Annotated in this window: 53 protein-coding genes (2 of these 53 only partly in view); 18 read left to right on the forward strand and 35 right to left on the reverse strand. The window is 72.1% G+C overall.

From position 1 onward, the window contains the following. The 7 genes from C4U44_RS18990 to C4U44_RS19020 all read right to left on the reverse strand — a co-directional run. Positions 1-771 carry the beginning of an NADH-quinone oxidoreductase subunit G gene (locus C4U44_RS18990; protein WP_407642867.1) on the reverse strand. Its footprint begins 1749 nt before the window's first position, so the window shows 771 of its 2520 coding nt (coding positions 1-771); its start codon is at positions 769-771; the stop codon falls past the left edge of the window. A gap of 2 nt (positions 772-773) precedes the next feature. Next, positions 774-2108, reverse strand: coding sequence for an NADH-quinone oxidoreductase subunit NuoF (nuoF, locus tag C4U44_RS18995; protein ID WP_103887020.1), 1335 nt, complete (start codon positions 2106-2108; stop codon positions 774-776). Beyond that, complete coding sequence (gene nuoE, locus C4U44_RS19000) at positions 2108-3019, reverse strand: NADH-quinone oxidoreductase subunit NuoE (RefSeq protein WP_103887021.1); 912 nt, start codon at positions 3017-3019, stop codon at positions 2108-2110. The genes nuoF and nuoE overlap by 1 nt, the downstream gene beginning before the upstream one ends. Continuing rightward, a complete protein-coding gene (locus C4U44_RS19005) occupies positions 3016-4353 on the reverse strand; it encodes an NADH-quinone oxidoreductase subunit D (protein WP_103887022.1) in 1338 nt (445 codons plus the stop codon). The genes nuoE and C4U44_RS19005 overlap by 4 nt, the downstream gene beginning before the upstream one ends. A 79-nt stretch (positions 4354-4432) precedes the next feature. Further along, positions 4433-5170, reverse strand: coding sequence for an NADH-quinone oxidoreductase subunit C (locus C4U44_RS19010; protein ID WP_103887023.1), 738 nt, complete (start codon positions 5168-5170; stop codon positions 4433-4435). Further along, a complete protein-coding gene (locus C4U44_RS19015) occupies positions 5167-5721 on the reverse strand; it encodes a NuoB/complex I 20 kDa subunit family protein (protein ID WP_093785987.1) in 555 nt (184 codons plus the stop codon). Before C4U44_RS19015 ends, C4U44_RS19010 begins: the two co-directional genes overlap by 4 nt. Before the next feature lie 46 nt (positions 5722-5767). Beyond that, the gene (locus tag C4U44_RS19020; protein ID WP_103887024.1) at positions 5768-6127 is read right to left on the reverse strand and encodes an NADH-quinone oxidoreductase subunit A; all 360 of its coding nucleotides are present in this window, start codon (positions 6125-6127) and stop codon (positions 5768-5770) included. Between the two features lie 593 nt (positions 6128-6720). On the opposite strand from C4U44_RS19020, the gene C4U44_RS19025 reads away from it, so the two are divergent. Next, positions 6721-7590 carry a C40 family peptidase gene (locus tag C4U44_RS19025; protein ID WP_235032178.1) on the forward strand — a complete coding sequence of 290 codons (870 nt, stop codon included), beginning with the start codon at positions 6721-6723 and terminating at the stop codon, positions 7588-7590. 235 nt (positions 7591-7825) lie between these two features. Further along, positions 7826-9742 (forward strand): serine/threonine-protein kinase, encoded by a 1917-nt coding sequence (locus C4U44_RS19030; RefSeq protein WP_103887026.1) that lies wholly within the window; start codon positions 7826-7828, stop codon positions 9740-9742. Between the two features lie 51 nt (positions 9743-9793). Here C4U44_RS19030 and C4U44_RS19035 read toward each other — a convergent pair whose 3' ends face one another. The 5 genes from C4U44_RS19035 to C4U44_RS19060 form a co-directional block, all read right to left on the reverse strand. Further along, a complete protein-coding gene (locus C4U44_RS19035; protein WP_235032179.1) occupies positions 9794-11080 on the reverse strand; it encodes a geranylgeranyl reductase family protein in 1287 nt (428 codons plus the stop codon). 110 nt (positions 11081-11190) lie between these two features. Beyond that, entirely contained in the window at positions 11191-13350 is a 2160-nt protein-coding gene (locus tag C4U44_RS19040; protein WP_146088291.1) for a zinc ribbon domain-containing protein, read from the reverse strand. A gap of 139 nt (positions 13351-13489) precedes the next feature. Beyond that, on the reverse strand, positions 13490-14182 hold the full coding sequence (locus C4U44_RS19045; RefSeq protein WP_103887029.1) for a demethylmenaquinone methyltransferase: 693 nt from the start codon (positions 14180-14182) through the stop codon (positions 13490-13492). A 49-nt stretch (positions 14183-14231) separates the two neighbouring features. Continuing rightward, positions 14232-15431 carry a cyclic dehypoxanthinyl futalosine synthase gene (mqnC, locus tag C4U44_RS19050; RefSeq protein ID WP_103887030.1) on the reverse strand — a complete coding sequence of 400 codons (1200 nt, stop codon included), beginning with the start codon at positions 15429-15431 and terminating at the stop codon, positions 14232-14234. 387 nt (positions 15432-15818) lie between these two features. After that, the gene (locus C4U44_RS19060) at positions 15819-16679 is read right to left on the reverse strand and encodes a menaquinone biosynthetic enzyme MqnA/MqnD family protein (protein ID WP_103887032.1); all 861 of its coding nucleotides are present in this window, start codon (positions 16677-16679) and stop codon (positions 15819-15821) included. 243 nt (positions 16680-16922) lie between these two features. On the opposite strand from C4U44_RS19060, the gene C4U44_RS19065 reads away from it, so the two are divergent. After that, positions 16923-17126, forward strand: a complete 204-nt coding sequence (locus tag C4U44_RS19065; RefSeq protein ID WP_103887033.1) for a cold-shock protein — start codon at positions 16923-16925, stop codon at positions 17124-17126. A 262-nt stretch (positions 17127-17388) separates the two neighbouring features. Here the strand turns inward: C4U44_RS19065 and C4U44_RS19070 are convergent, their stop codons facing one another. Beyond that, positions 17389-19278, reverse strand: a complete 1890-nt coding sequence (locus tag C4U44_RS19070) for an AMP-dependent synthetase/ligase (protein ID WP_103887034.1) — start codon at positions 19276-19278, stop codon at positions 17389-17391. Positions 19279-19426: 148 nt separating this feature from the next. Next, positions 19427-20716 carry an acetyl-CoA C-acetyltransferase gene (locus C4U44_RS19075; protein ID WP_103887035.1) on the reverse strand — a complete coding sequence of 430 codons (1290 nt, stop codon included), beginning with the start codon at positions 20714-20716 and terminating at the stop codon, positions 19427-19429. Between the two features lie 88 nt (positions 20717-20804). Between C4U44_RS19075 and C4U44_RS19080 the strand changes: the two genes are divergently transcribed. Together C4U44_RS19080 and C4U44_RS19085 are read left to right on the forward strand one after the other, a co-directional pair. Beyond that, on the forward strand, positions 20805-22100 hold the full coding sequence (locus C4U44_RS19080) for a 3-oxoacyl-ACP reductase (protein WP_103887036.1): 1296 nt from the start codon (positions 20805-20807) through the stop codon (positions 22098-22100). Position 22101: 1 nt separating this feature from the next. After that, positions 22102-22932 (forward strand): MaoC family dehydratase, encoded by an 831-nt coding sequence (locus tag C4U44_RS19085; RefSeq protein ID WP_103887037.1) that lies wholly within the window; start codon positions 22102-22104, stop codon positions 22930-22932. A gap of 158 nt (positions 22933-23090) precedes the next feature. Here C4U44_RS19085 and C4U44_RS19090 read toward each other — a convergent pair whose 3' ends face one another. From C4U44_RS19090 to C4U44_RS19115, 6 genes are all read right to left on the reverse strand, one after another. Continuing rightward, entirely contained in the window at positions 23091-23660 is a 570-nt protein-coding gene (locus tag C4U44_RS19090) for a TetR/AcrR family transcriptional regulator (RefSeq protein ID WP_103887116.1), read from the reverse strand. A gap of 111 nt (positions 23661-23771) precedes the next feature. Continuing rightward, positions 23772-24086 carry a DUF4229 domain-containing protein gene (locus C4U44_RS19095; RefSeq protein ID WP_103887038.1) on the reverse strand — a complete coding sequence of 105 codons (315 nt, stop codon included), beginning with the start codon at positions 24084-24086 and terminating at the stop codon, positions 23772-23774. A gap of 120 nt (positions 24087-24206) precedes the next feature. After that, on the reverse strand, positions 24207-24728 hold the full coding sequence (locus C4U44_RS19100) for a GNAT family N-acetyltransferase (protein ID WP_103887039.1): 522 nt from the start codon (positions 24726-24728) through the stop codon (positions 24207-24209). 56 nt (positions 24729-24784) lie between these two features. Beyond that, the gene (gene mqnE, locus C4U44_RS19105) at positions 24785-25948 is read right to left on the reverse strand and encodes an aminofutalosine synthase MqnE (protein ID WP_103887040.1); all 1164 of its coding nucleotides are present in this window, start codon (positions 25946-25948) and stop codon (positions 24785-24787) included. A 99-nt stretch (positions 25949-26047) separates the two neighbouring features. Further along, on the reverse strand, positions 26048-26503 hold the full coding sequence (locus C4U44_RS19110) for an Lrp/AsnC family transcriptional regulator (protein ID WP_103887041.1): 456 nt from the start codon (positions 26501-26503) through the stop codon (positions 26048-26050). A 164-nt stretch (positions 26504-26667) separates the two neighbouring features. Then, positions 26668-27399, reverse strand: coding sequence for a UbiX family flavin prenyltransferase (locus tag C4U44_RS19115; RefSeq protein WP_235032180.1), 732 nt, complete (start codon positions 27397-27399; stop codon positions 26668-26670). 316 nt (positions 27400-27715) lie between these two features. On the opposite strand from C4U44_RS19115, the gene C4U44_RS19120 reads away from it, so the two are divergent. Continuing rightward, positions 27716-28273, forward strand: a complete 558-nt coding sequence (locus C4U44_RS19120) for a rhomboid family intramembrane serine protease (protein ID WP_103887118.1) — start codon at positions 27716-27718, stop codon at positions 28271-28273. A gap of 143 nt (positions 28274-28416) precedes the next feature. Then, on the forward strand, positions 28417-29529 hold the full coding sequence (locus tag C4U44_RS19125; protein ID WP_103887042.1) for a hypothetical protein: 1113 nt from the start codon (positions 28417-28419) through the stop codon (positions 29527-29529). Positions 29530-29658: 129 nt separating this feature from the next. On the opposite strand, the gene mqnP is transcribed toward C4U44_RS19125, so the two are convergent. Together mqnP and C4U44_RS19135 are read right to left on the reverse strand one after the other, a co-directional pair. After that, the gene (gene mqnP / locus C4U44_RS19130) at positions 29659-30576 is read right to left on the reverse strand and encodes a menaquinone biosynthesis prenyltransferase MqnP (protein ID WP_103887043.1); all 918 of its coding nucleotides are present in this window, start codon (positions 30574-30576) and stop codon (positions 29659-29661) included. A gap of 115 nt (positions 30577-30691) precedes the next feature. Continuing rightward, positions 30692-32143, reverse strand: a complete 1452-nt coding sequence (locus C4U44_RS19135) for a menaquinone biosynthesis decarboxylase (RefSeq protein WP_103887044.1) — start codon at positions 32141-32143, stop codon at positions 30692-30694. Between the two features lie 115 nt (positions 32144-32258). Here C4U44_RS19135 and C4U44_RS19140 point away from each other — a divergent pair, with 115 nt between their 5' ends. Continuing rightward, a complete protein-coding gene (locus C4U44_RS19140) occupies positions 32259-32669 on the forward strand; it encodes a PLD nuclease N-terminal domain-containing protein (protein ID WP_103887045.1) in 411 nt (136 codons plus the stop codon). 43 nt (positions 32670-32712) lie between these two features. Here C4U44_RS19140 and ccsB read toward each other — a convergent pair whose 3' ends face one another. From ccsB to hemL, 7 genes are all read right to left on the reverse strand, one after another. Beyond that, positions 32713-33801 (reverse strand): c-type cytochrome biogenesis protein CcsB, encoded by a 1089-nt coding sequence (gene ccsB / locus C4U44_RS19145; RefSeq protein WP_200823311.1) that lies wholly within the window; start codon positions 33799-33801, stop codon positions 32713-32715. After that, the gene (gene resB / locus C4U44_RS19150) at positions 33798-35603 is read right to left on the reverse strand and encodes a cytochrome c biogenesis protein ResB (protein WP_103887120.1); all 1806 of its coding nucleotides are present in this window, start codon (positions 35601-35603) and stop codon (positions 33798-33800) included. Before resB ends, ccsB begins: the two co-directional genes overlap by 4 nt. 35 nt (positions 35604-35638) lie before the next feature. Beyond that, entirely contained in the window at positions 35639-36388 is a 750-nt protein-coding gene (locus C4U44_RS19155; RefSeq protein ID WP_103887119.1) for a cytochrome c biogenesis CcdA family protein, read from the reverse strand. Between the two features lie 22 nt (positions 36389-36410). Further along, complete coding sequence (locus tag C4U44_RS19160; RefSeq protein ID WP_103887047.1) at positions 36411-37019, reverse strand: TlpA family protein disulfide reductase; 609 nt, start codon at positions 37017-37019, stop codon at positions 36411-36413. A 93-nt stretch (positions 37020-37112) separates the two neighbouring features. After that, complete coding sequence (locus tag C4U44_RS19165) at positions 37113-38435, reverse strand: polysaccharide deacetylase family protein (protein WP_235032181.1); 1323 nt, start codon at positions 38433-38435, stop codon at positions 37113-37115. A gap of 464 nt (positions 38436-38899) precedes the next feature. Further along, on the reverse strand, positions 38900-39577 hold the full coding sequence (locus tag C4U44_RS19170) for a histidine phosphatase family protein (protein ID WP_103887048.1): 678 nt from the start codon (positions 39575-39577) through the stop codon (positions 38900-38902). Next, entirely contained in the window at positions 39574-40881 is a 1308-nt protein-coding gene (gene hemL / locus C4U44_RS19175; RefSeq protein WP_103887049.1) for a glutamate-1-semialdehyde 2,1-aminomutase, read from the reverse strand. Before hemL ends, C4U44_RS19170 begins: the two co-directional genes overlap by 4 nt. Before the next feature lie 106 nt (positions 40882-40987). On the opposite strand from hemL, the gene C4U44_RS19180 reads away from it, so the two are divergent. Beyond that, complete coding sequence (locus tag C4U44_RS19180; protein WP_235032182.1) at positions 40988-41599, forward strand: hypothetical protein; 612 nt, start codon at positions 40988-40990, stop codon at positions 41597-41599. 105 nt (positions 41600-41704) lie between these two features. Here the strand turns inward: C4U44_RS19180 and C4U44_RS19185 are convergent, their stop codons facing one another. Further along, positions 41705-42253, reverse strand: a complete 549-nt coding sequence (locus tag C4U44_RS19185) for a TetR family transcriptional regulator (RefSeq protein ID WP_103887050.1) — start codon at positions 42251-42253, stop codon at positions 41705-41707. Between the two features lie 91 nt (positions 42254-42344). On the opposite strand from C4U44_RS19185, the gene C4U44_RS19190 reads away from it, so the two are divergent. Further along, entirely contained in the window at positions 42345-42773 is a 429-nt protein-coding gene (locus tag C4U44_RS19190; RefSeq protein ID WP_103887051.1) for an SRPBCC family protein, read from the forward strand. A 26-nt stretch (positions 42774-42799) separates the two neighbouring features. On the opposite strand, the gene C4U44_RS19195 is transcribed toward C4U44_RS19190, so the two are convergent. After that, positions 42800-43699, reverse strand: coding sequence for an aldo/keto reductase (locus C4U44_RS19195; RefSeq protein WP_103887052.1), 900 nt, complete (start codon positions 43697-43699; stop codon positions 42800-42802). A 103-nt stretch (positions 43700-43802) separates the two neighbouring features. Next, positions 43803-45899: a right-handed parallel beta-helix repeat-containing protein gene (locus C4U44_RS19200; protein WP_103887053.1), complete on the reverse strand. Its 2097-nt coding sequence runs from the start codon at positions 45897-45899 to the stop codon at positions 43803-43805. 314 nt (positions 45900-46213) lie between these two features. Here C4U44_RS19200 and C4U44_RS19205 point away from each other — a divergent pair, with 314 nt between their 5' ends. Then, complete coding sequence (locus C4U44_RS19205; RefSeq protein ID WP_103887054.1) at positions 46214-47173, forward strand: SDR family oxidoreductase; 960 nt, start codon at positions 46214-46216, stop codon at positions 47171-47173. On the opposite strand, the gene C4U44_RS19210 is transcribed toward C4U44_RS19205, so the two are convergent. Beyond that, complete coding sequence (locus tag C4U44_RS19210) at positions 47164-48216, reverse strand: helix-turn-helix transcriptional regulator (protein WP_103887055.1); 1053 nt, start codon at positions 48214-48216, stop codon at positions 47164-47166. The genes C4U44_RS19205 and C4U44_RS19210 overlap by 10 nt on opposite strands. A gap of 221 nt (positions 48217-48437) precedes the next feature. Between C4U44_RS19210 and C4U44_RS19215 the strand changes: the two genes are divergently transcribed. From C4U44_RS19215 to C4U44_RS19235, 5 genes are all read left to right on the forward strand, one after another. Further along, a complete protein-coding gene (locus C4U44_RS19215) occupies positions 48438-48755 on the forward strand; it encodes a DUF1330 domain-containing protein (protein ID WP_103887056.1) in 318 nt (105 codons plus the stop codon). 116 nt (positions 48756-48871) lie between these two features. After that, a complete protein-coding gene (locus C4U44_RS19220; RefSeq protein WP_103887057.1) occupies positions 48872-49492 on the forward strand; it encodes a cyclodeaminase/cyclohydrolase family protein in 621 nt (206 codons plus the stop codon). Beyond that, entirely contained in the window at positions 49489-50373 is an 885-nt protein-coding gene (locus C4U44_RS19225; RefSeq protein WP_103887058.1) for a bifunctional 5,10-methylenetetrahydrofolate dehydrogenase/5,10-methenyltetrahydrofolate cyclohydrolase, read from the forward strand. Before C4U44_RS19220 ends, C4U44_RS19225 begins: the two co-directional genes overlap by 4 nt. 91 nt (positions 50374-50464) lie before the next feature. Next, positions 50465-51019 (forward strand): hypothetical protein, encoded by a 555-nt coding sequence (locus C4U44_RS19230; protein ID WP_235032183.1) that lies wholly within the window; start codon positions 50465-50467, stop codon positions 51017-51019. Positions 51020-51142: 123 nt separating this feature from the next. Further along, complete coding sequence (locus tag C4U44_RS19235) at positions 51143-51907, forward strand: SDR family NAD(P)-dependent oxidoreductase (protein WP_103887059.1); 765 nt, start codon at positions 51143-51145, stop codon at positions 51905-51907. A 48-nt stretch (positions 51908-51955) separates the two neighbouring features. Here the strand turns inward: C4U44_RS19235 and C4U44_RS43625 are convergent, their stop codons facing one another. Together C4U44_RS43625 and C4U44_RS19245 are read right to left on the reverse strand one after the other, a co-directional pair. Beyond that, the gene (locus C4U44_RS43625; protein WP_407642864.1) at positions 51956-53218 is read right to left on the reverse strand and encodes a polysaccharide lyase family 7 protein; all 1263 of its coding nucleotides are present in this window, start codon (positions 53216-53218) and stop codon (positions 51956-51958) included. Positions 53219-53274: 56 nt separating this feature from the next. Continuing rightward, the gene (locus C4U44_RS19245) at positions 53275-54468 is read right to left on the reverse strand and encodes an RtcB family protein (protein ID WP_103887061.1); all 1194 of its coding nucleotides are present in this window, start codon (positions 54466-54468) and stop codon (positions 53275-53277) included. A 236-nt stretch (positions 54469-54704) separates the two neighbouring features. Between C4U44_RS19245 and C4U44_RS19250 the strand changes: the two genes are divergently transcribed. Both C4U44_RS19250 and C4U44_RS19255 read left to right on the forward strand, forming a co-directional pair. Further along, positions 54705-55622 carry a hypothetical protein gene (locus C4U44_RS19250; protein ID WP_146088292.1) on the forward strand — a complete coding sequence of 306 codons (918 nt, stop codon included), beginning with the start codon at positions 54705-54707 and terminating at the stop codon, positions 55620-55622. A 90-nt stretch (positions 55623-55712) separates the two neighbouring features. Next, on the forward strand, positions 55713-56085 hold the 5' portion of the coding sequence (locus C4U44_RS19255) for a DUF3558 domain-containing protein (RefSeq protein ID WP_146088293.1). 350 nt of this gene lie beyond the right edge of the window; 373 of the gene's 723 nt are visible here — the first part of the coding sequence; its start codon is at positions 55713-55715; its stop codon lies off the right edge, out of view.

A 56085-nucleotide genomic window follows, 5' to 3' on the forward strand; every position in this document is an offset into this window, starting at 1 on the left:
GCCCGCGCAGTGCTCGCACACCGACGGCGAGGAGACCAGGTCGAAGGGGCGGGAGCGGAACCGGTAGGCGGCGGAGGTGAGCGCGCCGACCGGGCAGATCTGGATGGTGTTGCCGGAGAAGTACGACTCGAACGGGTCGCCCTCGCCGATTCCGACCTGCTGCAGCGCGCCCCGCTCCAGCAGCTCGATCATCGGGTCGCCGGCGATCTGCTGGCTGAACCGGGTGCAGCGCGCGCACAGCACGCACCGCTCGCGGTCCAGCAGCACCTGCGGCGAGATCGGCACCGGCTTCTCGTAGGTGCGCTTGCGGCCCTCGAAGCGGGTGTCGGGGTCACCGGTGGACATCGCCTGGTTCTGCAGCGGGCACTCGCCGCCCTTGTCGCAGACCGGGCAGTCCAGCGGGTGGTTGATCAGCAGCAGCTCCATCACGCCGCGCTGCGCCTTCTCGGCGACCGGCGAGGTGAGCTGGGTGGTGACCACCATGCCGTCGGTGCAGGTGATGGTGCAGGAGGCGACCGGCTTGCGCTGCCCCTCGATCTCCACGATGCACTGGCGGCAGGCGCCGACCGGGTCGAGCAGCGGGTGGTCGCAGAACCGGGGGATCTCGATGCCGAGTTGCTCGGCGGCACGGATGACCAATGTGCCCTTGGAGACGGAGATCGGGATGCCGTCGATGGTGACCGAGACGAGGTCTTCGGGGGGCGGTGCGGGCTGCCCGTTGTCATGAGGCGCGCGTTTCCCCGCGGCGGAGCCGCTGATGGACGACGAGATGGTCACGCGTGGGCCTCCGTACGGGACTTGTCGGCCCAGGCGGTGGAGCGGGCCGGGTCGAAGGGGCAGCCGTTGCCCTCGATGTGCTCCTCGTACTCCGCGCGGAAGTACTTCAGCGAGGAGAAGATCGGGGCGGCGGCGCCGTCGCCGAGGGCGCAGAACGACTTGCCGTTGATGTTGTCGGCGATGTCCTGGAGCTTGTCGAGGTCCTCGGTCCGGCCCTTGCCGGCCTCGATGTCCCGCAGCAACTGGACCAGCCAGTACGTGCCTTCCCGGCACGGGGTGCACTTGCCGCACGACTCGTGGGCGTAGAACTCGGTCCAGCGGGTGACGGCCCGCACCACGCAGGTCGTCTCGTCGAAGCACTGCAGCGCCTTGGTGCCGAGCATGGAGCCGGCCGCGCCGACCCCCTCGTAGTCCAGCGGTACGTCGAGGTGCTCGTCGGTGAACATCGGGGTGGAGGAGCCGCCGGGGGTCCAGAACTTCAGCCGGTGGCCGGGCCGCATCCCGCCGCCCATGTCGAGGAGCTGGCGCAGCGTGATGCCGAGCGGCCCTTCGTACTGGCCGGGGCGGGCGACGTGGCCGGAGAGCGAGTAGAGCGTGAAGCCCGGGGACTTCTCGCTGCCCATCGAGCGGAACCACTCCTTGCCGCGCTGGATGATCGCGGGAACCGAGGCGATCGACTCCACGTTGTTCACCACGGTGGGGCAGGCGTACAGGCCCTCGACGGCCGGGAAGGGCGGCCGGAGCCTGGGCTGGCCGCGGCGGCCCTCCAGGGAGTCCAGCAGCGCGGTCTCCTCGCCGCAGATGTACGCGCCGGCGCCGGCGTGCACCGTGATGTCGAGGTCGAAGCCGGAGCCCTTGATGTTCGTGCCGAGGTAGCCGGCCTCGTACGCCTCGCGCACCGCCTCGTGCAGCCGGCGCAGCACCGGGACCACCTCGCCGCGCAGGTAGATGAAGGCGTGGTTCGAGCGGATCGCGTAGCAGGCGATCACCATGCCCTCGATGAGCGCGTGCGGGTTGGCGAAGAGCAGCGGGATGTCCTTGCAGGTCCCGGGCTCGGACTCGTCGGCGTTGACCACCAGGTAGTGGGGCTTGCCGTCGCCCTGCGGGATGAACTGCCACTTCATGCCGGTGGGGAAGCCCGCGCCGCCGCGGCCGCGCAGGCCGGAGTCCTTGACGTAGGCGATCAGGTCGTCCGGCGCCATCGCGAGCGCCTTGCCCAGCGCTTCGTACCCCTCGTGCCTGCGGTAGGTCTCCAGCGTCCACGACCGGGGGTCGTCCCAGAACGCCGACAGTACGGGCGCGAGCAGCTTCTCGGCCGGTTCCACGGTCATCACTCGCCCTCCTCCTCGGTGGCGTGGTCGCCGGTGCGGTCCGCGACCGGGTCCGCGGGGTTGTCAGGGTCGGACTCGGCGGTCCGGCCGGGCGCGTCGTGCGAGCTGGGGTGCTGGGCGGGCGACGGCGAGGTGGGGGTGTCGTACGCCCCGGCGTCCTCGGTCGCCGACTCGCCGCGCTGGCCGACCACCTTGGGGGCGGGGACCTCGCCGCGGTGCAGCCGCAGCCCGGCCAGGGAGGCGGGTCCGGCGCCGCCGGTCGCCTCGACCGCTCCCGCGCGCTGGTCGGGGAAGCCGGCCAGGATGCGCGCGGTCTCCTTGTACGTGCACAGGGGCGCGCCGCGGGTCGGGCGGACCTCACGGCCGGCGATGAGGTCGTCGACGAGTTGGCGGGCCGACTCGGGCGTCTGGTCGTCGAAGAACTCCCAGTTGACCATCACCACGGGCGCGAAGTCGCAGGCCGCGTTGCACTCGATGTGCTCGAGGGTGACCTTGCCGTCCTCGGTGGTCTCGTCGTTGCCGATCCCGAGGTGCTGCTTCAGCTCGTCGAAGATGGCGTCGCCGCCCATCACCGCGCACAGCGTGTTGGTGCAGACCCCGACCTGGTAGTCGCCGGACGCCTTGCGCCGGTACATGGTGTAGAAGGTGGCGACCGCGGTGACCTCGGCGGTGGTGAGCTCCAGTTGCTCGGCGCAGAACCGGATGCCGGTGCGGGTGACGTACCCCTCCTCGGACTGCACCAGGTGCAGCAGCGGCAGCAGCGCGCTGCGCGAGCCGGGGTAGCGGGCGATCACCTCCTTGGCGTCGGTCTCCAACCGGGCCCGGACGTCGGCCGGGTAGTCGGGGGCGGGCAGTTCGGGGATGCCCAGGGACACACCGCGGGAGGCACCTCCCTGCGAGACCTCGGTCATCGGTCGACACCTCCCATCACGGGGTCGATGGACGCCACCGCGACGATGACGTCGGCGATCTGGCCGCCCTCGCACATCGCGGCCATGGTCTGAAGGTTGGTGAAGGAGGGGTCGCGGAAGTGCACCCGGTACGGGCGGGTGCCGCCGTCGCTGACGACGTGCACGCCCAGCTCGCCCTTGGCCGACTCGACGGCGGCGTACGCCTGCCCGGGCGGTACCCGGAAGCCCTCGGTGACCAGCTTGAAGTGGTGGATCAGGGCCTCCATGGAGGTGCCCATGATCTTCTTGATGTGGTCCAGGGAGTTGCCCATGCCGTCCGGGCCGAGCGCGAGTTGCGCGGGCCAGGCGATCTTCTTGTCCTCGATCATCACCGGCCCGGGGGCGAGCCGGTCCAGGCACTGCTCGACGATCCGCAGGCTCTGGTGCATCTCCTCCAGGCGGACCCGGAAGCGGCCGTAGGAGTCGCAGGTGTCGGTGGTCGGCACCTCGAAGTCGTAGTTCTCGTAGCCGCAGTACGGGTCGGACTTGCGCAGGTCGTGCGGCAGGCCGGCGGCGCGCAGGATCGGACCGGTGGCGCCGAGCGCCATGCAGCCGGTCAGGTCCAGGTAACCGACGTCCTGCATCCGGCCCTTGAAGATCGGGTTGCCGGTGGCGAGCTTGTCGTACTCCGGCAGGTTCTTCCGGAACTTCTTCACGAACTCACGGATCTGGTCGACCGCGCCCGGCGGCAGGTCCTGGGCCAGGCCGCCCGGCCGGACGTACGCGTGGTTCATCCGCAGGCCGGTGACCAGCTCGAAGATGTCGAGGATGTACTCGCGGTCGCGGAAGCCGTAGATCATGATGGTGGTGGCGCCCAGCTCCATGCCGCCGGTGGCGATGCACACCAGGTGGGAGGAGATCCGGTTCAGCTCCATCAGCAGCACCCGGATGACGCTGGCCCGGTCCGGGATCCGGTCGGTGATGCCGAGCAGCCTCTCCACCGCGAGGCAGTAGGCGGTCTCGTTGAACAGCGGCGTGAGGTAGTCCATGCGCGTCACGAAGGTGGACCCCTGGGTCCACGTCCGGAACTCCATGTTCTTCTCGATGCCGGTGTGCAGGTAGCCGATGCCGGAGCGGGCCTCGGTGACCGTCTCGCCGTCGATCTCCAGGATCAGCCGGAGCACGCCGTGGGTGGACGGGTGCTGCGGGCCCATGTTGACGATGATCCGCTCGTCGTCGGCCTTGCCCACGGTCTCGGCGAGTTCGTCCCAGTCGCCGCCGGTGACGGTGAAGACCCGGCCCTCGGTGGTCTCCCGCTCCTCCGCTTGCTGCGGAGCGGTGTATCCATAGCTCATGAACAGCCTCCCGCAGGGAGTCGTTGAGGGGTGGCGGTCGATGGGGTCGCCCGTGGCGAAGCCCAGGGGAGGTGTGGGGTCATGAGTACGACCTCCGCTGGTCGGGAGCCGGGATCTGGGCACCCTTGTACTCGACGGGGATGCCGCCGAGCGGGTAGTCCTTGCGCTGCGGGTGGCCGGGCCAGTCGTCCGGCATCATGATCCGGGTGAGCGCGGGGTGGCCGTCGAAGACGATGCCGAAGAAGTCGTACGTCTCGCGCTCGTGCCAGTCGTTGGTCGGGTAGACCGGGACCAGCGAGGGGACGTGCGGGTCAGCGTCGGGGGCGCTGGTCTCGATCCGGATCAGCCGGCCGTGGGTGAGCGAGCGCAGGTGGTACACGGCGTGCAGCTCGCGGCCCTCGTCACCCGGGTAGTGCACGCCGCTGACGCCGGTGCACAGTTCGAACCGGAGCGCGGGGTCGTCGCGCAGGGTGCGGGCGACCCGGACCAGGTGCTCGCGGGCGATGTGGAAGGTGAGTTCGCCGCGGTCGACGACGGTCTTCTCGATCGCCTCGCCCGGCGGCAGGCCCTGCTCCTCCAGCGCGCCCTCCAGCTCGTCGGCGATCTCGTCGAACGGGTCGCCGTAGGGGCGGTTGGCGGCACCGGGCAGCCGGACCGTGCGGACCAGGCCGCCGTACCCGGAGGTGTCGCCGCCGTTCTGGGCGCCGAACATCCCGGTCCGGACGCCGATCACCTCGCCGGCGTCGTGGCGCTGCGCGGGCACCGCGCCCTCGGCGGGCTCCTCAGGCAGCTCGGGCGGGTTCGGGGTGGCGGTCATCGCAGGAGCCCCTTCATCTCGATCGTCGGGAGCGCCTTGCGCGCCGCTTCCTCCGCCTCGCGGGCGGCGGCCTCGCGGTTCACGCCGAGCTTGCCGTGCTGGATCTTCTCGTGCAGCTTGAGGATCGCGTCGAGCAGCATCTCGGGGCGGGGCGGGCAGCCGGGCAGGTAGATGTCGACCGGTACGACGTGGTCGACGCCCTGCACGATGGCGTAGTTGTTGAACATGCCGCCGCTGGAGGCGCACACGCCCATCGAGATGACCCACTTGGGGTTCGGCATCTGGTCGTAGACCTGGCGCAGCACCGGGGCCATCTTCTGGCTGACCCGGCCGGCCACGATCATCAGGTCGGCCTGGCGCGGCGATCCGCGGAAGACCTCCATGCCGAACCGGGCCATGTCGTACCGCCCGGCGCCGGTGGTCATCATCTCGATGGCGCAGCAGGCCAGGCCGAAGGTGGCCGGGAAGACCGACGCCTTACGCACCCAGCCCGCCGCGGTCTCCACCGTCGTCAGCAGGAATCCGCTCGGCAGTTTCTCTTCGATACCCATGGGTTGGCTCCTGGTCTCCTCGGTCCCCTGGTCCTCTGACGTCCCGCTAGTCCCACTCCAGGCCGCCGCGCCGCCACACGTAGGCGTAGGCGACGAAGACGGTGAGCACGAAGAGGAGCATCTCGACGAGTCCGAACATCCCCAGCCGGTCGAAGGTGACCGCCCAGGGATAGAGGAAGACGATCTCGATGTCGAAGACGATGAAGAGCATCGCCGTCAGGTAGTACTTGATCGGGAAGCGGCCGCCACCGGCCGGCTGCGGAGTCGGCTCGATGCCGCACTCGTACGCTTCCAACTTGGCCCGGTTGTACCGTTTCGGCCCGATGATCGAGGCCATGAAAACGGAGAAGATCGCGAAGCCGGCCGCGAGGCCGCCCAGCACGAGGATGGGCGCGTAGGCGTTCACCGTCCCCCGCTCCTTCCAGTCGACTGTGACTGATGTACGGACCGTGACCGGGGCGGTGCGCCGCGCCACAGAATCGCGAAGATCGCGCCTATGTGAGGCAGTTCACAAGCCCAAGCCGCCTGCATCCTATGCCTCCCGGTCTGTGATCTGCGACACGGGGGTGCGCACGAGCTTTGTGATCTCCACCACCTGACCAACGATCATGAAGTCGGATGAGCGGTGATGTTGCGGCGGATGGCACCCAAACGATCACTTCACGTCATAATCGCGGGCGTTCTCGCTGGTCAGAGCGACGTACGCACTATCAGAACGAGCCGCCCACAGGCAAATTGGCGATGGACGAATCGCCGTGATAGCGCCGCGGAATCCGCCCGGGTGAGCCCCGGAACCCGGGAATGACGCGCGTGAAACCGTGCACGAGCGCATACGGCACCGGAGCCATGAAAACGGACCAAAGCACCTGTCAAGCAAGATCGTGAATCGGGCAATTGGGCCGTGAGCACGTCAACTGTGGCGCATCCCACCTTTATTGAACGGAACCATTCGTTCCTGATAGCCAGAGACCCATGTCCCCGAACACATCCCGGACACAGGTGTCCGACACGCATACCCATAGCCGCCGCCGACGGCACGCGGCGCCCCGCCACCCGAACTGGGTGCGCCGGGCCGGACTCGTCGGCGGTGTCGTCAGCGCGTTCGCCCTGTGCGGCGCGGCCGCTCCGGCCATAGCCGAGACCACGCACCCCACCACGACCGGCGGCACGCCGTCCGCCGCCGGTTCCTCGCAGGCACGGTCGGCCGGCGCTCGCACGGCGACCCTGTCCACGGCGGCCTCCGCTCAGCAGGCCGTCGTCGCGGTGCAGCGCGAGGCGCTGGCCGCCGCGCTCTCCGCCGACCAGGAGCAGGCCGCCAAGGACGCGGCCAGGACGGCCGCCAAGGCGCACAAGGCAGCACGCCACAAGGCCGAGGCCGCCGCGAAGGCGGCGAAGGCGCGCGCCGCGCAGGCCGCCGCGCCGTCCGCCGGCAGCAGCACGTCCGGCTCGTCCGGGCAGAGTTCGTCCTCGACCGCGACGGCCACGCCCGCGGCCGAGGTCACCGCCGCCTCCTCCAGCAAGGTCGACCAGCTCATCGCCTTCCTGAAGTCGCAGCTCGGCAAGCCCTACGTGTACGGCGCCACCGGCCCCGACTCGTACGACTGCTCCGGCCTGACGCAGGCGGCGTTCGCCTCCATCGGCGTCAGCATCCCGCGGACCTCGCAGGAGCAGTCCACCGCCGGCACGCCCGTGTCCGTCTCCGCCCTCCAGCCCGGCGACCTCATCTTCTGGGGCGGCGAGGGCAGCGCCTACCACGTGGGCGTCTTCATCGGCGACGGCCAGTACCTGGACGCGGCCAACCCGTCCACCCCGGTGGCCATTCACCAGCTCGCCGACTACATGCCCGACTGGGCGGTCAACGTCCTCTGAGCCGCGCCCCCGTGGGGGTTCGCTCCACCGGTTACCCCTCTTCTCCGTCCTGAGCGGCGGGAGGCGGCCCCGCCATGCCCTCCGACGGGCCCGGCCCGACCGCCTCCCGCCGCTCCTCGGCGTACCGGCGCACGCGTTCCGGACCGATCCGGCGCCGGCACCGATCACGGCGGTCCAGCGCACCCGCGCACGGTAACCTCCCGCGAGGACAACGTCATCGGGGGAAGGGGTCGTCGTGCGCGCGGGAGACACGGGAGACAACGGAGCCAACGGAGCCAACAACGTCTTCGAGCCTTTGGAGGAGGGCGCTCCTCGGGCCCTCGGGGATTACCGGCTGGCCGCCCGGCTCGGCGCGGGCGGCATGGGCAAGGTCTACCTGTCGTACACGCCCGCCGGCCGCCCGGTCGCGGTGAAGGTGATCCGCCCGGAACTGGCCGAGGACCCGGAGTTCCGGCAGCGCTTCCGGCAGGAGGTCGCCGCGGCGGGCCGGGTGCAGGGCCTTTACACCGCACCCGTGCTGGACAGCGACACCGAGGGGCCGGTGCCCTGGCTGGCGACGGCGTTCGTGCAGGGCCCGAGTCTCGCGGCGGCCGTCGCGAGCCACGGCGTGCTGCCGGTGCCGACCGTCCTGCTGCTGACCGCCGGCGCCGCCGAGGCGCTCCAAGCCGTCCACGCGGCCGGGTTGGTGCACCGCGACCTCAAACCGTCCAACGTGCTGCTGGCCGCGGACGGCCCCCGGGTGATCGACTTCGGCATCGCCCGCGCGGCCGACGCCACCGCGCTGACCGGCAGCGGGGTCACCGTCGGCACACCGGCGTTCATGTCGCCCGAGCAGGCTGCCGGGCGGAAGATCACCCCGGCCACCGACATCTTCGCGCTCGGCGCCGTGGCCGCCTACGCGGCCGCGGGCGCACCGGCGTTCGGCGAGGGTTCCAGCCACGCCGTGCTCTACCGGATCGTGCACGAGGAGCCGGACCTCACCGGCGTGCCGGACGTGCTGCGCCCCCTCGTGGTCCGCTGCCTGGCCAAGGACCCCGCCGAACGCCCCGGACTCGACGAGGTGGTGGCGATGTGCCGGGCCGCGGCCGAAGGCGGTGAACTGGTCAGGACCGAGCAGTGGCTGCCCGCCGCGGTGGCCGCCGACATCACCGCGCACCACGTGCCCGCGCGATCCACGACCCGCCCCGACGTGGTCACCCCGATACCGACGGCTCCCGCAACACCCGCCTCACCCGCCACAGCCGCCGCGCCCCCGGCGCCCGCCGGCCCGCCGGTGCCCACCGCGCCGCCCACTCCGGCCGGGCCGCCGCAGGACGTCGCGGGCGCCCCGACGCACGCCGCCGGTCCGCAGTACGGCGGCGCTCCGACGTACACCACCCCCGCGTACCCCGCTTCGACCGCCGGCTACGGCTATCCCGCCGCCGCGCAGGGACGGCAGAATCCGCACGGTCCGCAGACGCCGTACCCCGGCGCGGTGCCCGCACCCGGCGGATACGGCTCGGGCCCTTACGGCAGCGGCACCCACCCCGTCGGGCCCGGGACCGGCGCCGGCGGCCCCGGGCGGAAGAAGCGGTGGCTCGTGCCGGCCGGTGTGCTCGGCGCGGTCCTGCTCCTCGGCATCGCGCTCGTCGCAGTGCACGCCCTGAACAGCCACAAGAAGACCGGCGACGACGCAAGTGGCGCCCAGCACGGCACCGCCAAGGCCACGGGCGGCGGCACCGCCACGAGCCGCGCGCCGAGCGGGACCGCCCAGCCGGTCGGCCCCGAGCCGGAGACGCACAAGGGTGTCAACCTGCCCGACAGCTACCACCTGGAGTTCGCCGACAACCCGTTGACACCGAAGTACAACAACCTCGACGACTTCTACTACGGCTGCGACGACAAGTGCGTCTACGGGTCGTACAACACCAAACTCGTGCTGCTCGACACCGGCGAGAAGGGCTCCCTGGAGGCCTGCCGCGCCGACACCCGCTACACCACGCAGATCTCCGAAGCCAGGCTGGCGGCCGGCTCCCAGATCTGCGCGACCACCCAGGACGGCATCGTCGCGCTGCTCACCTACCGCGGCCACTCCCCCAGTTCCTCACCGAGCGAGTACTCGACGTTCGACGTCACGGTGTGGCGCAACGCGGTGAAGAGCGACAACGACTGACGGCCGGGTCGGGGCGCCCCGGGACGGTCGGGGCGCCCAGGCAGGGACGGCTCAGGCGCGGGGGGTGATCTTGGTGAGGCCGTTGATGATGCGGTCCATCGCGTCGCCGCCGGTGGGATCGGTGAGGTTCGCGAGCAGCTTGAGGCAGAAGCGCATCAGCATCGGGTGCGTCAGGCCGCGCTGGGTGCACATCTGGAGGACCTTCGGGTTGCCGATCAGCTTCACGAAGGCGCGGCCCAGGTTGTAGTAGCCGCCGTAGGTGTCCTTCAGGATGCGCGGGTAGGCGGCGAGCGCGAGTTCACGCTGCCCGATGGTGGCGCGCGCGTGCGCCTGGGTGATCACGTCCGCGGCGAGCTGGCCGGACTCCATCGCATAGGCGATGCCCTCGCCGTTGAACGGGTTGACCAGCCCGCCCGCGTCGCCGACCAGCAGCAGGCCGCGGGTGTAGTGCGGCTGGCGGTTGAAGGCCATCGGCAGTGCGGCGCCGCGGATCGGCCCGGTCATGTTCTCCGGGGTGAAGCCCCAGTCCTCCGGCATCGAGCCGACCCACGCCTTCAGCACCTCGCGCCAGTCCAGCTCGCGGAAGGCCGCGGACGAGTCGAGGATGCCCAGGCCCACGTTGGAGGTGCCGTCGCCGAGGCCGAAGATCCAGCCGTAGCCCGGCAGCTGGCGCGCCGAGGGCCCGCGCCGGTCCCACAGCTCCAGCCAGGACTCCAGGTAGTCGTCCTCGTGCCGCGGCGAGGTGAAGTAGGTACGCACCGCGACACCCATCGGGCGGTCGTCGCGGCGGTGCAGCCCCATCGCCAGCGACAGCCGGGTGGAGTTGCCGTCGGCGGCGACCACCAGCGGCGCGTGGAAGGCGGCCGGCACCTTGTCCTCGCCGAGCTTGGTGGTGACCCCGGTGATCCGCCCGGTGCGCTCGTCGATGATCGGCGCGCCGACGTTGCACCGCTCGTACAGCCGCGCGCCGGCCTTCACCGCCTGCTGGGCGAGGAGCTCGTCGAAGTCCTCGCGCCTGCGCACCAGTCCGTAGTCCGGGTAGGCGGCGAGCTCGGGCCAGTCCATCTCCAGTCGCATGCCGCCGCTGATGATGCGCAGGCCCTTGTTGCGCAGCCAGCCCGCTTCCTCGGAGACGTCGATGCCCATCGACACGAGCTGCTTGGTCGCGCGCGGGGTCAGCCCGTCGCCGCAGACCTTCTCGCGCGGGAACGCGGTCTTCTCCAGAAGGAGGACGTCCAGACCGGACTTGGCCAGGTAGTACGCGGTCGTGGAACCGGCGGGCCCGGCACCTACGACGATCACGTCGGCGCTGCGCTCGGACAGGGCAGTGTCGGTCACGTGGGCTCTCCCGGTTCGGCGAACGGCTCTTGCAGCGTGCAGAGGTGTCATGCCGAGTGTATGAGGCCGCCGCTCCGAGTGGAGCGGCGGCTCTCGGGAGGGCGACCGGCTCAGCGGTGCTCGGGCGGCTGCTTGCGCAGCCGGTCCGGCTCCACGACGCCCAGGTCGTGCACGGTCGGCTCGGCCGGCGCCGGCGGCCCGGGCGGCTGCGCCGGCCCGTACGCCCCCGCGGGCGGGCCGGGTTGGGGCGGCACGGCGGCGCCGTACGTACCGCCGTAGGTCGCACCGCCGCGGGTCCCCGTGCCGTACGGCGACGGGGCGCCGGGGCCGGTGGCGTACGGTGCGACGCCGGCCGGGGGCGGCACCTGGCCGCCGAACAACCGCCACACGTACGGGGCGACCAGCACCCCGCCGAAGGTCCACAGCAGACTCAGGCCCAGCAGTTCGGGCACCTCCGTGCCGACCGAGAGGTGGGACAGCACCCCGGGCAGCCGCTCGTCGCCGCCGGTGTGCCCGCCGCTGACCGCGGCCAGGATCACCAGCAGCACCGTGAACAGGCCGGCCACCGCGAACTGCTCCGGCCTGGTGCGGCAGCGCCGGACCGCGAGCACCCCGATCAGCAGCGCGCAGCAGAGCGCGCCCGCGACCACCCCGGTCACCGACCAGCCGCCCCAGACGTGGTTGAGGTCGCCCAGGCCGAACGACACGTGGTGGGAGCTGTCCTCGCTGCCGCTGGCGCTGACGCCGACCCGGAACGGTGCCCCCCAGCCGAGACCCAGCCCGGACACGCCGAGATTGAGCAGCAGCAGACCGGCCGCGGCCACGCCCCAGCCGGTGAGGTCGTCGTAGTGGGCGAGGGCGATGACGAAGACGGTGGCCCCGGCGATGAGGAGGGTGGCCAGCAAGGCTGTCGCGGTGGTGGCGAGCACCCGGTAGGCGGCCGCGGCGCCCGGCCTTGCGGCCAGCCACTCCAGCAACGACGGGCGGCACAGCACCAGCAGGGCCGTCACCAGGCTGAGCACGAAGGTCCACAGCGCGGCCAGGAAGGGCGCGGTGGTGAAGTGCGCGGGGCCGATCTTCGGCTCGGCGGCGAAACCGAGCGCGAGGGCCGCGGCGGCGGCGAGCAGCGCGACCCGGACGGCCGCGGCAGCGCTCTCGGCCTTCGCCCCGGCGCCGAGCGCGCCCGCGCCGAACGCGGTGCCGTCGTCGGTGGCGCCCGCGGCGGCTGCCGCGGCCACCGCGGACTGCTGCCGCCTGCGCATCACACGCAGGCCGAGCACCAGTGCCAGCACCCACACCAGCGTGACCGTCCACGGCAGGACGGACAGCGTCCAGTGGTAGGTGAGCGAGTGGGCGCCGCTGCCGCTGGCGGTGTACCCGATGTCGCTGCCGCCGTCGGAGAAGTCGATCCCGTCGGAGCCGTCGGTGCCGCCGTCGGAGAGGTCCCCGCCGTCCGAGCCGTCGCTGCCCCCGTCGGAGAAGTCCCCGCCGTCCGAGCCGTCACTGCCGCCGTCGGAGAAGTCCCCGCCGTCGCTGCCGTCGCTCCCGCCGTCGGAGAAGTCGAACCCGCCGTCGCTGCCGTCGCTCCCGCCGTCGGAGAAGTCGAACCCGCCGTCGCTGCCGTCACTGCCGCCGTCGGGGAACTCGTCCCCGCCGTCCGAGCCGTCACTGCCGCCGTCGGAGAACTCGTCCCCGTTGTCGCCGTCGTCGCTCGGGTCGGTGAAGTCCTCGTCGGTGGTGACGGTCGTGGTCTGCTTGAGGTTGCCGCCGAGTCCCTGGACGAGCACCGCGAGGGCCGCCCGGGTCCGCGTGGCCATCCCGATCGTGCCGCCGGGCAGTGCGGCGCCCGCGGCACCCGCGATCGCGAGGCCCGCCACGAGTATGGTCAGTGCCGGTCCGAGCGCGACCAGCAGCGGCGCCTCCCAGCGGCCGGTGAACACCCGTCGCACGAACACCGCGCCGGGCCCGGGCGCGACCGGCCCGGGCGGCGGATAGCCCGGCCCGTACCCCGGTTGGGCCGGCCCGTAGACGGGTTGGCCCGGCGGCGGCAGTGCGGTCGGCACGTGCGCGGTCGGGGCGGCGTGCACCGACGGCGGCGCGTCGGTGGGAGGCGGCGGAGGAGGAGGGGGCGGCAACGCCCCGCCTGCCTGGGTCGGCGCAGGCGCCTGCCCGGGAAGAGCGGGCGAGGTCAGGTCGCGGCCGCAGCGCGGGCAGAAGCGGATGCCTTCCGCCTCGGCGACCTGGTTCCCGCAGGCGGGACAGAACGGCATCGTCAACTCCGTCGGATGGCGGGGCTGCTGTCCCCCCGCGGACACCGCAGCTTATGGCCCCGACCGGCACCGATCACCCGGAATACGTCACTCCGTGGTTCCGGCCGCCGCGCCGGGAGTTCCGGGACGGGGCCCCGGCCTACGGGTTCGTACCGCGGTGCAGCGCGACGATCCCACCGGTGAGATTCCGCCAGGCGACCCGCACCCAGCCCGCGTCCTTCAACCGCCGGCCCAGCGCCTGCTGGTCGGGCCAGGCCCGGATCGACTCGGCGAGGTAGACGTACGCGTCGGGATTGCTGCTCACCTTCGTCGCCACCGGGGGCAGCGCGCGCATCAGGTACTCCGTGTACACCGTGCGGAACGGCCGGTACGTGGGATGGCTGAACTCGCAGATCACCAGCCGCCCGCCGGGCCTGGTCACCCGCCGCATCTCGCGCAGCGCCGCGTCGGTGTCCTGCACGTTGCGCAGCGCGAAGGAGATCGTCACCGCGTCGAACACCCCGTCGGCGAACGGCAGCCGGGTCGCGTCCCCCGCGGTGAGCGGGAGTTCGGGATGGCGCTTCTTGCCCTCCCGCAGCATGCCGAGCGAGAAGTCGCACGGCACGACCTCCGCGCCCGCGGCGGCGAACGGCAGCGACGACGTCGCCGTCCCCGCCCCCAGGTCGAGCACCCGCTCGCCCGGCCGCACGTCCAGCGCCTGCCCGACGGCCCGCCGCCACAGCCGTGTCTGGCCCAGCGACAGCACGTCGTTGGTGAGGTCGTACTTCTCCGCGACGCCGTCGAACATCGCGGCGACGTCCTTCGGCTGCTTCTCCAGGGATGCGCGGGTCACGTGCTCACCCTAGCGCCGGACCCGGGTCCGTCCCCCAGGGGCCCGGCCGCTAACGCTCCGCGAGGAGCTTCAGTTCGGGGTGCGCGGTGCCGCCCTCGATCGCGGTCGAGGACAGGTGCGAGACCACGTGGTCGTCGACCGGGTCGTTCGCCGGGTCGTCGTGCACGACGAGGTGCTCGTACGTCGTCGCGCGCTGCGCCGGGACGCGTCCGGCCGAGCGGATGAGGTGGATCAGCTCCATCCGGTTCGAGCGGTGCTTCGCCCCGGCGGAGGACACCACGTTCTCCTCCAGCATGACCGAGCCGAGGTCATCCGCCCCGTAGTGCAGGGAGAGTTGGCCGACCTCCTTGCCGGTGGTCAGCCAGGACCCCTGGATGTGGGCGACGTTGTCGAGGAAGAGCCGCGCGATCGCGATCATCCGCAGGTACTCGAAGAGGGTTGCCTGCGTCTGGCCCTTCAGATGGTTGTTCTCCGGCTGGTAGGTGTACGGGATGAACGCCCGGAACCCGCCGGTGCGGTCCTGCACGTCGCGGATCATCCGCAGGTGCTCGATCCGCTCCGCGTTGGTCTCGCCGGTCCCCATCAGCATGGTGGTGGTGGACTCGACGCCGAGCCGGTGCGCGGTCTCCATGATCTCCAGCCACCGCTCGCCGGACTCCTTCAGCGGCGCGATCGCCTTGCGCGGGCGCTCCGGCAGCATTTCGGCGCCGGCCCCGGCGAAGGAGTCGAGCCCGGCGGCGTGGATCCGGCGGATCGCCTCCTCCGCGCTCACCCCGGAGATCCGCGCCATGTGGTCCACCTCGGACGCGCCGAGCGAGTGGATCACCAGCTGCGGGAACTCCCGCTTGATCGCGGCGAAGTGCTCCTCGTAGTACTCCACGCCGTAGTCGGGGTGGTGGCCGCCCTGGAACATGATCTGGGTGCCGCCGAGTTCGACGGTCTCCGCGCACCGGCGCAGGATGTCGTCCAGGCCGCGGCTCCAGCCCTTCTCCGTGTCCTTGGGCGCCGCGTAGAACGCGCAGAACTTGCACGCGGTCACGCACACGTTCGTGTAGTTGATGTTGCGCTCGATGATGTACGTCGCGATGTGCTCGGTGCCCGCGAACCGGCGGCGGCGCACCGCGTCGGCCGCCGCGCCGAGCGCGTGCAGCGGGGCGGAGCGGTAGACGTCGAGCGCTTCCTCCGCGGTGATCCTGCCCCCTGCGGCGGCGCGGTCGAGGACGGCTGCGAGGTCGGTCGGAGAAGTCACCGTGGCAGGCCCTTCAGAGGGTTCGGGATCGGACCCGGTCAGCCTACGCCAGCGGTCCGGGCCGCTCTGAGGGCGCCGCCCGCGGGCGGCGTGCCGGCCCCGCTCGCCGCCACCTGCCCGGCTCCCGGACCCCCCGCCCCGGGTCCCCCGGTCCCCCGCTCACCCGCCGGACCGCCGCAGGGGACCGGCGGGTCGACGACGATCCGCCGGCCGCGCCAGAGGGCTCCCCGCACGGCGGTGAACCGCAGGACGGCGGCCGGCCGTTCGGCGCCCACCCCGTCGACCGGGCGCGGGGCCGGCGCGCGCCGCTTCTCCTGCGGCGCGGCCGGGAACGCGGTGAGCGCGTCGACGAGCACGCGATGCCCCTCCCCCGGCAGGCCGGACCGGTCAGGCGCTCGGCAGCAACTCCACGCCCGCGCCGGACGGGAAGCCGACCCGGCGGGCGAACTCCGCGATCCCGGACTGCTGGGAGGTGCCGAGCGAGAAGTCCAGGGTGGTGAAGTAGCGCCGCAGCACGTCCCGGTCGAACGCTTCCCAGCGCGACGCCTGCTCGGCCACCTTGTCGACCTCCTCGAGGGACAGGTCGCGGGAGGCGAGGAAGGCGGCGTGCACGTCGCGCACCGCGCCGGGGTGCGCGGCGAGGTAGTCCCGCCGGGCCGCCCAGACCGCGAAGACGAACGGCATCCCGGTCCAGTCCTTCCACATCTGCCCGAGGTCGTGGACGGCGAGGCCGAGCCGGGGCGCGTCGTGCAGGGAGGCGCGCAGCGCGGCGTCGCCGATCAGCACCGCCGCCTGGGCCTCCTGCATCATCAGCGACAGGTCCGGCGGGCAGCGGTAGTAGTCCGGGGTCACGCCGTAACGCTCGGTGAGCAGCAGCTCCGCGAGGCGGACCGAGGTGCGGCTGGTGGAGCCCAGGGCCACCCGCTGGCCGTCCAGCCGGTCCAGCGGGAGCTGGCTGACGATCACGCACGACATCACGGGGCCGTCGCAGCCCACCGCGATGTCGGGCAGCGCCACGAGCTGGTCGGCGTGCTTGAGGTACTCCATGAGGGTGATCGGGGCGATGTCCAGATCACCCGCCACGAGCTGGGCGCTGAGCTTCTCCGGGGTGTCCTTGGTCAGCTCCACGTCGAGCAGTGCGCCGGTCCTGGCCAGGCCCCAGTAGAGCGGGAGGCAGTTCAGGAACTGGATGTGGCCGACCCTGGGGCGGACCGGGTCGCTGTCGCTTTCACGCGCGGTTGTGTCCATATGGCGGACGCTACTCCTGGGTCACCACGGCCCTGTGCGGGGGTGGCCCGGCGAGCCGTAAGAAGGATCTTGCAACCCTTCCCTGCGCCAGACCCCCCATGCTAGGCTCGACGCAAGTTGCAGTTTGGTTTCCTTGCAGTACTAAAGCCTGCGGATCATGTAACCCGCAGGCTTTTGTAGTTTTCAGACTTCGCAGTTGCAGGTTCTGGAGCAGGGCAACCCTTTGGGCCCAAGGAGGGCTTTATGGCTACCGGAACCGTGAAGTGGTTCAACGCTGAAAAGGGCTTCGGCTTCATCGCCCAGGACGGCGGCGGCCCGGATGTCTTCGTTCACTACTCCGCGATCAACGCGACCGGCTTCCGCTCCCTCGAGGAGAACCAGCCGGTGACCTTCGACGTCACCCAGGGTCCGAAGGGCCCCCAGGCGGAGAACGTCACCCCGAACTAGTTCTCCACTAGTCGGACGGACAGCGGCGCGATCGCGCCCAGAACCTGCAGTACCAAGGGGCCCCGCACTGCGCGGGGCCCCTGCCTCTTTTTGTCCTCTTTCTTGCCGCCGTCCCGCCTCCGCCCTTCGGCTCGACGGCTGCAACGGGCAAACCGTGGGCTCGCCGACTGCATTCGGGGCAACTGCGGGTTCGGCGGGTGTATTCGGGCACCGTTGGACGCTATTGGGCATCGTCGGGCAATGCCGGGCAAGAGTGGGCAGGTCAGCGGCGGGGGTAGAGGGATTCGATGTCCTCGGTGAAGTCCGTGGCGACCGCGGACCGGCGGAGTTTCATCGACGGGGTGAGGTGGCCGCTCTCCTCGGTGAAATCGACCGGGAGCACCCGGAAGGCGCGGATGGATTCCGCCCGGGACACCGTGGAGTTCGCGTCGTCGACGGCCTTCTGCAACTCCGCGAGCAGATCGGGATCGGTGACCAGCTGCGCGATCCGCAGGTCCTCCTTGTGGCGCATCCGCTGCCAGTGCTTGAGGCCGTCCGCCTCCAGGGTGAGCAGCGCGGTCACGAACGGCCGGTTGTCGCCGACCACCATGCACTGGCCGACCAGGGGGTGGGCCCGCAGCCGGTCCTCCAGGGGCGCCGGTGCCACGTTCTTGCCGCCCGCGGTGATCAGGATCTCCTTCTTGCGGCCGGTGATGCTGAGGTACCCGTCCGCGTCCAACTCGCCGATGTCACCGGTCGGGAACCAGCCCTCCACCTGCGGCACCCCGCTCGGGTCGTTCCAGTAGCCGCGGAAGACCTGCCCGCCGCGCAGCAGCACCTCCCCGTCGTCGGCGATCCGTACCGCGGTGCCCGGCAGCGGCCGGCCGACGGTGCCCAGCCGGGGCGCCAGCGGCGGCGTGACGGTGGCGGCCGCGGTGGTCTCGGTCAGGCCGTACCCCTCGAAGATCATCACCCCGGCCCCCGCGTAGAAGGCCGCCAGCCTCTTGCCCAGCGGGGAACCGCCGCAGATCGCGTACCGGACCTTGCCGCCGAGCGCGGCCCTGATCCGCCGGTAGACCAGCGGGTCGTAGAGGGCGTGTGCCAGCCGCAGGCCCAGCGAGGGGCCGGGGCCGGTGCCGGTCTGACGGGCGACCAGCGCCTGGCCGTAGCGCTGCGCGATCGCGGCGGCGCGGTCGAAGGAGGCGGCGCGGCCCATCTTCTCCGCGGTGGCCCGGCCGGTGTTGTAGACCTTCTCCAGCACGTAGGGGATGGCCAGCAGGAAGGTCGGCCGGAAGCCGGCCAGGTCCGCGAGCAGGTCGTCGGTGGCGATGCTGGGCGCGTGGCCGAGCCGGACCCGGGCGCGCAGGCAGCCGACGGCGACCATCCGGCCGAAGACGTGCGACAGCGGCAGGAACAGCAGGGTCGAGGCGGGCTCGGTGCTCACCGACTTGAAGACCGGGTGCAGCAGTTCGGTGGCGTTGTCGACCTCGGCGAAGAAGTTGCCGTGGGTCAGCACGCAGCCCTTGGGGCGGCCGGTGGTTCCCGAGGTGTAGATCAGCGTGGCGGTGCTCGCCGGAGCCAGGCCCTGCCGCCGCGAGGTGACCAGCGCGTCGGGCAACTCCGCTCCGTCCGTGCTGAGTTGCGCGATCGCGCCCGCGTCCAGCTGCCACAGGTGGCGCAGTTCGGGCAGCCCGGCGCGGCGGCCGGTGACCAGCCGGGTCTGCTCGACGTTCTCCACCGCGCAGGCCGCGGCGCCGGAGTCGGCGAGGATCCACGCGGTCTGGGACGCCGACGAGGTCGGGTAGATCGGCACGGTGACCAGGCCCGCGGCCCACCCCGCGAAGTCCAGCAGCGTCCACGCGTAGGTGGTCCGTGCCATGATCGCCAGCCGCTCGCCCGGCTTCAGCCCGGCCGCGATCAGCCCCTTCGCGACCGCGGTCACCTCCGCGGCGAACCGCTCCGCGGTGACGTCGCGCCAGGTCCCGTCGGCGTCGTCCTTGCGGCTCAGCACCACCTCCCGCGGGGCCTCGGCCGCGTTGGTGAACGGGATGTCGGCCAGGCTGCCGCTGCGCGGCGGCTCGACCAGCGGGGGGACGGCCGCCTGCACGACCCGGCCTCCTTCGGCCACGATCTGCGGCGCCGGACTCTCCAGTTGCCCTGTTTCGGTTGACATGCCTGCGGCTCCTGAGATCAAGGGCGGTTGAGCTTGCCGGAATGGCTGCGGCCGAGGCGGCCGGTCGCGCGGTCCCTCCCCCGGCCTGGCGGGCGGGAGCGGCGCCTCTGGGGTGGCTGCCGCCCTCCACGGGGTCCGGGCGGACCCGTCAGGGACGTTCGAGGATCGCGGTGACCCCCTGCCCGCCGGCCGCGCAGACGGAGATCAGGCCCCGCCCGGGTGAGCCGCGCTCCGCGAGGAGTTGGGCGAGGGTTCCCACGATCCGGGCCCCGGTCGCGGCGAAGGGGTGCCCGGTGGCGAGGGAGGAGCCGGCGACGTTGAGCCGGGAGCGGTCGATCGGGCCGAGCGGTGCGGACCGGCCGAGCCGCTCGGCGCAGAACGCCTTGTCCTCCCATGCCGCGAGGGTCGCCAGGACCTGGGAGGCGAAGGCCTCGTGCACCTCGTAGAGGTCGAAGTCGCCCAGCCCGCACCCGGCCCGGTCGAGCATGCGCGGTACGGCGTAGGCGGGCGCCATCAGCAGCCCGTCGGCGTCGGGCCGGTCGGAGACGAAGTCGACCGCCGCCGTCTCGTACGCGGTCAGGTACGCCAGCGGGGTCAGCCCCCGCTCGGCGGCCCACTCCTCGGAGCCGAGCAGGACGACGGCGGCCCCGTCGGTGAGCGGGGTGGAGTTGCCCGCGGTCATCGTCCCGCCGGGGCCGCCGTAGACCGGTTTGAGGCGGGCCAGCCTCTCGGGCGTGGAGTCGGGCCGCAGGTTCTGGTCGCGGTCCAGGCCCCGGTAGGGGCTCAGCAGCGGCGCGAAGAAGCCGCGGTCGTAGGCGGCGGCGAGGTTGCGGTGGCTGGCCGCGGCCAACTCGTCCTGGGCGGCACGGGTGATGCCCCAGCGCTCGGCGGTGACGGCGGCGTGCTCGCCCATCGACAGGCCGGTGCGCGGCTCGGCGTTGCGCGGCACGTCGGGCACGAGGTGGCGGGGGCGCAGCCCGGCCAGCGCGCGGAGCCGGCCGGCCGTGGACTTCGCGCGGCGGGCGGCGAGCAGGGCGCGGCGCAACTCGTCGTTGACGCCGAGCGGCGCGTCGCTGGTGGTGTCGGCGCCGCCGGCGATGCCGGAGTCGATCACGCCGAGCGCGATCTTGGCGGCGACCGCGAAGACCGCTTGGAGGCCGGTGCCGCAGGCCTGCTGGATGTCGTAGGCGGGGGTGGCCGGGTCGAGCACCGAGCCGAGCACGGTCTCACGGGCGAGGTTGAAGTCGCGGGCGTGCTTGAGCACGGCCCCGGCCGCGAACTCCCCCACCTTCTCCCCGGTCAGCCCGTTGCGCGCGGCGAGCCCGTCCAGCGCGGCGGTGAGCATGTCCTGGTTGGACGCGGTGGCGTAGGGGCCGTCCGAGCGGGCGAAAGGGATGCGGTGGCCGGCGATGACGGCGACGCGGCGAACGGTATGCATACGCAACTCCTGAGGGCTCTTGGCCGGAGCGACAACTCACCAGTAGCCTTACCGGCGGTAAACTTACTCCAGAGTAAGGAGAAGGCCAATGGCCGACCGCTATCTCCGCCTCTCCGGGACGGCCCCCGGCCGCTTCCTGACCCGTCGGCTCGGCCTGCCCCAACCGACCGCGCTGCGGCGGTGGTCGGCCACCACCCCCGAACTGGACGGTCCGGTGCTGCGGTTGGCCGCGGGCGAGACCGCGCCGCCCTCCGCCCCCGGGGAACCGGCCCCGGCCGCCGTGGTGCTGGACGCGACCGGCGTCACCGACCCGGCCGGCCTGCGAGCGGTGCGCGACAGCCTTCACCCGCTCGTACGGTCGCTCGCGGCATGCGGCCGGGTGGTGGTCCTCGGCTCCCCGCCGGACCCCGCGGACGTCCACCAGGCGGCCGCCCAGCAGGCGTTGGAGGGTTTCGTCCGCTCGCTCGGCAAGGAGATCGGCCGCGGCAGGACGGTGCAGCTGGTCCGGCTCGCGCCCGGCGCCGAGGCCGGCTCGACCCTGGAGTTCCTGCTCTCGCCCAAGTCGGCGTACGTCAGCGGGCAGGTGATCGAGGTCGGCCCCAGGACCGGCCCGGCCGCGGTCGAACCGGAAGGGGCGGGGGGAGCCGACGGCGCCGCCGCGACGCGTACCGCCCTGGTCACCGGGGCGGCCCGGGGCATCGGCGCGGCGGTCGCGGCCACGCTCGCCCGGGACGGCGCGCACGTGGTGTGCCTGGACGTGCCGCAGGCGGGCGAGGCGCTCACCGAGACCGCGACCCGGATCGGCGGCACCGCGCTCCCGCTGGACATCACCGCACCCGACGCCGCCGAGCGGATCGCCGCGGCGGTACCCGGCGGGCTCGACATCCTCGTGCACAACGCCGGCATCACCCGGGACCGCAAGCTCGCCAACATGACCGCCGAGGGCTGGGACGCGGTGATCGAGGTCAACCTCGCCGGCGTGCTGCGCGTCACCGACCACCTGCTGAAGACCGGCGCGGTCCGGCCGCACGGGCGGATCGTCGGTACCGCCTCCATCGCGGGCATCGCCGGCAACGTCGGCCAGACCAACTACGCCGCGTCCAAGGCGGGCATCATCGGCTTCGTCCGCGCGCTCGCCGCCTCCGCCGAGGTCCGTGAGCGCGGCATCACCGTCAACGCGGTCGCCCCCGGCTTCATCGAGACCCGGATGACCGCCGCCGTGCCGCTGGTCATCCGCGAGGCGGGGCGCCGGATGAACTCCCTCGGCCAGGGCGGCCTTCCGCAGGACGTCGCCGAGACGGTGGCCTGGTTCGCGGCGGCGGCCTCCGGCGGTGTCACCGGGCAGGTCGTCCGGGTCTGCGGGCAGTCCCTGCTGGGGGCGTGAGATGCCGCTGCTGCTCACCCTGGGGCGCGGCGCACTGACCGGCCTCGCCAAGAAGCCCTCGGCCGGGGCCGTGCTGCCGGACCTGCGGCTGACGGCGCCGGGCGTCCGCGTCGACCCGGCGCGGCTGGCCCGGTACGCCGAGGTGTGCGGCTACTCCCCCGGTTCGGAACTCCTTCCCCTGACCTACCCGCACATCCTCGGATTCCCGCTGGCCGCGCGCATCATGGCGGCCAGGGAGTTCCCGCTGCCGCTGATGGGGCTGGTGCACACCTCGATCGAGATCACCGCGCACCTTCCGCTGACCGTTCGGGACCGGCCCGAACTCGCCGTCCACGCGGAGGAGTTGCGACCCCACCGGCGCGGCACCGAGGTGACCTTCGTCACCGAGGCGCGGCTGCCCGGGGAGGAGTTGCCGCGGTGGACCGACCGCAGTACGTACCTGGCCCGGCACCCCGTCGCCGAGTCCCCGCCCGGCGCGCCCGCCGCGCCCGAACTCCGTGAGGTTCCCGCGCCTCCCGCGCTTCCCGCGGTCGAGGAGTGGCGGCTGCCCGCGGACCTCGGGCGCCGCCATGCCCGCGTGTCCGGCGACTACAACCCGATCCACCTCCACCCCTGGACGGCCCGCCCGCTCGGCTTCCCCCGCGCGATCGTCCACGGCATGTGGTCGGTGGCCCGCGTAGCCGCTGCGCTCGGCCTGACGGAAAGGGTGCGCGCCGAGTTCCGCGCGCCGGTCCCGCTGCCCTCCACGGTCACCTTCGCCGCCCACGGCCCCCGCTTCGAGCTCCGCTCCCTCCACAAGGTCCACCTCGTGGGCTCCTCAGGGTGCCCCTGACCCGCCCGGCTGCCCCGTTCTGCCGGCTACGGGACCTTGCGGTCCGCGGTGGTTGTCCGCGCAGTTCCCCGCGCCCCTGGTGGGTGCGGGTCCTTCCGCGAAAAGAGGGTCGCAACGAGTTGGTGAGCTTCTTTTCTCGGAGAAGCCGCACCTACAGCTCAGGGCGCCCAGGTGACTCCGGTGAGGAGGTTGCCGAGCCCCGCCCAGGCAAAGTTCATGAGGGTCGCGGCGGCCTCCCGCCCCCCAAGGGACGACCCCGCCAGGGACTCCGCCGCACCCACCAACGCAAGCGCCAGCCCCCTCGCCTCGTCCTCGGGAAGCCGCGGCCCGCACGGCGCTGCCCGCGCGGCGGACCCGATCAGGGACGTGACGAAGTCGACGATCTCCACCCGCATCGCGGCCACCTCCTCCCCGGACGGCGCCCCGCTGCTGCGGGCGTGCCCGTGGAGGAGGGTCCAGCCGTCACGGTGCTCGGCGGTGTGCCGGAAGAACCCGAGCAGCCCGGACCACAACTGGCGGTCCGGCGGCGCGCCGGTCTCGACCGCGGCCCGCACCGCCGCGCTGAGCGCCCCCGCCTCGCGCCGCACGCACGCGGCGAACAACTCGTCCTTGGACTTGAGGTAGAGGTAGACCAGCGGCTTGCTGACCCCGGCCGCGACCGCGATCTCGTCCATGGAGGTGGCGCGGTAGCCGCGGCGGGCGAAGACCGCCACCGCCGCGTCCAGCATCTGCTGTTCGCGGACCGCCCGCGGCACCCGCGGGGCGCGCTTGCCGTGCGTCTCCACTGGCGCCACCCCCCCTTGGTCTGCGCGCGGTCGCGGTCGCGGGGACCGGCCCGGTCAGACGGTGTGCGGCTCCCCGCCGCGGGCGACCTCGCGGGCCTCGTCGTCGGCCTCGTCCTCCTGGCCGGCGGCGGCCGCGAGGTTGAGCCGGGTGCGCTCGACCCGGTCGGAGACCTGGGCGGCGGCCTGCTCGCGAACGCCGCGCAGCAGCACCCAGCTCAGCGGCGCCGAGACGACCAGGGCGAGCAGGGCGACCCACAGGTAGTTCGAGTCACCGAGCCCGGCCGGCAGGGCGTGCAGCCGGACGAGGCCCCAGATGACCCCGAAGCTGGCGACGATGAGGCCGAAGCGCAGTGCGGTGTATCGGAGCATGCGTCCAGTGAAGCACGCGGCGATCCGGACCTTCGGAGCGCCCCCGCCCGAAGGGCCCGGCCGGCGCCGCGAACCGCGGGACCGCCGCACCTGACGGGCGCGGCGCGTGACGCTCCCGGGTCAGAGCGGGAGCAGCAGCACGATGTCGTCGCGGTCGTCGCCGGGGGCGACCCGGATCGCGCCCGGCACCCGGCCGACCTCCTTGTATCCGCAGGAGGCGTAGAAACGCTCGACGCCGACCCCGCCACGGCAGGTCAGCCGGATCGCCTCGATGCCGTCCAGGCCGCGCGCGGCCTGCTCGACCGCGGCCATGAGGTCCCGGCCGTACCCCTTGCCCTGGTGGCGCGGGTGGACCATGACCGTGTAGAGCCAGATCCAGTGGGTCATCAGCCGGTGCGCGTTGTAGGTGAGGAACGCGGTCGCGGCGATCCGGCCGTCCTCGTCGCGGCCGACCAGCAGCCGGCGCCGCCCCGCCTCGACCGCGCCGATCGACTCCGCCATGGTCGGCGCTATCTCCTCGGCGGTGGCGGGCGGCACGAAGCCGACCGCGCCACCCGCGTTGGTCACGTCCGTCCACAGCGCGAGGACCCCCGCGCGCAGGTCGTCGTCGAGCACCGGATCGAGCTGGAAGGTAAGCGCCATAACAGCAGACTACCCATTACCGCCGACCGGCTCCCACCGATTTCGTGTCGGCCGGATCACACCCGCATCGGCTGCGGCGACTCCCGGCGGTCCCCGTCCGGACCCGGGTACTCGCGGATGATCTCGTACCGGGTGTTGCGCTCCACCGGGCGGAAGCCGGCGTCCCGGATCAGGTCGAGGATGTCGTCGCGGGTGAGCTTGTTGGGCGTGCCGTAGTCGTCCGCGTCATGGGTGATCTTGTACTCGACGACCGAGCCGTCCATGTCGTCCGCGCCGTGGTTGAGGGCGAGTTGGGCCGTGGACAGGCCGTGCATCACCCAGAACACCTTCACGTGCGGCACGTTGTCGAACAGCAGCCGGGACACCGCGAAGGTCTTCAGCGCCTCCGCCCCGGTGGCCATGGTGGTGCGGGCCTGGAGGGTGTTGCGGATCTTGCCGTCCTTCATGTCCACGAAGTCGTGCTGGTAGCGCAGCGGGATGAAGACCTGGAAACCGCCGGTCTCGTCCTGGAGTTCGCGCAGCCGCAGCACGTGGTCGACGCGGTGCCGGGGCTCCTCGATGTGGCCGTAGAGCATCGTCGCCGGGGTCTTGAGGCCCTTGGAGTGCGCCAGCCGGTGGATGCGGGACCAGTCCTCCCAGTGGGTGCGGTGGTCGACGATGTGCTGCCGCACCTCCCAGTCGAAGATCTCGGCGCCGCCGCCGGTGAGCGACTCCAGGCCCGCGTCGATGAGTTCGTCCAGGATCTCGGAGGCGGGCAGGCCGGAGATCGTCTCGAAGTGGTGGATCTCGGTGGCGGTGAACGCCTTCAGCGACACCTGCGGCAGCGCCTCCTTCAGCGCCTTCAGCGACCGCGGGTAGTACCGCCACGGCAGGGTCGGGTGCAGGCCGTTGACGATGTGCAGTTCGGTGAGGTTGTCGCCCTCCATGGCCTTGGCCAGCCGGACGGCCTCCTCGATCCGCATCGTGTACGCGTCCTTCTCACCCGGCTTGCGCTGGAAGGAGCAGTACGCGCAGGACGCGGTGCACACGTTGGTCATGTTCAGGTGACGGTTGACGTTGAAGTGGACCACGTCGCCGTTCTTGCGGGTGCGCACCTCGTGGGCGAGGCCGCCCAACCACGCGAGGTCGTCGGACTCGTAGAGCGCGACCCCGTCCTCGCGGGTCAGCCGTTCACCGGCGTGGACCTTCTCCTCCAGCTCGCGCTTGAGCCCAGCGTCCATGTGTGTCGTCTCTCCTCGTACCCGTTGTGCCTGCGGCCCTGCTGCCCTGCTCGGCCCACCCGACGGTACTCCCCTGGTCCCGGGCCGGATCGACCCCCGTCACACCTCTTCGGGAAGCTGCCCGACGCGGTTCTCCCACTTGGTGGAGAGCACGATGGTGGTCCGGGTCCTGGCCACGCCCTTGGTGCCGGACAGCCGGCGGATGGTGTGTTCGAGGCCGTCCACGTCGCCGACCCGCACCTTGAGCATGTACGAGTCGTCGCCCGCGATGAACCAGCAGTCCTCGATCTCGCCCAGGTCCGACAGCCGCCGGGCCACCTCCTCGTGGTCGGCGGCGTCCGAGAGCTGGAGGCCGACCAGGGCGGTCACCCCCAGCCCCATCGCGGCGGGGGCGACGGTCGCGCGGTAACCGGTGATCACGCCCGCCTGCTCCAGGCGGTTGATCCGGTCGGTGACGCTCGGTCCCGACAGGCCGACGAGCCGGCCCAGCTCCGCATAGGACGCCCGGCCGTTCTCGCGCAACGCCTGGATGAGCTGCCTGTCCACCGCGTCCATCGGATTGGACCCTCCCGTTCGCCTGGTGACTGCGCTGTCAGGACACGAATCTAAGGCATGAAACGGTTCCTGCCCTCTCCATTGCCGCCTCTCGGCCCCCCAAGGCTTCGACCCGCTGCCGGCGCCCGGCCGCGACCGGTCCCCCGCCTCCGGACCGCGGCGGCCTACTCCGGGCGCTCGGCCTCGCCCGCCGCGCCCGGCTCCCCCGGGGCCGCCCCGCCCAGTTCCCCGGTCCACCGCCGGTAGAGCCGGTGCGGCACCCCGGCGGCGTCCAGCACCCGCCCGGCCACGAAGTCCACCAGCTCCTGCGCGGTGGTACCACCCGCGTAGAACGCCGGCGAGGCGGGCAGCACCACCGCGCCCGCGTCGTCCAGCGCGGTGAGCTGACGCAGCGTCTGACCGCTGAGCGGGGTCTCGCGCACCGCGACCACCAGCGGCCGGCGCTCCTTGAGGGTCACCCCGGCCGCACGCTGGAGCAGGTCCTTGGACAGGCCCAACGCCACCCCGGCCACGCACGCGGTGCTGGCCGGCACGATCAGCATGCCCTTGGCCGGATACGAACCCGAGGACGGGCCGGCCGCGAGGTCACCGGCGGACCAGTACCGGACGGCCGCCAGGTCGGGGCCGGGCCGGAAGGCGTCCGGACGGCCGTCCGCGCCGCGGGCCAGCCACCGCGACAGGTCCTCGCGCCAGTGCCCGTCCCGGATCGCCGCCCCGGTCTCGTCGAGCAGGGTCAGCCGGGCGGCGCGGCTGACCACCAGGTCCACGCTCTCCCCCGCGTCCAGCAACGCCCGCAGCACGGACGCCGCGTACGGGGTGCCCGAGGCACCGGAGACACCGACGATCCACGGGGTGCGCCCGCCGCCGTCCGGGCCCGCGGACACGCTTGCGCCCACACCCGCACTTGCACCCGCATTCCCATCCGTGCCCGTGTCGTCCACGCGGTCGAGCGTAGCCGCGACCTGCGGAAGGCGCGGCCCCGGGCGGTTTCGGACCGTTCTCCGACGCTACGAGCGATTCGGTCCGTTCGCGCCCCGTGTGACGGGAACCGCAGCCGATGTCGGTCGCGTCGTGCACACTGGGAGGACTGAACGATGGGGGAATCGGGGGGATTCGGTGGCGTACGGACGTACCGCGTCACGCGCCGGTCACCGGGGGGTGCTGCCGGCGCCGCTGCGCGTCACGAACCGGGCCGCGTGTGCCGCGCTGCTGATGCTGGCCTGGGTGGCGCTGCTGTGGGGGCTGGAGATCGCCGACGTGGCGACCGGTCACCGGCTGGACGGCTTCGGCATCGAGCCGCGCCGGGCGAGCGAGCTGGCGGACATCGTGCCGTCGGCCTTCACCCACTTCGGGTTCGCGCACCTGGCCTCCAACACCCTTCCGCTGCTGGTGCTCGGCTTCATCGCCGCCCTGCGCGGGATCGGCCGCTTCCTGGCGGTGGCGTTCGCCATCATCGTGATCGACGGGCTCGGGGTGTGGGCGCTCGCTCCCGCGCACAGCAACACCGCCGGCGCGTCCGGCCTGATCTTCGGGCTGTTCGCCTACCTCGTGGTGCGCGGCTTCGTGGACGGCCGCGTGCTCGACCTCGTGGTGGGCCTGCTGGTCGGGGCGTACTACGGCACCTCCATCCTCTGGGGCGTGCTGCCGGTGCACTCCGGCGTCTCGTGGCAGGGCCATCTCTTCGGCCTGGTGGGCGGGGTGGCCTCGGCCTACCTGTTCCGGGACCGGCCCGCCGAGGTGCGCCCCCGCGAATCGCCCCACCCGGTCTGAGCGTTGCCGGACCCCGGCAACCAACCGACCCGAAACTCGCCGCGAACAACCCCGGTGAAGGCACAGCCCCCGCACAGTTACGCTTCTGCTCCGCTGGTCAGCTCACCACCACTTCTTCTTCCTAGGAGTTCGTCATCATCAGCATGCGCAAGGGCCTCTCCGCCGCCGCCGTGGTGGCCCTCATATCCGCCGGGGCCGCAGCGTGTGGTGGGGACGACCCCGCCTCGCCGCAGGGGAAGGTCTCCGACGCCTTCCAGAAGCTCGGCAAGCAGAACACCATCTCCGTCGACCTGGGCTTCTCCGGCACCTCCGCCCAGATCTACTCCGCCATGAAGAACGAGGACGGCTTCACCCAGGCCGACGCCGACCTGCTGGCCTCGCTGCACCTCACCGTCGGCGGCAGCTCGCAGAAGTCGCTGGACCTGCTGGGCAAGAGCTTCGGCAAGGACAAGGACGCCACCAAGGACTCCTCGGCGGGCTTCGTGCTCTCCACCGACGGTGCCGGCGGCAAGAAGCTGATCGAGGTGCGCGCGGTCGGCCAGAAGGTCTACCTGCGGGCGGACATCAAGGGCCTGGAGGGCCTGGACACCGACAAGTCCGACGCGGGCGACATCGCCGGGTTCAACCAGCAGTACCTGGACACCCTGAGCTCCACGCCCGGCTCGGTCGGGGCGGCCCTCACCGGCAAGTGGGTCAGCATCGACCCGACGGTGTGGAGCGCGTTCGTCAAGAGCGCCCTCGCCGCGCAGGGCGGTGGCACCACCAACTCGGCCACCCCGACGCTCGACGCGCAGACGCAGAACCAGATCGTCACCGGGCTGCGCGCCGCGCTGACGAAGGACGCCACCTTCACCGACGGCGGCAGCAAGGGCGGCGCGGACCACGTCAAGGTCACCGTGCCCGCGCAGCAGTTCGCGAAGGACGTGGCCACCGACCTCACCCCGGCGCTGAAGCAGATCCCCGGGATGAAGCAGTCCGACCTGGACAAGTTCCAGCAGGCCGAGGGCGTGCCCAACAAGAAGGTGACCGCCGACGTCGCCATCAAGGACGGCAGCATCGCGTCGATCACCTTCGACATCCACCAGTTGGACAGCGAGTCGACCGGCCCGCTGCCGCTGACCCTGGGCTTCCGGGGCAGCGCCGCGCCGATCAGCGCGCCGGCCGGCGCGGTGGCGCTCAACCCGCAGGACGTGATCGGGGCGATCACGAGCAACCTGCACAGCGGCGACGGCGGTTCGGACGACTCGGTCTTCTGATCGCGCCGTGCTCGACGCACCGACGTACGCGAACGGCCCCGGCGGACTCTTCCGCCGGGGCCGTTCCCCGTGCACCGTTCCCTCGTGTCCCCGCACGGCAAGGCGCCCGGCCGCGACCGGGTCAGGCCGCTACCAGGTCAGGCCGCGCGCGATCAGGTCGAAGAGCGCGAAGACGAACAGCGTGATGCCGATGACGCCGTTCACCGTGAAGAACGCCCGGTTCAGCCGGCTGAGGTCGTGCGGCTTGACGATCGAGTGCTCGTACAGGAACGCCGCGGCCACGATCGCCATGCCGAACCACCAGAAGCCGCCCGCCCCGGTCGTGGCGCCGTACCAGACCAGCAGCGCGGTGGTGACCACGTGGCAGGCCCGCGCCCCGTACAGGGCGACCGGGACGCCGAAGCGGGCCGGCACCGACATCACGCCGTGCGCGCGGTCCGCGGCCACGTCCTGGCTGCCGAAGATGAGGTCGAACCCGCCGATCCACACGCCGACCGCCAGCCCCAGCACGACCGGGTGCCAGTCCCAGGAACCGGTCACCGCCAGCCAGGCGCCGATCGGGCCCATCGCCTGGGCCAGGCCCAGGATCGCGTGCGGGAAGTTCGTGAACCGCTTGCCGTAGGGGTAGACCACCATCGGCACCACCGCGACCGGGGCCAGCGCCAGGCACAGCGGGTTGAGCAGTGCGGCGGCGCCCAGGAAGACCACGACGGCGACCAGCGCGCCGGTCCACGCCGAGCGCACCGACAGCGCGCCGGTGACCAGTTCGCGCCTGGCGGTGCGCGGGTTGCGCGCGTCGATCTCCCGGTCGATGATCCGGTTGCAGGCCATCGCGAAGGTCCGCAGGCCCACCATCGCCACGGTGACCAGGAGCAGTTGGCCCCAGTGCACCGTCTGGTCGTCGCGGAACATCGCGGTCAGCGCCGCGATGTAGGCGAACGGCAAAGCGAAGACCGAGTGCTCGATCATCACCAGCCGCAGGAACGCCCGTACTTTGCTGTCGGGCCTCGGCTCCGACTCGAACAGGTCCGGCGTCGTGGCGCTCACGCCTTGTCTCCGTTCTCCCCCAGGGCTACCGCCTGGGCGGTGCCCCCACAGCTCGCTCGGTGCAAGAGTGCAGCTTTCGTCTCCCGCCGCCGCCCGGCGGCCTCGCGTGCGTCGCTCACAATCCGTACTCCCTCCACCGTTTGCTCACCAGATCCGCCGTCCGCGGGTCGGAGACGACCATCTCCGGCCAGCCTCCGTCGCGGGTGTAACCCTCCTCGGGCAGCTTACGGGTCGCGTCGATACCGGCCTTCCCTCCCCAGAACTGCTGGTACGACGAGTGGTCGAGGTGGTCGACCGGGCCCTCCACCACCGTGAGGTCCCGCGAGTAGTCGGTGTTGCCGAACGCCCGCCAGGCGACCTCGTGCAGGTCGTGCACGTCGCAGTCGGCGTCCACCACGACGATCAGCTTGGTCAGCGACATCATGTGGGCACCCCACACCGCGTGCATCGTCTTCTGCGCGTGCTTGGGGTACTTCTTGTCGATCGAGACGATCGCGCAGTTGTGGAAGCCGCCCGCCTCCGGCAGGTGGTAGTCCACGATGTCCGGCACGATGATCTTCAGCAGCGGCAGGAAGAACCGCTCGGTGGCCCGGCCGAGCGGGCCGTCCTCGGTCGGCGGCCGGCCGACCACGATCGACTGGAAGACCGGCCGCTTGCGCATCGTCACGCAGTCCACGGTCAGCGCCGGGAACGGCTCCTGCGGGGTGTAGAAGCCGGTGTGGTCGCCGAACGGCCCCTCCGGCAGCGTCCGACCGGGCTCCAGCCAGCCCTCCAGCACCACCTCGGCCTGCGCGGGCACCTGCAGCGGCACCGTCTTGCAGTCCACCAGCTCCACCCGCCGGCCCTGCACGAACCCGGCGAAGAGGTACTCGTCGATGTCGCCGGGCAGTGGCGCGGTCGAGGCATATGTCACAGCGGGCGGGCAGCCGAACGCGATGGCCACCGGCAGCCGCTCGCCGCGCCGCTGGGCGACCTGGTAGTGGTTGCGGCTGTCCTTGTGGATCTGCCAGTGCATGCCGATGGTGCGCTTGTCGTGCCGCTGGAGCCGGTACAGGCCGAGGTTGCGCACCCCGCTCTCGGGGTCCTTGGTGTGGGTCAGGCCGAGGTTGAAGAAGGAGCCGCCGTCCTGCGGCCAGGTGAACAGGGCGGGCAGCCGGTCCAGGTCCACGTCGTCGCCGGTGAGCACGACCTCCTGCACGGGGCCGTCCTTCACCTTCTTCGGCGGCACGTGCACCATGCCGGCGAGCTTGCCGAACGCCTCCCGCACCCCGACGAAGCCGTGCGGCAGCTCCGGTTTGAGCAGCCCGCCGATCTTCTCCCCGATGTCCGCGTACGACGTCAGGCCCAGGGCCTTCAGCAGCCGCCGGTCGGTGCCGTACACGTTGGTCGCCAGCGGGGCGAGCGAGCCGCGCACGTTCTCGAAGAGCAGCGCGGGCCCGCCGGCCTTGTTCACCCGGTCGGTGATCTCGCCGACCTCCAGGTAGGGGTCCACCTCGACGGTGATCCGCCGGAGATCGCCGTCCTTCTCCAGTGCCCTCAGGAGCGAGCGGAGATCGTCGTAAGCCATGCGGCCAGTCTTCCATCCCGAGGTGGCGGTACGCGGCCGGGCCGCCGGGTCCGGGCGCCGCCCGGTTAACCTGGGTGGGGTCAAGGATTGGTCAACATGGGGGCCGGGGTTTCGAATGACGCGCTACATGCCGTTCCTGCTGGTGATCGCGGTATGGATATACGCCTTCGTGGACTGCCTGGGCACCCCCGAGCGGCAGGTGCGCGGGCTGCCGAAGGTGGTCTGGCTGCTGATCGTGCTGTTCTTCGGCGAGATCATGCTCGGCCCGCTGGCCTGGCTGGCCTTCGGCAAGCGGCGCGTGGCCGGGCAGTGGGGCGCGGGCCGGGTCGAGTGGGGCCGGGAGCCGGCCCGCGGGATGCGGGCGGCGGGGCGCCACCCGCAGGACGGCCGGCCGCTCGAAGCGCCGCAGGAGGACCGGGAGGACTGGGTGCCCCCGGACGACAACCCGGCGTTCCTGCGCTCGCTCGCCGAGCTCAACCGGCAGAAGCGCGGGGACGGCCCCGGCTCCTCGCCCGAGAGCGAGTGAGCGGAACCGTCCCCGGTCGAACCGCGGCGTCAGGCCCGGCGCGTCACACCCCTGCGTAGGAGTGCTTGCCGGTCACGAAGATGTTCACGCCGTAGTAGTTGAACAGGAAGCACGCGAAGGCGACCAGCGCGAGGTACGCGGCCTTGCGGCCCTTCCACCCGGCGGTCGCGCGGGCGTGCAGGTAACCGGCGTACACGACCCAGGTGATGAACGACCAGGTCTCCTTCGGGTCCCATTCCCAGTAGTGGCCCCACGCGGCCTGCGCCCAGATCGCGCCCGCGATGATGGTGAACGTCCACAGCGGGAAGACCAGCGCGTTCATCCGGTAGGCGAACTTGTCCAGGCTCGCGGCGGCCGGCAGCCGGCGCATGATGTCGCCCCAGCGGGTGTTGCTCGCCTGCCCGGTCATCAGCGCCACCTCGTAGTGGTCGCGGAACAGGTAGAGCATCGTCCCGACGGCGGCGAGGTAGAACACCGCGCCGGAGATGATCGCGCACGACACGTGGATCCACAGCCAGTACGAGTGCAGCGCCGGCACCAGCTGCTCGCTGGAGGTGTAGAGCACCGACAGTGCCAGGCCCAGGTCGAGCAGCACCGACGTGGTGAGGAACAGCCCGATCCAGCGGACGTTCTTCTTCAGCGCGAGCAGCAGCAGGTAGGCGCCGACCGCGACCGCGCCGAACGTGGTGGAGAACTCGTACATGTTGCCCCAGGGCGCGCGCTGCACCGAGGCGGCCCGGAAGGCGACCCCGCAGACGTGCAGCACCCACGCCAGGACGGTGAAGGAGATCGCGATCCTGCCGTACAGGTCGCCCTTCTCGTTGCCGCCCGCGGCGCCGGGGCCGTCGGAGATGTCCCGGTCGCTGGCGGAGGCGCGGGTGATCACCTTCGGCCGCTCGATGGTGGTCGTGCCGGCCTGCCCGGCGGCGCGCACGGTCACCGCCGGTACGGCCGTCGGAGGCGCGGCGTCGGAGGTGAGCGCCGCCGACTGCACGGCGATCTTGCTCCGGCCGCCGAAGACCCACTCCGCGAGGTGCGCGAGGAAGGCCAGCGCGTACACGAACATCGCCGAGCGGATCAGGTAGTTGCTGTAGTTAGCGAAGTTCTCGTTGACCGCGGCCGCCATCATCACGGGCGGGCTCCTTCGTCGTCGGTCCGGGTGGTCGGTTCGTCGGGGGCGTGGGATGCGCCGGGCACGCGTGCGGTCCCCGGCTCGTCCCCGCCCTCGTCAGCGGTGTCCGCGGGTTCGTCCGGGGTCGTTCTGACCGGTGCGTCCGGCTGGAGCTGCGCGATGAGGTCGCCCAGCTCGTCGGCGATCCGGGCCGACTCGCTGCGGCCGAGGCCGCCCATCTCGACCAGGGTGCCGTGCTCGGACGGCAGCGCGCGCACCCAGATCCGGCGCCGCTGGATGAACAGCGACCCCATCAGGCCGAGGATCGCGATCACCCCGCTGACCAGCGCCAGCTTGTTGCCGGACTGGTGGGAGATGCTGAAGCTGGCCCAGGTCTTCACGCCGTTGAAGGTGAGGCTGCCCGCGCCGCCCGGCAGTTGCATGACGTCGCCGGGGCTGAGCGCGACACCGTTGACGCCGGTCTTGGTGTTGAGCTGGAACTGCTTCATGTGGGTGGCGTCGAGCTGGTAGACGTTCTGCGCGATGCCCGAGTCCAGCCCCAGGTCGCCGTGGTAGGCGTTGAGCCACAGGATCGGCGCCACCTCGCCCGGGAAGAGCGACATCGGGCCGCGGGTGAGGTCACCGGTCGGCGTGAAGTAGCCCTTGAAGGCGAGCTGGTCGGACGCGCCGTTCTTGCCCAGCGCGTCCGGGACCTTGATCACACCGGTGGACGTCAGGTTGGTGTCCTGCGGCAGGAACGGCACCGGGCCCTGGTACGCGACGTTGCCCTGGCCGTCCCTGACGGTCACCACGGGCGCGTAGCCGTGCGAGATCAGGTAGACCTTCTCCCCGCCGATGCTCAGCGGGTGGTTGGTGGAGATCGCGCCCTTCTTCGCGTCCTTGCCGCTGGTGCCGCTCCAGTAGTGGATGTTCGCCTGGAACTTCAGCGCCGTGCCGCGCTCCGGGCCGCTGGTGGCGTACTTGTCGTCGAAGCTGTCCAGCGTGAAACCGAACGGCTTGAGGTCGTCGGCGTTGTAGAGCGTGCCGCCGGAGAAGTCGTCGTACTGGGTGAGGTTGTTGACGAAGCCGTCGTCGCCCTCGACCACCAGCTTGCCGCCGGACGCCGCGTTCAGCGAGGTCCACGCGAAGCCGATCAGCAGGCCGAACAGGGCCACGTGGAAGAGCAGGTTGCCGGCCTCGCGCAGGTACCCCTTCTCCGCGGCGACCGAAGTCCCGCTGGCGTTGATCCGGAACCGCCGCCCGCGCAGCGCCTTCTGGGCCGCCTGCGCGACCTGCTCCGGGCTCGCGTCGGTGTGCCAGGTGCTGTAGGCGGGCAGCCGGGTCAGGTGCCGCGGCGCGGCCGGCGGCCGGGCCCGCAGCTGGCCGACGAACTGCCAGGTGCGCGGCACGATGCAGCCGGCCAGCGAGACGAACAGCAGTATGTAGATCGCCGAGAACCACGGCGATCCGTAGACGTGGAAGAGGTCCAGCCGCGAGTACAGCGGGCTGATGTCCGGGTGCGCCTTCTTGAACGCGTCGACCTTGAGCTGGTCGCTGTGCTGCGGGATCAGCGAGCCGGGGATCGCGGCCAGCGACAGCAGGAACAGCAGGATCAGGGCGATCCGCATCGAGGTGAGCTGCCGCCACATCCACCGCAGCCAGCCGACCAGGCCGAGCGCGGGCCCGCTGGCCAGGGTGTCCACCGGCTGGGTGGACAGCTGCGCGCCCGCGGCGCCGAGGTCGTCCTCGCCGCCGTTCTCCGTGCCGTTGGCCTTGCTCTCGGGATCCTGACCGGCGTCCGGCCCGGAACCCTGGCCGGGCACCCGGCCGTCGCTTGGCTTGTGCGTGATGCTCACGTTCAGACCCCTGGGGTGAAGCCGCTGGACCAGATCTGCATCTGGTAGGTGATGTGGTCCCACACGCCGGTGACGAGCAGCACCCCGACGGCGACGAGCATGCCGCCGCCGACCCGCATGACCCACGCGTAGTGCCGTTTGACCCACGCGAAGGCGCCCAGCGTACGGCGGAAGGCGAGCGCCGCCACGATGAAGGGCACGCCGAGGCCCAGGCAGTAGAAGGCCATCAGCAGCGCGCCCCGGCCGGCGCTGGCGTTGGTGAACGCCAGCGACTGCACGGCGCCGAGCGTCGGGCCCACGCACGGCGTCCAGCCCAGCCCGAACATCGCGCCGATCAGCGGTGCTCCGAGCAGGCCGACGCCGGGCCGGTAATGGAAGCGGAACTCCCGCTGGGTCAGGCCGCCGACGATGCCCATGAAGGCCAGGCCCAGCACGATGGTGAGGGCGCCGAAGACCCGGGTCAGCGTCTGCCGGTGCTCCTGAAGGTCCGCGCCGAAGCCGCCGAACAGGGCGCCACCGGAGACGAACACCGCGCTGAAGCCGAGCACGAACAGCGTCGCGCCCGCGAACATCTGCCCGCGCCGGGCCTCGGCCAGGTCACTGCCGGTGATCCCGGTCACGTAGGAGAGGTAGCCGGGCACGAGCGGGAGCACGCACGGCGACACGAAGGAGATCAGCCCGGCGAACATCGCGATCGGTATGGCCGCCAGCAGCGCTCCGGACCGCACCGTGTCCGCGCTGCCGGCGAGCATGACGACCGCACTGCCCGCCACGTCACTTCTCCGCGGCGATGGGGTCGACCAGCTTGTGCAGCTGGTCCTCGGTGAGGGCGGCCAGCGCGCGCGCCGCGACCTTGCCCTGCCGGTCGATCACGAGCGTGGCCGGCAGGCTCTGCGGATTGAGGCTGCCCTTGGGGAACTTCAGGATCAGCTTGCCGTACGGGTCGTACAGGCTCGGGTAGGTGATGCCGAACCGCTTGTCGAACCGGGCGGCGTTGGAGCGCTCCAGGTCACGGGTGTTGATGCCGAGGAACTGCACGCCCTTGCCCGCGTCGGCGGCGGCGACCTTGGCCAGGTTCGGCGCCTCGGCCCGGCAGGGCGCGCACCACGACCCCCAGATGTTGACGACGACGACCTTGCCCTTGTACGCGGCGAGGCTGGTGGTGCCGCCGGCCACGGTCTCACCGGACAGCTGGGGAGCGGGCTTGCGGTCGGCGGACTTGACCACCGTGATGTCGCCGTTGCCCCCCACGAAGTTGGAGTTGCCGGTGCCGGAGGACGACGACGAACTGCATGCGGCGAGCGTCAGCGCCAGCGCCACGGCACCGGCCGGCGCGACGGCGCGGCGGAGCAGGTGGCGTCCGAGGGCGCGCGGAGAACTCATGTGAAAAGTTTCGCATGGGCCCTGCGCCGATCTTCCTCACCCCCCCACCAGCAACCCCAAAAACGGCAATTGCCCCAAGTAAGGAGGTGCCCGTCAGGTCGCCGCGGAAACCCCGGGCTCGGGGACCGCTCCGTTGACGGGCGCCGCACCGGTCGCGTCGGAGGCGGGCACCTGGCCGGTGAACTGCTTCCAGCCGCCGGGCGGCTGCTGCCCGACCTCCAACTCGCGCAGCTTGTCCAGCATCGCCGGGTCCTGGGCGTCCAGCCAGTCGGTGAACTGCTGGAAGGACACCATCCGCACGTCCTTGTGGCCCTGGGCGGCGATGTGCTTGAACGCCTCCTCGACGGCGTCCATGTAGATGCCGCCGTTCCACTCCTCGAAGTGGTTGCCGATGTAGAGCGGCGCGCGGTTGGTCTCGTAGGCGCGCTGGAAGCCGGCGACGTACGAGGCGGTGGCCTGGCTGCGCCAGTACGTGTAGTTGCGCGGGTCGGACTGGGTCGCGGCGTGGGACTGGTTGGCCAGCATGTTGTAGTCCATCGACAGGACCTCGAACGTGTGGCCCGGGAACGGGATGAGCTGGAGCGGGAAGTTCCAGATGCCCATCATCTTGTCCGGCCAGATCTGGTCGCCGCCCGGGTTGCTGGTGTCGTACCGCCAGCCGATCGCCGCGGCGGTGGGCAGCAGGTTCTCCTGGCCGAGCAGGCAGGGGGTGCGGCTGCCGATCAGGTTCTTCGCGTAGTCGAACGGCAGCGGCTCCTCGTCGACCCAGCCGGTGTTCGTCTTCCACTGGGTGACGAACGACACCGCCTGGTCGATCTCGCTCTTCCAGTCGGCGGGGGTCCAGCGGCCGACGCTGCCGGCGCCGGCGCAGAAGTGGCCGTTGAAGTGGCTGGCGATCTCGTGCCCGGCGCTCCACGCCTGGCGCAGGTTGTCGAGCGTCATCCTGATGTGGTCGTCGGAGAGGTAGCCGATGTCGGAGGCGCCGAGCGGGCTGTTCGGCGGCGCGTACTGGAGCTTCTTGCTCTCCGGCAGCAGGTAGAGGCCGGAGAGGTTGAAGGTCATCTTGGCGCCGTGGTCGTCGGCGAGCTTCCGGAAGCGGGGGAAGAGCCCGTTGCCGATCTCGCCGGCGCCGTCCCAGGAGAAGATCACGAACTGCGGGGGTGTCTGGCCGGGTTCCAGCCGGTCCACCACGGGCTGGCCGGGCTGCGGGCCGGTGTCGGCGGTCGACCCGTCGCCGATCAGCCGCAGGATCTTCGCCGGGCCCTTCGCCCCGCTCGCGCCCGAGTGCTCCCCGGTCCTGCGGACGCTTGGCGCCGAGCCGGCGGTACCGTCCTTTCCGCCGCACCCGGCGACGGCCATGCCCGCGGCGGCTCCGGCGGTGGTGGTCAACAGGGCCCTTCGGGTCATGGCACTCATGCGATCCCCGTCTCTCCCGCGTCTGCGTCGTTGACCATGACCACTTCCTCGTGGTCATGGCGAAACGGGGGTTCGCCGGAGAAAAGGGCTCTTATGGGCTAAACAGATCACCGTAAAAGAGGCCCATGAGGGGGTACGCAAGCGGGGGATCCATGGCACGCGGCCTACGCGGAGTACGCCGAGGGGGCGAGATGCTGGCGCGCCGTGGCCGAAAAGGTTCGCCCGGGCCACCGGACCGGGTGAATTCCTGGGCGCCGGAGCGCGCCCGGAGTGGACGCCTCCGGGCAGCCGGGAGCGTACGGACGGTCCCCCGACCGCCCGTGGCGCCGATCGAGCAGCTCCGGGCGCGGACCCAGCAGCCCGGGAGCCGAGCGGGAAGCTCCGGGCGCGGACCGAGCAGCCCGGCAGCCGACCGCCCGGACCTGCGCGCCGACCGTGCGTGCCCGGGAGCCGAGCGGGAAGCGCTACGCGCCGACCGAGCCCCGGACCGGCTTCGCGCCCGCGCGCAGCTTCGCCGGGACCAGGTCGATCGCCGGCTCGCTGTAGCCGACCGAGACGATCTCGTCGCCCTGGAAGGTGAAGCTGGTCAGGCTGGCCAGCGTGCACTGCCGCTTGCGCGGGTCGTGCCACAGCCGGCGCCGCTCCGCGTAGGACCGCACGATCCAGATCGGGAGCTGGTGGCTGACGCACACCGCCTCGTGCCCGCGCGCGGCGTCACGCGCCGCGCCGAGCGCGGCCATCATCCGCACGACCTGGTCGACGTACGGCTCGCCCCAGCTCGGCCGGAACGGGTTGGTGAGGTACTTCCAGTTCGCGGGCCTGCTCAGCGCGCCGTCGCCGACGCCGAAGGTCTTGCCCTCGAAGATGTTCGCCGCCTCGATCAGCCGCCCGTCGGTCGCCAGATCCAGGCCGTGGGCCTTCGCGATCGGGGTGGCCGTCTCCTGGGCGCGCTCGAGCGGGGAGGCGACGACGTGGCGGATGTCACGCCCCGCCAGGTGCTCGGCCACCCGGTCGGCCATCTGCCGGCCGAGTTCGGAGAGGTGGTAGCCGGGCCGCCGCCCGTACAGCACGCCCTCGGGGTTGTGCACCTCGCCGTGCCGCATCAGGTGGACGACGGTCAGCTCGGGGTTCTCGGTACTCATGCGTGGGCCTCCGCTGCGGCACGGGCGGCGGCGGGCAGTGCCGCGGCGATCCGCTGCACCGCCTGCTCGTCGTGTGCGGTCGACACGAACCAGGACTCGAACGCGGACGGCGGCAGGTACACGCCCTGGGCCAGCATCGCGTGGAAGAAAGCGGTGAAACGGTACGCCTCCTGCTTCTTCGCGCCGTCGAAGTCGCGGACCTCGGCGTCGGTGAAGAAGACGGAGAACATGCTGCCGGCGGTCTGGATCCGGTGCGCGACGCCCTCCTTGGTCAGCGCCTCGCCGACCAGCCCGCGGATCTGCGCCGAGACCGCGTCGAGCCGCTCGTAGGCGGCCGCGTCCAGCAGCCGGAGCTGGGCCAGCCCGGCGGCGGTGGCGACCGGGTTCCCGGACAGCGTGCCGGCCTGGTACACCGGCCCGACCGGGGCGAGCGCGGCCATCACGTCGGCCCGGCCGCCGAAGGCCGCGGTCGGGAAGCCGCCGCCCATCACCTTGCCGAAGGTCATCAGGTCCGGCCGCACCCCGTCGATCCCGTACCAGCCGGCCGCGCTGACCCGGAAGCCGGTCATCACCTCGTCGGAGACGTACAGCGCGCCCTCGGCCTCGCACAGTTCCTTCAGCCGGGAGTTGAAGCCGTCCAGCGGCGGCACCACGCCCATGTTGCCGGGCGACGCCTCGGTGATCACGCAGGCAATCTCGCCCGGGTGCGCGGCGAACGCGGCCCGGACCGCGTCGATGTCGTTGTACGGCAGCACCACGGTGTCGCCGGCCTGCGCCCCGGTCACCCCGGGGGTGTCGGGCAGTGCGAAGGTCGCGACGCCCGAACCGGCGGCGGCCAGCAGCGCGTCCACGTGACCGTGGTAGCAGCCGGCGAACTTCACCACCTTCGCGCGGCCGGTGAAGCCGCGGGCCAGCCGGATCGCCGACATCGTGGCCTCGGTGCCCGACGACACCAGCCGCACCTGGTCGAGCGGTTCGACCCGCGCCACCATGGCCTCCGCGAGCGCCACCTCGCCCTCGGTGGGCGTACCGAAGGAGGTGCCCCCGACCACCGCGGCCTGGACGGCGGCGATCACCTCCGGGTGCGCGTGGCCGAGAATCATCGGGCCCCACGAGCAGACGAGGTCGACGTACTCGCGGCCGTCGGCGTCGGTCAGGTAGGGACCGGCACCGGAGACCATGAACCGCGGCGTGCCGCCGACCGCGCGGAACGCCCGCACCGGGGAGTTCACGCCACCTGGGGTCACGGCCGCCGCGCGGTCGAAGAGTTCCTGGGACACTGGTGCTTCGTACGGATAGCTCACAGGCACATGCTCTCAAACGACGGGCGTTGCGCCGCAACGTCTCGACCTCGCATCTGACACGATGATCGGGTTGCATGGTTGGGTCGACGGATGGTCGGGTAGTGGAATGCAGCAGCGCGGTGGTGGACCGGGCGACGTGCCGGACGATCGCGAGCCCGAAAACTCCCGCCCCACCGGTCGGCGACGCCGGCCCGCTGATCGCGTACCGCAGGAGAACAGCGACTCCGGGACCGACCACCCGGAGCAGCGACCGACCGCAGAGGGCAGGAGCAGGGGTGGCCGAGTGGGGGTGACCTACAAGTACTTCGGCGCGCCCGACGGGGCCACGGCGGCCCGCGTCCCCATCTCCATGCGCCCCGAGGAACTCGGCGGGGACGAACTCGGCCAGGGCATGTACACCAAGGTCAAGCCGGAGACGATGGCCGCGATGGTGCTCACCGGCATCGAGGGCATACCTCCGTCGAAGGTCCCGCCGCTCGAACTCGTGGTCCTGCACCCGGACTACGCCGTGGTGCGGCTGCCCGCCTCGGTCGTCGACCCGCTGCGCACCGCCAACGAGGAGTCGCTCGGCGCCGCCGCCTTCATCTGGTCCACGGTCCCCGACCGGCGCGGCCCCCGCGACGCGTTCGTCATCTACCAGATGCTGCACGAATGGCAGGATTTCGCCCGCCGCTGCGAGGAATCCGGCCACCAGCTCTACTGCCTGGTGTGGCCGTAGCGTTCCGGGTCCGTCCGGAAGCCGCTTCACCCCCTTCGCCCGCTTTGCCTCTGGCGGATCGCCGCAACGGCCGGGATACGCACAAAGCCCCTGCACGGGCCCCGTTCAACGGGTCTGCGGCGCACCGGAGTAGTGCGCGAAGAACGCCTCGGCCGCGGCGTCCACGGCCAACGGGTCGGCGCCGGTGACGAGTTCGAACAGCAGGCCGCGGCAGGTGGCCAGCCACAGCAGCGCCTCCGCCCGCGCCCCGGCCCCGGGGACCCCCATCGCCCGTACCAGCGGCAGCAGTTCGTCGATCCACGGCTCCCGGACGGCGTCCGCGCCGGCCGGACGGCGGGCCCGCAGCGCGAACCCGAGGCGGTACACCGGCCACATGCGGGGCTCGGCGAGGTGGCGCCACATCCGGTGCATCGTCGTGCGCGCGTCGGCGTCCTCGGCGCCGAACGCCGCGAGATGGGCCCGCTCCCGCCGCTCGCACTCCTCGTGCACCGCCGCCAGCAGGCCGTCGCGCGAGCCGAAGTGGTACAGCAGCAGCGAGTGGCCGACCCCAATCGCCCCGGCGAGCGCCCGCAGACTCCGGTCGAGCCCCTCGCCGCCGGCGCCGCTCAGCAGGTGGTCGAGCACCGCTCCCGTCAACTCGTCCTTCGCGCTCACCCACGCACCCTATCTTGACCAGATGGTCTAGAGTGAGCGGCGAGCGTCTCTTGACCATCTGGTCAAGAGACCCCTGATCCCGGAGGCGGGCATGCGGTACGCGACGAACGTGCGGGTGGACGCGCCGCCGGCGGCGGTGTGGGCGGTGCTGGCCGACGTCGGCGGCTGGCCGCAGTGGACGCCGACCGTCACCGCGGTCGAGACCGGCGGGGCCGGGCTCGCCGTCGGCACGACCGTCACCGTCTCCCAGCCCGGCCGGCGCCCCACCCCTTACACCGTCGACACCCTTGAACCCGGGCGGCGCTTCCGCTGGAGCCGCACCGCCGGGGGCGTCCGCCAGTGGGCCGACCACGTCGTGCGGCCCCTGCCGGGGTCGGACAGCTGCGAGGTCGACCTCACCTTCGCGATGGAGGGCCCGGTCGGCGGGATGCTGGGACGCCTCGGCGCCGCCACCATTCGGCGCATGGTCGACACCGAGGCGTCCTCGCCCAAGGCGCGGGCGGAGCGCTCCGCGGGCTGAGCCGTGCCGCGCCCGCCGCTCTGGGCCTAAAGGGCGTCGAGGCGGGCGATCTCCTGCGGGGTCAGCCGGATCGCACCGGCGGCGACGTTCGCCGCGAGGTGGTCGGGATTGCCGGTGCCGGGAATCGCCAGCACGTGGGGGCCCTGCGCGAGGGTCCAGGCGAGCCGGATCTGCGCGGGTGTCGCGTCGTGCGCGCGGGCGATGTCGAGCACGGCCTCGTCATGTGCGGCGGCCGCACCGGCGCCGCCGTCCCGCCCGCTCCCGGCGATCGCGTAGAACGGCACGAACGCGATCCCCTCCTCCCCGCAACCGCGCAGCATCGCACGGGAGTCGGCGTCCGCCCCGATCCCGTACGGGTTCTGCACGCACACCACGGGGGCGATCGCGCGGGCCTCGGCGAGGTGGGCCGCGGTCGCGTTGGAGATGCCGAGGTGACGGACCAGGCCGGCGGTGCGCAGTTCGGCGAGCGCCCCGAAGTGCTCGGCGAGGGAGGGGAATCCGTTGCGCCGGGGCACCCGCAGGTTCACCACGTCCATGTGGTCGCGGCCGAGTTGCCGCAGGTTCTCCTCGACCTGGCCCCGGATCTGCCCGGGGTCGGCCAGCCACCACTCGCCGGAGTTGTCCCGCCCCGGCCAGACCTTGGTGGTGATGACGAGGTCGTCGGAGTAGGGCGCGAGCGCGGTGTTGATGAGCTCGTTGGCGGAGCGCAGCGAGGAGAAGTAGAAGGCGGCGGTGTCGATGTGGTTCACGCCGAGCTCGACGGCGCGGCGCAGCACGCCGATCACCCGCTCGCGGTCGCTGGGGGTGCCCTGGTCGAAGGCGCCGCTGCCGGTCAGCCGCATCGCGCCGAAGCCGAGCCGGTTGACGGTGAGGTCGCCGAGTTTCCAGGTGCCGGAATGGGAAGCGTCGATCAGCGCCGAAGTCATCGGGGCAGTGTGCCAGACCTCGGCCGCCCCTGACCGCGGCCGCCCGGGGGAGGTCGGGCGGCCGCGGTCACGGTCGTGCGCGGGGGACGCTCGGCGCGTCAGCTCACCAGGCCGAGGGAGCCGGCGGCGGTACCACCGCCGGACGGTCGTCGCAGGTGATCGTGTTCGGCAGCTCCCACGGGGCGAGCCAGTCCCCGGTGGTGCCGCCGCCGGTGTTCCCGCCGAGGTCGGTCAGCGCGAACTCCGAGCCCGCGGGCGTGAAGTGGAACGAGCCGCAGTTGTTGACCCCCACCGCGCCCACGTTGCGGGCGACCACGTTCTGGAAGGTCGCGCCGCCGGCGACCCGCGCGCTGACCACCGACGTGCCGGTGCCGTCCACCTTGATGTCCTTGAAGTGGACGTTGGTGATCGAGTACAGGTCCTTCACCGGGAAGTCGCTCACCAGCATGATCGCGTTGTAGGTGGTGTCGAGGAAGTCGTCCCCGGTCACCTCGATGTCGGCGCTGATGTTCTTCTCCAGCGCGTAGAACCAGATCGCGCCGAGCCCGATGTTCCAGTTCAGATCGTAGGTGCCGGCCCGCACCGTGGTGTTGCCGGTGATCCACAGGTGGCCGGTGAATGCCTCGGAACCGAAGCGGGAGCCGACCTGGATGCCGCTGCCCTCGCGGATCGGGTCGGCGACCAGGTTGCCCGAGACGGTGTTGTCGGTGCCGCCGTACAGCGCGATGCCGTTGGCGAGCACCGGCGTCTGCACGGTGTTGTGGTCGAACGTGTCCCGCGCGTCCTCGGTCTTGTCCGACCACATCGCGAGCGCGTCGTCACCGGTGTTGCGGATGAAGTTGTTCCGTACCAGCGAATCGGTCACGCCGGTGTGGAAGTTGATGCCGTCCGCGGTCTGGTCGACGATCTCGTTCCCGGTGATCCGCAGGTCGTGCATCGGGCCGTCGAACCACATGCCGGCCTTGGTGTGCTGGATGTACAGGCCGGAGATGGTGGAGTCGCTGAGCGCGCCCCCGATCCCGTTGACCTGGTCGGTGTCGACCCGATCGCGCACGTCGCCCTCGATCGCGAAGCCGGACAGGTGCACGTCGGTGCTGCCGCCGTCGGCCGCGTCCTTGCCGTAGAAGCCGACACCGGTGTGCAGCGACCCCCCGGCGTCCGGCGAACTCAGGGTGACCTGGTGGCCCTTGATGATCGTGTACCAGTTGCCGGCGCCCTCGATCGTGACGTCGTCCACCACGATGTGGCGGTTCACCTGGAAGGTGCCCGGCGGGATGTAGACCTTCAGGTGGGCGCGCTTGGCGAAGGCGATGGCCTTGTCGATGGCGTCCGCGGAGTCCCGGCGGCCGGTCGGGTCGGCGCCGAACGCGAGGACGTTCGCCGCCACCACGTCGATCTTCGGTGCGGCCACCTGCTGGGAGTCCATCAGGTCGACCGTGGTGGTCGCGGCGCCCGCGGGCACCGTGAGCTGGACCTTCTCGCCCGCCTGGTAGGTGCGGCCCAGCAGCAGCCGCTGCTCGTCGTAGAAGTGGTTGGGGCGGAACGGCTTGGCCACCGTGGGCGCCGGCGTGGTCTGGTCCGGCACGCACGCGCACTCGGTGATCCACTGGTCGGGGAAGAGCAGGTCCGCGTTCGGGTCGTTGGAGAACGGGTACTGGTTGTACAGCCACGCGTACTGCGAGGTGAGCGTCATCTCCTTGCGGCCCTGGACGGTCCCGCCGCTCTTCGCGCGCAGCGAGACATCGAGCGGCGAGGTGATGCCGCCGCCGGCCGCCGCGTCCGGGACGCTGGAGCGGACGGTGATCGCGTTGGCCGCGCTCGGCAGGGTGAACTCGACGTACTGGCCCGGCCGGAGGGTCACCGCGCTGCGGCCCGACGCCTCGGCGGGCAGCGTGTACGCGGCCGTGCTCGGGCCGATCACCGTGCCGTTCGTGACCGCCTGCTCGGCCTCCTGCTCGGTGAACCCGAGGTCCGCGCCCTTGCCCGCGACGAGCGAGGGATCGAGGGCGGCCCGGGTCACGGCAGCGGCCCCGCCCGCGCCCCGCACGCCGTCCTGGGCCCTGCCGCCGGCGTAGGCCGGTGCGCCGGCCAGCACACCGAGGCCGGCCGCGGCCGCCGTCACCGCCGCGAAGGCGGCCACCGCTCTTCGTCGGGATCTGCCGGGCCCACTTGCCACCGCGCCGGTGATGCTCCGTGACATCGCTAGCTCGTTTCTCTTGAGGGGGCGAAACGGTGAGGTGACAGTAGGGCGGCCCGAGCGGCCACCACAAGATTCCTGCACGGAGATTTCGCAACTTTGGAGCTCAACTACGCTCAAGCGTCGCGTTCTTGCGGGACGATCGATACTCGTTGCGACTGAACGCGAGTGACGGGCAGGGCCGTTGGGACCATGGAGGCAGGTGGGAGGCCGAACCGGGCACGCGCCGAGCGGAGTCGGGCCGCCGGACGGGTGGGGATACGGCGGGCCGGGAAAAGGTGACGGTACCTGTCACCTTTGGGAGGCACCGTGGAGTCATGGACAAGGACAGCAACATCCAGGACACCGGCCCGCAGCGCCCGCTGACCGGCCGGATCGCGCTCGTCGCCGGGGCCACCCGCGGCGCCGGCCGCGCCCTCGCCGTCGAACTCGGCCGCGCCGGAGCCACCGTGTACGTCACCGGTCGCACCACCCGCGCACGCGCCAGCGAGGTCGGCCGGCGTACGGAGACCATCGAGGAGACCGCGGAACTGGTCGACGCGGCCGGCGGCACCGGCATCGCCGTACCCACCGACCACCTCGACGAGGACCAGGTACGCGCCCTCGTCGCGCGGATCGACCACGGGCACGGGCGGCTCGACATCCTCGTCAACGACCTGTGGGGCGGCGAACACCTCCTCACCGGTGCCGTGTTCGGCAGGAAGAGCTGGGAGACGCCCCTCGCCGACGGCCTGCGGATCCTGGAGCTCGGGGTGCGCTCGCACGTGATCACCGCGGCCCTCGCCCTCCCGCTCCTGATCCGCTCGGACGCGCCGCTGCACGTGGAGGTCACCGACGGCACGGCCGCCACCAACCGCCGCTACCGCGAGAACCTCTACTACGACCTCGCGAAGAACGCCCCGATCCGGATCGCCTTCGGGCTGGGCGAGGAACTCGCCGGGTACGGAGGCACCGCCGTCGCCGTCTCGCCGGGCTTCCTGCGCTCCGAGCAGATGCTCGCCCACTTCGGCGTGACCGAGGAGAACTGGCGCGACGCCGTCGCGCGGGAACCGGACTTCGCGGTCGCCGAGTCGCCGTACTACCTCGCCCGCGCGGTCGCCGCCCTCGCCGCCGACCCGGACCGGGCCGCCCGCTGGAACGGCAGGTCCGCCTCCAGCGCGGAACTCGCCCGGACCTACGACGTACGGGACGTGGACGGCAGCCGGCCGGACGTCTGGGCGTACTTCGAGGACGTCCGGTACGGCGGGAAGGACCGCTCGCCCGACGACTACCGCTGATCCGGCGACTCCCGCCGATCCGGCGACTCCGTCCCGTAGACCCCGGCGAGGGCCAGCGCGTGCGCACGGAAGCGGGCGCGCAGGCCCGCCGGGGCCAGCACCTCCACCTCCGCGCCCAGCCCGGTCAACTGGCCGAAGGCGACGTCCTCCGACTCCACCGGCAGCTCCAGCACGACCCGGCCGCCGCTGTCCGGCCCGCTCGCCGACGCCAGCGCCTCGGCCGCGCCGGCCGGGTCGGCCACGGCGGGCAGGCGACGCAGGCCGGCCCCGGTCAGACGCAGGGTGACGGTCGTGCGCAGCAGCGCCCGGGCGAACGCGGCGGCGTGCTCCCGCCAGTGCCCGGCCAGGTCGAAGTCCGGGTCGCGGACGAAGGGTTCGCAGCCGTCGGACGCGGGTTCGAGCGCCGTGACGCGGTCGACGCGGTAGGTGCGCCAGGCGCCGTCCCGGCCCGGCCGCTCCCCCGGAACCCGGCCCACGACGTACCAGACCCCCGCTTTCAGCACGAGCCCGTACGGCTCCAGCAGGCGGGACACGGTGCGAGGCGGGGCGCCGTCCCGGCCCGGCCGCGCGTAGGCCAGCTCGACGGTGCGGTCCGCCCACACCGCGCGGGCCAGCTCCGGCAGCACCTCCGGGGCCGACGGCTCGCGGAACCAGGCCGGCGCGTCCAGGTGGAAGCGGCGCACCGACGACTCGGCCGCCGCGCGCAGCGACGGGAGCAGGGTGGCCGCCAGCTTCAGCCGGGCGGTGCCCGCCGCGTCCGACAGCCCCAGGTCCCGCAGGGCCGTGGGCAGTCCGGAGAGATACAGCGTCTCCGCCTCGGTGGGAGCCAGCGTGGTGAGCCGGGTCCGGTGGCCGGGCGCCAGGTGGTAGCCGCCCGCGCGGCCGCGCTCCGACCGCAGGGGGACGCCCGCCTCCTGGAGGGCCTGGGCGTCGCGGATGACGGTGCGCCGGGAGACGTCCAGCTCGCGGGCGAGGGCGGCCGCGGTCAGACCGGGGCTCGACTGCACGAGGAGCGCCATGCGGATCAGGCGGGCGGCACGCATGCCCCAAGGATCGTGGACCCCGTCCCCGCTCCGGCCGCCGGGCCCCTTCCCGGAAGCGGGGAGTCCGGCGTGAACGCCCCCCGCCCGGTCGCATACCCGGTCGCTTGCCCGGCGGCATACCTAAGCGTGACGGATTCCGCCCGCGCCGCGCCTCCGTAGCGTCGTGTGCACCGGAGAACGCGGGGCGACCGCCCCGGACCGGACGAACGGGAGGAACCCTGATGACCGCCTACGCCGTGGCCCACATGCGCTCCGTACGCCCGCACCCCGAGATCGGCCGCTACCTCGACCTCGTGTGCGACACCCTCGACCCCTTCGGCGGGCGCTTCCTCGTCCACGACTCGGTGCTGGACGTCGTCGAAGGGAGCTGGCCCGGGCACCTGGTCGTCATCGAGTTCCCCGACATCGCGGCGGCGCACGGCTGGTACGACTCCGCGGCGTACCGCGCGATCCTGCGCTACCGCACCGACCACATCGACTGCGACGTCGTCTTCACCCCGGGGGTGCCGGACGGCTACCGCGCCTCATCGCACCACTGACCGCCGCCCGGTGAGCGCGCCGGGGGCTCCGCTCCCGGCCCGGCCCGGCGCCGCCGGTAGGGTCGGAACCGCGTCGCGCGACGACGGCCGCGGCCAGGCACGAGGTGGGAGCCCGTATGCAGGACCAGACGATCGGCGGCTACCTGGAACGGCTCGCGGCCCGCGAACCGGCCCCCGGCGGTGGCGCGGCAGCCGCCCTCCACGCGGCGCAGGGCGCGGCCCTGGTCGCCATGGTGGCCCGCTACACCACCGGCGAGAAGTACGCGGCCCATGCCGAGCAGGTCGCGGCGATCACCGCGGGCGCCGACGAACTCCGCTCACGCGCCCTCGCATTGGTGCAGGAGGACGCCCGCGCCTTCACCGCCGTCACCGAGGCGTACAAGCTGCCGCGGGCCGACGACGAGCAGAAGGCGGCCCGCTCCCGCGCCATCGCCGACGCGCTCGCGGGCGCCGCCCGGCCGCCGGCGGAGGTGATCGCGGTCGCGGCCCGGGTGGTCGAACTCGCCGAGCAGATCCTGCCGTTCGGCAATCCGAACGTCGTGACCGACGTCGCCGCCGCCACCGAGGCGGCCCGCGCCGCGGCCACCACCGCCCGGGTGAACGTCGAGATCAACCTCGGCGGCATCAAGGACGACGCGGTGCGGGCCGAACTCGCGGCCGCCCTCACAGGAGTCGAGGCGCTCGCCGCACGCGCGCGCGCCGTCACCGAGGCCGTCCGCAAGGAGATCGCCCGATGAGCGCCGGGTCCTCCGCAGCCGCGGCCGACGCCCTGCCCCCGATCCTGGACGGCCGCCCGCGCGCCGCCGAGATCCGGGCGGAAGTCGCCGCGCTCAGCGCGGAGTTCGACGCAGCCGGGGTACGCCCCCGGCTGGCGGTCGTGGTCGCCACCGAGGACGAGTCGACCGCCTGGTACGTCCGCTCGCTCGCCCGCGCCGCCGAGAAGTCCGGGCCGGCCTGCGACATCGTCAGGCTGCCCGCCGACAGCCTGCCCGAGCGCATCGGCGAGGCGCTGGAGCGGCTGAGCGCCGACCCGGCCGTGCACGGCATCATCCTGCAGACGCCGCTGCCGGAGGGCTCGGTCGCCGCCGAACTGGCCGCCGCGCTCGACCCGGACAAGGACGTCGACGGCGCGAACCCGCTGAGCCTCGGCCGGCTCGCCGCCAAGCTCCCGGCGTTCGCACCCGCCACCGCCGAGGCCGTCGTCCAGCTCCTCGACTTCCACCGCGTCCCGCTGTCGGGACGTACCGTCGCCGTGGTCGGCCGCTCCACGGTGGTCGGCAAGCCGCTGGCGCACCTGTTGCTGGACCGCGATGCCACGGTGACCGTCGCCCACTCCCGGACCGCCGACCTCGCGGCGGTCACCCGGCAGGCGGACATCGTGGTGGCGGCGGCCGGCCGGATCGGCCTGGTCACGGCCGAACACCTGCGCCAGGGCGCGGTCGTGGTCGACGTCGGCACCAACCCGACGCCCGAGGGCGGGCTGGCCGGCGACGTGGACGCGTCGGCCGCCGAACGCGCCGCCGCGGTCTCGCCGGTGCCCGGCGGGGTCGGCCCGATCACCACCGCGCTGCTGCTGCGGCACACCGTGCTCGCCGCCCGCCGGGCGGCCGGGATGTGACAGACGGCGGGGCCGGGCATGACAGATGTCACCGCCGACCCCGGACGTCCGGCTCTGCCGACCGCACCCCCGCCGACGCGAAGCTTTGGTCATGGCAATCACCGAGGTATCCACGCAGCCGGCCGCCACCGACGAGACCACCGGCACCATCGCTCGGGCGGCGGCCGGCACCGCCACCAAGGGCGCCGACGCGAAGGCCGCCACCGCCAAGACCGCCGGCGCCAAGGCCATCCTCACCAAGGACACCGCCACCGCGGACTGCTCCGGCGGCTACCGGCCCGTCCCCGTCTGGTTCTTCGCCTTCGAGGGCCTGTTCGGAGCCTCGTACGACATCATCCGCACCAGCCCGCACGCCTGGATCGTCGTCGCGGTCGCGATCGCGGTGAACGTGGTGCTCGCCAGGACCGCACTGCGCGGGCGGCTGAGGACGGCGCGGGCGATGCTGCGCGGCAGGAGGACCCGCAAGATCGCGGTCTGCCTGATCGCGCTGCGGGTCGGCGTGCACTTCGTGCTCGGCGCGATCGGCGTCGAGGCGACCACCCCGGCCGCGCACATCGCCTTCGCACTGCTCATGTGCGCGACGACCGTCACCCTGCTCACCGTCGAGCAGCGGATCATGCTGCGGGCGCTCGACGCCGCCTCGTGAGCGGCCGCCGCACCGCCGGACCTATGCTGAACAGGTAGGAGCCCGGTCCTCGAACACGTCTTCCCGGCCCGGGTCCCCGGCTCGAGGGGCCCCGCGGCACCACCGTCCGAAAGGCAGCGCGACATGAGTTCCCGTACCGCAGTGGTCACCGGTGCGAGCAGCGGCATCGGTGCCGCGACCGCCCGCAGGCTCGCCGAGGCCGGCTACCACGTGGCACTCGCCGCGCGCCGCGTCGACCGGCTCGACGCCCTCGCCAAGGAACTGACCGCGGCCGGCCGCAGTGCCTCGGTGCACGCCGTGGACGTCACCGACCGCGCCGCCGTCGACGCCTTCGCCGCCTCCCTCGACGCCCTCCCCCCGCTGCACGTCCTGGTGGACAACGCGGGCGGCGCGCTCGGCACCGACCCGGTCGCCACCGCCGACCCCGCGGAGTGGCGCGCCATGTACGAGGTCAACGTGCTCGGGGTGCTCAACGTCACGCAGGCCCTGCTGCCCGCGCTGACCGCCTCCGGCGACGGCACCGTCGTGGTGATCTCCTCCACCGCGGGCCTGGCCACCTACGAGGGCGGCGGCGGCTACGTGGCCGCGAAGCACGGCGCCCACGTCATCGCCGAGACGCTGCGGCTGGAGCTCAACGGCACGCCGGTGCGGGTGATCGAGATCGCCCCCGGCATGGTGAAGACCGACGAGTTCTCGCTCACCCGCTTCCACGGCGACACCGAGCGCGCCGAGGCCGTCTACGCGGGCGTCGCCGAGCCGCTCACCGCCGAGGACGTCGCCGACACCGTCACCTGGGCCGTCACCCGCCCCTCCCACGTCAACGTCGACCTGCTGGTGCTGCGCCCGCGCGCCCAGGCCAGCAACTCCAAGGTCCACCGCGAGCGGTGAGCCGCCCGCGGTGGAGCCGGTGCCGCGCGGGGCGCGCGGGGTGTGCGGTCAGGAGTGCGTCACGTTGAGCGCGTAGAACCCGACGCGCGCGCCGTTGGTGGTGCTGTCCGAGGACGACTGGTTGTAGGAGCCCGCCTTGAAGTACTGCTTGTACGGCGAGAAGGACGAGGGGACGCCGTAGCTGGTGGTGGAGCCGTTGACCGACAGGGTCAGCGAGCTGCCGCCGGACTCGCCGATCGAGTAGCTCCACTTGGTGCCGACCGGCACGTTGCCGACGGTGTGCGTGGTCTGGCCGCCGTCCGGGGAGTTCTCCAGGCCCACCACGATATCGCCGTTGGAGTGGTAGTACAGCTCCAGCAGCGGCTTCGTGGACGTCCCGCCGGAGCCGAGGTGGATCTGGCCGACGCAGACGTTCGAGGTCACGGACACCACGCGCAGGGTCGCGTCCAGCCGGTGGGTGCCGGACAGCGACCAGTCGGCGGCGCTGCCGTCCCGGTTCATCTCGCGCAGCTCCGAACGCGCGTAGTTGGAGTTCGGCGTGGTCACGCCCTTCTCCGGCGCCCAGAAGGTCATCGCGCCGTCGGAGCCGTCGGTGGAGAAGTACGAGTCCTGGAAGCCGTTCGCCCCCTGCAGGCTGGACGAGGGGATCGTGGTGGGCGAGCCGGGGCTGCCGATCGGCTCCTGCAGCTCCCACACCCCGAGGTCGAAGTTGCCCCCGGGCGCGACGGACGTGTCGAGCCCGCCGCCGGGTGGCGTGCCGCCGCCGGTGGGCAGGTTCCACAGCTGGTTGGCGGTCCCGGTGCAGGTCCAGATCTGGAGCTGGTTGCCGTTGGCGGAGGAGTTGTCGGTGGCGTCCAGGCACTTGCCGGAGGCGACGTTGAACAGCTCGCCGTTGCTGGGCGTCCACTCCTCGCCGGTGGTGCCGTTGCAGTCGTAGATGTCGATCTTGGAGCCGTTGGCCGTCGCGCCTCCGGTCACCCCCATGCACTTGCCCAGGGCCCGCAGGGTGTTGTCGGAGTTGCCGGCCGTCCAGGACTGGGCGCTCGTGCCGTTGCAGTCGTACAGCTGCACCGCGGTGTGGTCGGCGGACGAACCGCCCGCGACGTCGACGCACTTGCCGGCCAGTCCCGTGATCGGGCCGGAGGTGGCGGCCAGCGCGCTGGTGCTGCCCAGCAGCCCGAACGCGCCGGCGATGCTCGCGGCACCGGCCACCGCGACGTACGTGAAGCGGCGTTTCATGTGGGGGTCCTTACCGTGGAGGGGAGTTGGTCTAGTCCAGGAAGGTGCGAGTGAGGAATAACACGCCCCCATGTCCACGTCAACGCCCCGAGCGCCCGCGTGGGGCGGGCGCCCGGGAGCGCGGATGACTAACCCTTCACACACACCACCTGCTTGAGCTTCGCCACCACCTCGACCAGGTCGCGCTGCTGCTCCATCACCTTCTTGATCGGCTTGTACGCACCCGGGATCTCGTCCACCACGCCCGAGTCCTTGCGGCACTCCACGCCCCGCGTCTGCTCCTCCAGGTCCCGCGTCGAGTACGCGCGCTTCGCCGCGGTGCGACTCATGCGACGACCGGCCCCGTGGGACGCGGAGTTGAAGGACGCCGCATTGCCCAGACCGCGGACGATGAAGGACTCGGTACCCATCGAGCCCGGGATGATGCCGTGCTCGCCCACGCCCGCGCGGATCGCGCCCTTGCGGGTGACCAGCAGGTCCATCCCGTCGTACCGCTCCTCCGCCACGTAGTTGTGGTGGCAGGAGATCTCGGGCTCGAAGACGGGCCGGGCCTTCTTGAACTCCTTGCCGATCACGTCCTGGAACAGGGCCATCATCACCGCGCGGTTGCGCCGGGCGTACTCCTGCGCCCAGAAGAGATCGTTGCGGTACGCGTCCATCTCCGGAGTACCGGTCATGAAGACGGCGAGGTCGCGGTCGACCAGGTTCTGGTTGTGGGACAGGCCGCGGGCGACGCCGATGTGGTGATCCGCCAGTTCCTTGCCGATGTTGCGCGAACCCGAGTGCAGCATGAGCCACACCGCATCGGACGTATCGAGACAGAGTTCGATGAAGTGGTTACCGCTGCCCAGCGTCCCCACCTGCTGGGCGGCGCGCTCCGCGCGGAACTTCACCGCTTCGGCGAGTCCGTCGAAGCGGGACCAGAATCCGTCCCAGCTCGCGGAGCCGAGTCCGTGGAGCGTGCCGGGGTCGACCGGGTCGGCGTGCAGGCCGCGGCCGACCGGGATGGCCTGCTCGATCCGGCTGCGCAGCCGGGAGAGGTCGCCGGGCAGGTCGCCGGCCCGCAGCGAGGTCTTGACCGCGCTCATCCCGCAGCCGATGTCGACGCCGACCGCGGCCGGGCAGACCGCGCCGTGCATCGCGATGACCGAGCCGACGGTCGCCCCCTTGCCGTAGTGGACGTCGGGCATGACCGCGAGGCCCTTGATCCAGGGCAGCGAGGACACGTTCTGCAGCTGCTGCATCGCGCCCTGCTCGACCGCGGCGGGGTCGGCCCACATCCGGATCGGTACGCGGACGCCCGGCAGCTCGGTGTACGACATGGATTCCCCCGGTGGCGACACAAGAAATTGAGTGACAATACGAACAGACGGCTGCGGAACCCGCGCGCAGCTCCCGGACGGGCGCGCGCGGCCCGTCCTGCACCGTCGTGCCGGTGGGCCCTCGCGGGCCGTCCGGCGCACCGCCCCGAGAGGCGGTTCGGGTCCTGGGTGCGGTAGACATTGTGTCCAAGGCTCGCTCATATGCGCCAAGCAATTACGCCGAGGCGCGCCGAGGTATGACGAAGGGAGTCCGGCCGGTGCGGTCCACGCTGCCGTCGAGACGAAGGCTGCCGGTTGCCGCCGGGGCCGTGCTGACCGTGGTCGCGGTCGCCGCCCTGGGCGCCTGCACGGGCCCCGGCTCGTCCGACAGCACCGACGGCGACGGCAAGCCCGTGCCGGTCGCGGGCAGCAGCGTCTCCCCGGCACCGCCGGGCAAGTACCGCACGCTGCCGCAGCCGTGCACGGCCGTCGACGCGAACTCGCTGAAGAAGCTGGTGCCGGGCGCGAAGGACTACGCGGGCGCGGAGTCGCTGACGTACGACACGGACCGGCTGGTGGGCTGCTCGTGGAAGGGCACGACGGCCGACGGCGTCTCGCGTTCGCTGACCCTGAGCGTGGTCCGGGTGGTGTCGTACGACCCGGCGGTGAGCGACGAGGCGCAGGCGGCGTCGGACTTCGACAAGAAGGCGACGGCGGCCTCGATCCCGTCGAGCCCGCCCAGCGGCTCACCGGCGACGACGAGCCCGACCACGGCGACGACCACCCCGTCGAGCCCGTCCTCCCCCTCGAACGCGGCCGCAGGCAGCGGCACCGACGGCAGCTCGGGATCCACTCCGGCGAACCCGGTGACCTCCACCTCCACAAGTAGCTCGAATGGCGCAATCGGCTCGAACGGGGCGAGCGGGTCGAGCCCGGATCTCGCGCCGCGCCGGCTGTCCGGTGTGGGAAACGCCGCATTCATCAACGACGTGGCGAAGAAGCCCGGCAAGACGTCGAACCGTACGGTGACGCTGGTCTTCCGGACCGCGAACGTGCTGGCGACGGTCACCTACACCCAGTCGTCCCCCGCTGACGCGCAGCCACCGAAGAGCGCTGACCTGCAAAAAGACGCGGAGAAGGTGGCCGGCGACCTTCAGCACAAGGTCGAGGGCTGACCGGGCGGGCGGGACGAGGGCTCTCGGCGACCCCTTAGGGTGGTGGGCCGAACCGGCCGACCACTCCCGCAGCTGAACGGACCCGAGACCATGGAACGACGTCGACGCACCTCCAAGCGCCGCCTGGCCGTGCTGCTCGCCGGCGCGACCGTGCCCGCCCTGCTGGTGGCCGGCTGCTCGTCGGGCTCTGGCGGCTCCTCCGGCTCGGACGCGGACGGCGGCAAGGACTCCTCGGCCGCGGCGGTGCCGAGCGCCACCACCACTCCCCCGCTCGCCCCCGCGCGGTTCGCGACGCTGCCGTCGTCCTGCAGGACCGTCACCAAGGACACGGTCTCCTCGCTGGTCCCGAAGGCGAAGCACAGCGGCGGCACCACGACGGACACCGCCGGCTCCGGCAGCACCCGCAGCGGCTGCTCGTGGACCGGCAACGGCAAGGACGGGTTCCAGTACCGCTGGCTGGCGG

Origin of the sequence: Actinacidiphila yanglinensis, assembly GCF_900107965.1 — a bacterium.
In the GTDB taxonomy this organism is placed as follows: domain Bacteria; phylum Actinomycetota; class Actinomycetes; order Streptomycetales; family Streptomycetaceae; genus Actinacidiphila; species Actinacidiphila yanglinensis.

Bases quoted from the DNA above. Each gene is read 5' to 3' on its own strand.
- C4U44_RS19165 (WP_235032181.1), bottom strand. From the start codon at position 38,435: ATGAGTGCCATGACCCGAAGGGCCCTGTTGACCACCACCGCCGGAGCC.
- C4U44_RS19135 (WP_103887044.1), bottom strand. From the start codon at position 32,143: ATGGCTTACGACGATCTCCGCTCGCTCCTGAGGGCACTGGAGAAGGAC.
- C4U44_RS19060 (WP_103887032.1), bottom strand. From the start codon at position 16,679: ATGGACACAACCGCGCGTGAAAGCGACAGCGACCCGGTCCGCCCCAGG.
- C4U44_RS19245 (WP_103887061.1), bottom strand. From the start codon at position 54,468: ATGTCGTACACCGAGCTGCCGGGCGTCCGCGTACCGATCCGGATGTGG.
- C4U44_RS19010 (WP_103887023.1), bottom strand. From the start codon at position 5,170: ATGACCGCCACCCCGAACCCGCCCGAGCTGCCTGAGGAGCCCGCCGAG.
- C4U44_RS19155 (WP_103887119.1), bottom strand. From the start codon at position 36,388: ATGCTCGCCGGCAGCGCGGACACGGTGCGGTCCGGAGCGCTGCTGGCG.
- C4U44_RS19075 (WP_103887035.1), bottom strand. From the start codon at position 20,716: ATGCATACCGTTCGCCGCGTCGCCGTCATCGCCGGCCACCGCATCCCT.
- C4U44_RS19180 (WP_235032182.1), top strand. From the start codon at position 40,988: ATGCAGCAGCGCGGTGGTGGACCGGGCGACGTGCCGGACGATCGCGAG.
- C4U44_RS19110 (WP_103887041.1), bottom strand. From the start codon at position 26,503: ATGGACGCGGTGGACAGGCAGCTCATCCAGGCGTTGCGCGAGAACGGC.
- C4U44_RS19085 (WP_103887037.1), top strand. From the start codon at position 22,102: ATGCCGCTGCTGCTCACCCTGGGGCGCGGCGCACTGACCGGCCTCGCC.
- C4U44_RS19200 (WP_103887053.1), bottom strand. From the start codon at position 45,899: ATGTCACGGAGCATCACCGGCGCGGTGGCAAGTGGGCCCGGCAGATCC.
- C4U44_RS19220 (WP_103887057.1), top strand. From the start codon at position 48,872: ATGCAGGACCAGACGATCGGCGGCTACCTGGAACGGCTCGCGGCCCGC.
- nuoF (WP_103887020.1), bottom strand. From the start codon at position 2,108: ATGACCGTGGAACCGGCCGAGAAGCTGCTCGCGCCCGTACTGTCGGCG.
- C4U44_RS19195 (WP_103887052.1), bottom strand. From the start codon at position 43,699: ATGACTTCGGCGCTGATCGACGCTTCCCATTCCGGCACCTGGAAACTC.
- C4U44_RS19140 (WP_103887045.1), top strand. From the start codon at position 32,259: ATGACGCGCTACATGCCGTTCCTGCTGGTGATCGCGGTATGGATATAC.
- C4U44_RS19005 (WP_103887022.1), bottom strand. From the start codon at position 4,353: ATGAGCTATGGATACACCGCTCCGCAGCAAGCGGAGGAGCGGGAGACC.
- C4U44_RS19215 (WP_103887056.1), top strand. From the start codon at position 48,438: ATGACCGCCTACGCCGTGGCCCACATGCGCTCCGTACGCCCGCACCCC.
- C4U44_RS19095 (WP_103887038.1), bottom strand. From the start codon at position 24,086: ATGCTCCGATACACCGCACTGCGCTTCGGCCTCATCGTCGCCAGCTTC.
- C4U44_RS43625 (WP_407642864.1), bottom strand. From the start codon at position 53,218: ATGGGGGCGTGTTATTCCTCACTCGCACCTTCCTGGACTAGACCAACT.
- C4U44_RS19250 (WP_146088292.1), top strand. From the start codon at position 54,705: ATGACGAAGGGAGTCCGGCCGGTGCGGTCCACGCTGCCGTCGAGACGA.
- nuoE (WP_103887021.1), bottom strand. From the start codon at position 3,019: ATGACCGAGGTCTCGCAGGGAGGTGCCTCCCGCGGTGTGTCCCTGGGC.
- C4U44_RS19070 (WP_103887034.1), bottom strand. From the start codon at position 19,278: ATGTCAACCGAAACAGGGCAACTGGAGAGTCCGGCGCCGCAGATCGTG.
- C4U44_RS19210 (WP_103887055.1), bottom strand. From the start codon at position 48,216: ATGCGTGCCGCCCGCCTGATCCGCATGGCGCTCCTCGTGCAGTCGAGC.
- C4U44_RS19170 (WP_103887048.1), bottom strand. From the start codon at position 39,577: ATGAGTACCGAGAACCCCGAGCTGACCGTCGTCCACCTGATGCGGCAC.
- C4U44_RS19015 (WP_093785987.1), bottom strand. From the start codon at position 5,721: ATGGGTATCGAAGAGAAACTGCCGAGCGGATTCCTGCTGACGACGGTG.
- C4U44_RS19230 (WP_235032183.1), top strand. From the start codon at position 50,465: ATGGCAATCACCGAGGTATCCACGCAGCCGGCCGCCACCGACGAGACC.
- mqnE (WP_103887040.1), bottom strand. From the start codon at position 25,948: ATGGACGCTGGGCTCAAGCGCGAGCTGGAGGAGAAGGTCCACGCCGGT.
- C4U44_RS19080 (WP_103887036.1), top strand. From the start codon at position 20,805: ATGGCCGACCGCTATCTCCGCCTCTCCGGGACGGCCCCCGGCCGCTTC.
- C4U44_RS19235 (WP_103887059.1), top strand. From the start codon at position 51,143: ATGAGTTCCCGTACCGCAGTGGTCACCGGTGCGAGCAGCGGCATCGGT.
- C4U44_RS19190 (WP_103887051.1), top strand. From the start codon at position 42,345: ATGCGGTACGCGACGAACGTGCGGGTGGACGCGCCGCCGGCGGCGGTG.
- C4U44_RS19225 (WP_103887058.1), top strand. From the start codon at position 49,489: ATGAGCGCCGGGTCCTCCGCAGCCGCGGCCGACGCCCTGCCCCCGATC.
- C4U44_RS19090 (WP_103887116.1), bottom strand. From the start codon at position 23,660: ATGCTGGACGCGGCGGTGGCGGTCTTCGCCCGCCGCGGCTACCGCGCC.
- C4U44_RS19160 (WP_103887047.1), bottom strand. From the start codon at position 37,019: ATGAGTTCTCCGCGCGCCCTCGGACGCCACCTGCTCCGCCGCGCCGTC.
- C4U44_RS19040 (WP_146088291.1), bottom strand. From the start codon at position 13,350: ATGCCGTTCTGTCCCGCCTGCGGGAACCAGGTCGCCGAGGCGGAAGGC.
- C4U44_RS19120 (WP_103887118.1), top strand. From the start codon at position 27,716: ATGCTGGCCTGGGTGGCGCTGCTGTGGGGGCTGGAGATCGCCGACGTG.
- C4U44_RS19065 (WP_103887033.1), top strand. From the start codon at position 16,923: ATGGCTACCGGAACCGTGAAGTGGTTCAACGCTGAAAAGGGCTTCGGC.
- C4U44_RS19100 (WP_103887039.1), bottom strand. From the start codon at position 24,728: ATGGCGCTTACCTTCCAGCTCGATCCGGTGCTCGACGACGACCTGCGC.
- C4U44_RS19205 (WP_103887054.1), top strand. From the start codon at position 46,214: ATGGACAAGGACAGCAACATCCAGGACACCGGCCCGCAGCGCCCGCTG.
- C4U44_RS19125 (WP_103887042.1), top strand. From the start codon at position 28,417: ATGCGCAAGGGCCTCTCCGCCGCCGCCGTGGTGGCCCTCATATCCGCC.